The sequence below is a fragment of the Agromyces luteolus genome (assembly GCF_009729855.1).
GTDB lineage: Bacteria > Actinomycetota > Actinomycetes > Actinomycetales > Microbacteriaceae > Agromyces > Agromyces luteolus.
This window is the reverse complement of sequence record NZ_WODA01000007.1, coordinates 1-57,671: the sequence shown is the minus strand read 5'-3', so window position 1 is coordinate 57,671 and position 57,671 is coordinate 1. Positions and strand designations below refer to the sequence as shown.

The following is a 57,671-nucleotide window of genomic DNA, read 5'->3' as shown; positions in this document are numbered from 1 at the left end:
GACGGCTCGCCGAGGGCCTCCGCGATCGTCGCCGCACGGCTCCTCGTCGGCGCCGGCGCGCTCGAGGCATCCGCCGTCGACGCGCTCGAACCCGAGCTCGGCCTCGACGTGCTCGGCGGCGGACGCGTCGTCGGCCGCATCCGCGCCACCGTCTGACCGCGGGCTCCGCGCGGCGACCCGGCCACGTCCGCCCACGCGCGGAGGCCGCGACCCCGAGGGGTCGCGGCCTCCGCGGGCGCGCCGCCGGGTCAGCCCATCTGGGCCGCGAGTCGCTTGGCCCGAGCCGCCCGCGACACCTGCGCGATGACCACGATCGCGAGCGCGACGAGGAACACCGCCGACGCGATCACGTTCGCCTCGGCCGGGATGCCGCGCGAGGCCGAGATGTAGATGTACTTCGGGAACGTCGTCACCGAACCGGAGTTGAAGTTCGTGATGATGAAGTCGTCGAAGCTCAGGGCGAACGACAGCAGTGCCGCCGCCATGATGCCGGGCGTCAGCAGCGGGAACGTGATCCGCCAGAACACCTCGCGGGGCGAGCCGTACAGGTCGCGCCCGGCCTCCTCGAGCGCGGGATCGAGGCTCGCCACACGGGCCTTGACCGTGACCACGACGAAGCTGATGCAGAACATCGTGTGCGCCAGGATGATCGTGAGCATGTCCTTCGGCACGCCGACGGCGAGGAACTGCGCCGCGAGGCCCGCACCGAGGACGACCTCGGGCGTGGCCATCGGCAGGAACAGCAGGAGGCTGATCGCCGAGCGCGCCCGGAAGCGGTACCGGACGAGCGCGATCGCGATCATCGTGCCGAGCGTCGTCGCGACGACCGTCGACACGAGGCCGATGACGATGCTGTTGCCGAACGCCTCGCACACCGCTCCGCCCTCGACGTTGCAGACGTTCAGCCACTTGTCGAACGTGAACCCGCGCCACGCGATGTTCGACTTCAGGGAGTCGTTGAACGAGAACACGAAGGTGTACGCGATCGGGATCAGCAGGAAGATGAACGCGAGGACGACGTAGACCGGAAGGAGCCAGTCGCCGAGTCCGATCCGGCGCCGACGCGGCCGCTGGGGCCCCCGCCGGTCCTCGAGTTCCTCGCTCTCGGTCAGGCCGCCGAGGACGGCTGCCGCCTGGACTTCGCCGCTCACAGCAGGTCCTCCGTTCCGGATCGCTTCACGTACACGCCGACGAGCACGAGGATCGCCGCCATCAGGATGATCGAGAGCGCCGCGGCCGCCGGGTAGTTCAGCAGCACGAGGAAGTTCGCCTCGATCACGTTGCCCATCATCTGCGTGTCCGGACCTCCGAGGAAGTCGCGGCTCGCGTTGACGTAGTCACCGGCCGCAGGGATGAACGTGAGCAGCGTGCCCGCGACGATGCCGGGCATCGACAGCGGGATGGTGACCTTGCGGAACACCGTGAACGAGTTCGCGTAGAGGTCGCTGCCGGCCTCGAGGTAGCGCGTGTCGAGCCGCTCGAGGGTGGTGTAGAGCGGCAGGGTCATGAACGGGATGAAGTTGTACGTCAGGCCGAACACGACCGCGAACGGAGTCCCGGCGAAGTAGGCGTCGGGAGCGAGCAGCGACAGCGCCTTGAGCGACGTGATGATCAGCGACTCGTCCGAGAGGATCTGCTTCCACGCGAGGGTGCGCAGCAGGAAGCTGATGAAGAACGGGGCGATGACGAGCACGAGCAGCAGGCTCTGCAGCAGCGGCCTCCGCCGCGCCTTCACGCCGATGAAGTAGGCGATCGGGTAGCTGAACAGGAGCGCGAACACCGTCGCCAGCAGGGCGTAGCCGAACGACCGGAGGATGTGCGGCCAGTAGTCCTGGATGACGGTGACGTAGTTCTGCCAGTTGAAGGCGTAGTCGTACACGCCGATGTCGCCGAACTCGCTCGGTGCCTGCAGCGAGGTCAGGATCAGCGAGATCAGCGGGGTGAGGAAGAACAGGACGAGGTAGAGGATGCCGGGCAGGAGCAGGAAGAGCGCGATCGGGCTCTTCCTCCTCGTGGTCTGCGGCTGCGCCTCGGTCGTCGCGAACGCTGCGAAGGCCATGGCTCAGCTGCCCTCGAGCTCCGTGATGAGCGCCTCCCGGCGCTGCACCGCGATGGACTGCGTGTCGGCGTCGGCCGGGAAGCGCGACGACTCGTCCGGCTCGTCCGAGAGCCCGAAGCCGTGCTCGACGTCCCAGCTCAGCCAGACCTCGGAGCCCTCGTGCGCGACCGGTCCGAACGTCATGTTCTGGGCGAAGACCGACATCGTGCCGACGCCCGGCACCGCCACGATGTACTCCGTGCTGACCCCGGCGAAGGAGACGTCGATGACCCGGCCGGGGCCGAGCAGGTTGCGATCCGCGACCTCGTCGGGCTGCTCCGCGTGGAGCGTGACCTTCTCGGGACGCACGCCGACCGTCACGAGCCCGCGGTGGCGCTGCGAACGCGCCGTCGCGACCGTGATGCGGTGTCCGCCGGCGTCGACCGTCATCGCCGACTCCGTCGTGCCGACGACGTCGCCGGTGAACAGGTTCGACTTGCCGAGGAAGTTCGCGACGAACGCCGTGCGCGGCAGCTCGTAGAGCTCCTCCGGTGCGCCCATCTGCTCGATCGCACCCTTGTTCATGACCGCGACGGTGTCGGCCATGGTCATGGCCTCCTCCTGGTCGTGCGTGACGTGGAGGAAGGTCAGGCCGACCTCCTCCTGGATCGTCTTCAACTCGAGCTGCATCTGGCGGCGCAGCTTCAGGTCGAGCGCGCCGAGCGGCTCGTCGAGCAGGAGCAGCGCGGGCCGGTTGACGATCGCACGGGCGAGTGCGACGCGCTGCTGCTGGCCGCCCGAGAGCTGAGCGGGACGTCGCTGCGCGAGGTGGTCGAGCTCGACGAGCTTCAGCGCCTCGTGCGCCTTGGTCTGGGCGTCGCCGATCCGGCGGCGCTTCAACCCGAACGCGACGTTGTCGATGATCGACATGTGCGGGAAGAGCGCGTAGCTCTGGAACACGGTGTTGACGGGGCGCTGGTGGGCCTTCGTGTCCGTGACGTCCTTCCCGCCGATGAGGATGCGGCCCGCGGTGGGCTCCTCGAGGCCGGCGACGAGCCGCAGGGTGGTCGTCTTGCCGCAGCCCGACGGTCCGAGGAGCGCGAAGAACGACCCGGCCGGGATCGTCAGGTCGAGCTCCTCGATCGCGGTGAAACCCGGGAACCGCTTCTGGATGCCGACCAGCTCGAGGTCGGCGCCGCTCTCGGCGAACTCGCGGATCGACATCACGAACCCAGGAGGATCTGCTGGAACTGCGTCTGGTACTTCTGCTCCTCGGCGCCGTCCAGCGCACGGAAGATGAACGCGTTCGAGAGCGTCTCCTCGTTGGGGAAGATCAACTGGTTCTCGGCGAGCTCGGGGTCGATCGCGACGGCGGCCTCCTGCGCCCCGACGACGGGCGTGATGTAGTTCACCCAGGCGGCGACCTCTGCGGCGACCTCGGGCTCGTAGTAGTAGTTGATGAGCGTCTCGGCGTTCGTCTTGCGCGGCGAGCCGATCGGGATCAGGAAGTTGTCGTTCCACAGGGTGCCGCCGGCCGTGGGGATGGCGAACTGCCACTTGTCGCCGGCCTCGGCGTTCAGGACCGTGATGTCGCCCGACCAGCAGATGGCCGCGAGCGTGTCCTCGCTCTTGAGGTCCTCGAGGTAGGAGTTGCCCTTGATGTTGCGGATCTGGCCGTTGGCGACCTGCTCGTCGAGGACCTCGATCGCCGCGTCGAACTCGGCGTCGCCCCAGTCGGGGCTCGAGATGTCCACGCCGTTCTGGAGCATGATGAGCCCCATCGTGTCGCGCATCTCGGAGAGCACGCCGACCCGGCCCTTCAGCTCGGAGTTCCAGAGGTCCTCGACGGTCTCGAGGCCGCCGGGCACCTTCTCGGTGTTCCAGCAGATCCCGGCGAAGCCGCCCTGCCACGGGAGGGAGTGGGCGCGGCCCTCGTCGAAGCTGGGATTCGCGAGCGCAGGCGCCAGGTTGGCGATGTTCGGGATGTTGCCGTGGTCGAGCTCCTGGGTGTACCCGAGTCGGATCCAGCGGGAGACCATCCAGTCCGTGAGGCAGACCGTGTCGGCGCCGATGTCCTGTCCGAGCGCGAGCTGGTCCTTGACCTTGCCGTAGTACGTGTTGTTGTCGTCGACGGCGACGTCGTAGTTCACTTCGATGCCCGTCTCCTCGGTGAAGCGGACCAGCGTGGGGTAGTTGCCGTCGTCGTCCTCGTCGATGTACGCGGCCCAGTTGGCCCAGTTGAGGGTCTTGTCGGTGTCCGAGACGTCGGCCGCCGCCGACGGTCGGGCCTGGCCGCCGCCCGTCGAGCACGCCGCGAGCGCGAGCGCCGAGGCACCGGCTCCGGCTCCGGCGAGCAGGCCGCGTCGCGTCAACTGCGCCTGGCGGGCCTGCGCGACGAGGGCGCGGACGATGGGGTCCTGGGGAAGGGGACGGCTGCTCACGAGGGTCTCCAATCGACATGCATGCGCGTGCAGGGGTGCGAAGATACTGACACACTGCGTGGCGGAAATCAGCAGATGATGTCCGAATCGTTAATTTCTGCGAGCATCACGCACGGAATCAGTGCCGGGACCGGCCCGAGACGGACGGAATCCGTCGTCATGCGACCGGCCAGGCCGCTCGTTCCGTCGTGCGGTCGACACCGGTGAACCAGCACTGGTCGCGATCGACGTCGAGCAGCGGCAGGATGCCGGCGTCGCGCACCAGCGCACGCGACTCGGGACCGCTGCCATGGACGACGAGGTCGGCGCGCGAGCGGGCCGCGGCGGCGAGGCCCCAGTCGGCGGCCCAGGCATCGGCGTCGCCGACGATCACGACACCGCCGCCACCGGAGTCGATCGCGTGCCGTGCCCGCCGCGCGGCGTCCGGGCCGTCGGCGAGGCGGATCAGCTCGACCTCGGGCGCGATCCGGCCGATCGCGTCCGCGTCGACGCCCGGTCGCGCCGATGCGACGGCGACGGGGCGGGCCGTGTCGAATCGGAGCGGCGGCGCCTCGACCCGCGGCGCGGGAGCCGTCGGGCGGTCGGCGCGGAGGAACTGGGCAGGGTGCCCGCGCCACTGACCGGCACCCGGCGGCGCGGCCCCGCGATGCAGGCGGCCGTCGCCGCCGGCGTGCACGAGATCGCCGCGACTCGCGTGCCGCAGCAGCACGTGGACGGCCGCACCGTCGCGGACGGCCGAGCCGAGCGCGGCGGAACGTCCGGCCGCGAGGGCGACCGCCGGTCCGCCGGCGCGGCTCGCCCGGATCAGCTCGCCGAGCGCCTCCAGCGCGGCGAGCCGGTGCTCCTCCGGCCACCCCGCGAAGCGCAGCTCGACGTCGTCGACCAGCACGAGTCGCACGGCCGAGGCCTCCTCGTCGGGCCCAGCCTGTCCCGTGGTGCGTCGTCGGAGCGTCGCGAGCGCATCCCACACGGCGCTGCGCGCGCCCTCGACCCGCAGCACCGCTGCGGTGCCGTGGCGACGCGCGACCTGCATCGCGAGCGCCTCGATGAGGGCGGTCCGTCCGGAACCCTGTGCGCCGAGCACCACCAGCGCCCCGTCGACCGCCGGCGTCCAGGTCGCGACGATCCGACGCTGGGCCGCGGGCTCGTCCGCGACACCGAGGATCAGCGCGGCGGACCCCGTCGAGTCGACCGCACCTCCCCCTGCCCCGTCCGCTCCGAGTACGGCGTCGACGTCGTCGGGTCCGATGCTCGAGGGCAGCGGATCGAGCCACGGACGCCGCGGCGGCGCGGACCCGGCGTGTGCTGCCGCGATCCCCGCGATCTCCGCTCGGGCCGCGAGTGCGGACTGGAACTCGACCACGCGACCGTCGCCGGGGTCGACCAGCGCACGCCCCGGGCGGCTCGGGTCGAGCCGCTCGGCCCCGTCGACGCCGAGCACCGCGACGCCGTCCGCACGATCGAGGACGCGCAGGGACATCCGGATGCCGCAGTTCGCGCTCACCTGCTCGCGCACGACGCCGTTCGGGCGCTGCGCCGCGAGCACGAGGTGCACGCCCAGCGATCGGCCGCGCGCCGCGACGTCCGCCACCACGGCACCGAGCTCCGCGAATCGCTCCATCATCGCCTGGAACTCGTCGACGACGACCACCAGCCGGGGAAGCGTCACCGCTCCGGAGAGCTCGGTGATGCTCCGCGCCCCGGACTCGGCCAGGACGCGCTCGCGATGACGAAGTTCCGCGCGGATGCTCTCCACGGCGCGCGCCGCCTCGTCCTCGTCGAGATCGGTGACCAGGCCGACGGCATGCGGCAGCACGCGCACGGGTTCGAAGGCCGCGCCGCCCTTGAAGTCGACGAGCAGGAACGCCACCCGGTCGGGTGCGTATCGCGCCGCCATGGCGGCGATCCAGGCCACGAGCAGCTCGCTCTTCCCGCTGCCCGAGGTGCCGGCGACGATCGCATGCGGGCCGGCGACGAGGTCGATCGCGACCGGCCCGTCGGCGCCGACGCCGATCGTCGCGGAGAGGCTCGATCGGTCCGCCGTCGGATCGGGGGCCGGCAGCAGTCCGCCGAGCCCGATCGAGTCGGGGAGCACCGCCGGCCCCGATGCGATGCCCGCACGCGCGGCGATGCGCGCGAGCCGATCCGTTGCGCGCCCCGCCTCCGCCTGGGACAGCAGTTCCGGCTCGAGCGCGCGGGAGTCCGCACCGATCACGTGGAGGAGCGCGCTCCGCGGCGCCATCACCTCGACGACGGTGCGGACCCCGGGCGGGAGGGACGCCGCATCGGGCGCGACCGCGATCACGGCGCCGTCGCGGTCGCCGACCTCGGCCCGCGCCGACGCCGCCGCGTCGGAGACGCCCGCTCCGGCGACCGCCTCGACCACGCGGAGCACGGCGGCATCCGCCGTCGAGGACCGGTGCGGGAGGTCGACGAGCCAGTCCCACGCCGTCGACGGGCCGACGATGCGGCACCGCGACGGGTCGGTCGCCTCCGCGACCTGGACGATCGCCGCGCGAGCCGACGCCCGGGCGAGCGCAGGCTCCCCGACGAAGCCGATGCCCCCGGCGAGCGGCGCGCACACGGGCGCGTCGGCGAGCACCGCGGCATCCGCGGCCAGTCGGACCGCATCGGGATCCTCGACCCGCACGCCCTCGATCGACAGGCGACTCCGGACGATCCCCGAGCCGACCACGACCGCCTCCGGCAGCGGGAACGACCAGGCCGGAGCACCATGGCTCGCGAGCGCGCGGGCAGGGGGCGACCGGCGCCACGCCGCGACCCGCTCGAGGTCGTGGCGCCGGGCCACCTCCGAGCGGAGCCGGCCGAACTCGCCCTCGCGGTGGACGAGCTGCCGCCGTCGCGTGCGCCGAGCGGTGCGGCGCGCGTCGAGCACGGCGGCGATCGCCACGAGCGGGCCGAGCGCGGCGAAGGCGAGCGAGACCACCGAGCCCGTGATCGCCCAGATCGCCACGGCCCCGGCGACCGGCGCGGCCGTCGCGAGCCACGGGAAGGGGGAACGCGCGGGCTCGGTCGGGAGGGGCGGCACGTGGAGCGCCGGCAGGGCCTCGAGGCTCGTGGCGGCATCCGTCATGCCTCGAGCAGATCAGACGTCGACTCCGATCCCCCGGTCGCGCGGGCGTCGAGCGGTCCACGCGATCGGCCCGTCGGCCGTGCAGGACGAGTCGCCCGCGGTCAGGCGACGACGAACGCCTGCTCGCCGATCTCGACCCGGCTGCCCCGCGGAACGAGCACGCGACGGCCGGGCTCGCACCGGACCCCGCCCTCGCCGGGCCGCCGGACGACGGTGCCGTTCGCGGAGAACCGGTCGGCGACCCACAGGTCGCCGTCGTGCTCGCCGAACTCGAGGTGGGTCTTCGACACCGAGAGGCCCCGATCGACGATCTGCACGAGGTGGTCGAACGCCTCGCCGGGCTCCGCCAGCGGGCGGCGACCGACGAGACCGGTGCCGTGGACGGTCACCACCTCACCGGTGGTGAAGGTCAGGACGAAGCGGGCGGATGCCGCATCCGCGGGTTCGATGGTCGGCGCCGATTCCGGGACCGGCGCGGCCTCCACTGCCGGGTCCGCACTCCCGGCCTCGACCGCCTCGCCGATCGGCACGCTCAGCACGCCGGAATCGGACCGATGGATGACGTAGGTGTCTCCCGGCCGAGGATCGTGGGGCCGGCGCGACTCGGGCGTCGCGGACGTCGAGCTTCCGCACTCGCCGCAGAACATCGCCCCCTCGGGCAACGTCGCACCGCAGATCCGGCAGTTCACGTCCCGGCTCCCTTCCGCGAGCCAGCGTACCCGCCGAGCGAACCGAGCGAGACGCGCGCTCGGGCGCGTTCGAGCCACGTCCGCGGTTCGTCCATGCGCCGCTGCAACTCGCCCACCGCGGCCCAGACGCGTTCATCGTCGCCGTCACCCGGACCGTCCGGCCCGAACACGGCGCGGTCCACGACCGAGGCGAGCACCGCCGGACCGAGGCCGCCGACGACCGCGGCCTGCTCGGCGCGCGTCGCGGTCTGCGCCATCGGGTAGCCGTAGTCCGTCGCCTGGTCGGCGAACTCCTCCCATCCGCCCTCGATGCGCTCCTCGGGCGTCGGAGCCCGACGGCGCAGGCGTCGACGGCGGGCCTTCGCAGCGATGACCGCGAGGAAGGGACTGGCGAGGAGGGCGAGTGCGGCGAGCACGATGCCGGCGATGCGGAGGACGGCCAGGATGGCGTCCAGCCATCCCGCGCCCCGGTCCGGGTCCTCGGAGCCCGAGTCCGGCTCGGCGGCCAGGTCGTCGACCGGCGTCGGGTCCTCGGGGGGCGGCAGCGCGGACTGCGGCCGGGAGACCACGGTCGGCTCGTCGGGCTGCCGCTCCGGGATCGGCCGGACCTCCGGGTTCGGATCCACCGCGATCCACGCACCGTCCTCGGCCTGGACCTCGATCCACGCCTGCAGGTCGGCGCTGCGGAAGACCACGTCGCCGTCGCCGGCGGAGCGGGAGTCGCCGTCGCCGGAACCGGAACCGTCGCCGTCGCCGTCGCCGTCGCCGTCCGCCGGGAGGTAGCCGACCACGACCCGCGTCGGGAAGCCGATGGCGCGCGCGAGCATCGCCGCCGCGACGGCGTACTGCTCTCCGTCGCCGACCATCGGCTTGGCCGTCGCGAGCTCCGCGAGACGGTCGAGGGCGTGGCCCGATCGACTGGGCACCTCGTCCTCGCCGACGCCGTGGCTGACGTATCCCTCGCGGTGGAGGCCCTCGACGAGACCGGCGAGCCGCACGCCCGGCTCGTCCGAGGAGCGCGTCCAGCGGTCGAGCAGCCTGAGCAGCGCGTCGGGCGGATCCGGGGAATCCGGCAGGACCGCGCCGCCGGGCCGGAGCTCGGCGAGGTCGACCGGTTCGATCCAGGCGATCGAGTCGGCCGTGTACCGGTCCTCCGACCGGAGGCCGGATCGCACGCCGGCGGTGCCGGTCACGTCGTTGTACGCGAACCCGTCCTCGAGCTCGCCTGCCCGTGGGCCGGCGAAGGCGATGCGTTCGAGCCGGCCGACGCCGGGCACCCAGACGTCGTCGTAGCCGAGCACGGCGACGTCGAGCCGGACCTCCTCGCCCGGGGTCGCGGTCTGGTCGAGTCGGTAGGGCAGTCGCGAGAACTGTCCGGATGCGCCCGAGCGATCGCTGTCTCCCACCGAGTAGACGATGCCGTCGTACGTGTCGAGCGTGGCGATCCGCAACCCGGCCCCGGCGGGGAGCCCGGTGACGCGGAGCATCTCGTCCTCGGCCACCTCGGGCGCGAATGCGGCCCGGAACGCCGCCAGCGGACTGTCGTAGTCGCTCGGTTCGAACGGGGGTCGGAGCTCGGCCCGGACCACGTCCCTGGGCCCGGGCGGGAGCACGAACGTGGCAGCGGTCGCACCGACGAGGGCGACGGCCGCGACGGCGGTCGCGCCGACGATACGACGCACGTCCGCCAACGTCGACTCGCCGGAGTGCTCGACGACGGCCCGCCGACGTTCGGCGATGGCGACGCGCACGAGCCACGCGATCGCGGTGACGAGGAACGCGACGCCCGCCTCGAACGCCGCTTCGTCGTGCACGACCCCGAGCACCACGCCGACGACGAGCAGCACGGCGGGCGGCAGCAGCGCCGTCGACGGGCGGCGCGTGCGGAGCGCGATCGTGACGGCGGTCGCGGTCGCGATCACTCCGAGCACGAACGGCGGGACGAGCAGCGCCTGGTACGAGCCGACCGGGACGGAGATGGTGACGAGCTGCTTCCACGACAGCGCCACCGCGGCGACGAGCTCGACGAGCCCCTCGGCGGTCGGCAGGACCTCGGCGTAGGCGCTCGTCGGCACCGCTACGGGCACGCCCAGGACGAGGTACGCCGCCGCGATCGCCGACGCCACCGCCCAGGACGGCCAGGACCACACGGCGCCGGCGAAGCCGATGGCCGCCCCGGTGAGGATCGCCACCCCCGCGGCGTGCACGAACGCCGGGCTCTCGTAGATCGGCCACCACGGGAGCATCGCCGTTCCCGCGACGGCGATGATCATCGCCGTGCTCACGAGCGCGGAGCCGAGGCTCGCGCCCGCGATCCTGAGCGGCGCCCGACCCCGCGCGGAGTCCGGACGGCGTGCACCCGTGGCCGTGCTCATGCGACGGACGCCGTCCTCGCGAGCATGGCCGTGAGGTCCTCGAGGTAGCCGATCCCGTAGACCGACAGTCCGCCGACCGATCGCGCCGTCGCCTCGCCCTCCGCCGAGCAGCGCACCGCCACGGCCTCGATCCCGAGCGGCAGGCGCGAGGCCGCCTGCCGGAGGTCGGCGACGCCGCGCGCGCCGCCCGTGACGACGAAGGCGAGCGACACGCCCGACACCGACTCGGCGGCCGCACGCGCCGTGTCGGCGAGGCCCGACGCATGGTCGTCCGCCTCGACCAGGCACAGCGCATCGAGCAACCGGTCGCGCGAGGCGGTGGGCAGTTCGCCGATGGCCGGCTGACGCCGTCGTGGCGCGCCGACGCCGCCGAGCGCGGCCGGGTTCGCGAGCCCGCGACGCGACCCGGCCTCGCCTCGCGTGTCGGGCTCGCGGCCGAGGCGGTCCCGCCCCGAGACGACGAACGCGAGACTCCGGGCGTCGCGGATCGCGCGAGCGCCGATGGAGGCCGCGACGCTCACGGCGAGTTCGAAGTCCTCCTCGTCCTCGTAGGCGTCCGCCGCGAGGTCGAGCAGCACCATCAGTCGACTGCGTCGGGTCTCCTCGAACTGGCGGACCATGAACGTCCCGGTCTTGGCCGAACTCCTCCAGTGGATGTACCGGCGGTCGTCGCCCGGCTGGTACTCGCGCAGCGCGTGGAACGCGATGTCGCTCGCCGTGAGGTCCCGGGTCGGCGAACCCTCGAGGTCGCGGAGGAAGCCGGTGCTGAGGGCGGACACCGCGATCGTACGAGGGTGCACGTGCAGCATCCGGACGTCGGACCACACGATCTCGCGTCGCATCAGCCCGACCGGGTCGGCGCGCACGGTGCGCACTGGGCCGACCTCGACGACGCCGCGTCGTTCGGTCGGGATCGGCACCCGTTCGTCCAGCGTCCCGCCGCGAGGCAGTGCGGGGAAGAACCGCGAGACGACGCGCCGTCCCACGGGCACCTCGATCCGCGCGCCCGAGAACCGCCGCCGCCCGGGGTTGCGCGCGACGAGACGCGCCTCGGCGGCCTCCCCGACGGCCACGCGCGGCACGGGGAGCGTGAGCTCGATCGCGCCGGCCCCGCGTCCGACCAGCCATGCGGATGCGAGCGCGAGCACGGCCGCGGCCCCCCATCCGATGAGCGCGAGCTCGAGCCAGCCGAACCCGTACCCGAGGACGAGGGCGAAGACGGATGCCGCGAGCACGCCCCACCCGAGGGGCGTCACGACGCTCCGGCCCGCGCGCGTCCATCGCTCGACGACGGCCACCGCGCTCCGGACCGCGACGACCGCGCGCGCGATCGTCACGGCGAGGAAGCCCTGCTTCGCAGCCTCCTCGGGGATCGACGTGCGCGTCTGGAAGGTCACCCGGCCTGCCTCGCTGATGGCGGCGGCGTCTCGATCAGCACCTGCGCGATCATGTTCGATGCCGTCACGCCGTCGAACTCCGCCTCGGGATCGAGGATCAGCCGGTGCGCGAGGACCGGCTCGGCGAGCGCCTTGACGTCGTCGGGCACGACGTAGTGCCGTCCTCGTCCGGCGGCGTGGGTCTTCGCGGCGCGCACGAGGGACAGCGCACCGCGGACGCTCACCCCCAGGCGGACCTCGGTCGCGCTGCGGGTCGCGTCGACCAGCCGCGACACGTAGTCGTTGATGGTGGGGTCCACGTACACGGTGCGCGCCAGCGCCGCCATCTCGACGATCTGCTCGGCGTCGAGGCGCGGGTCGACCCGATGGTCGTGCGCCCGCTGGTCGGTCCCCTCGAGGATCCGGATCGTCGACGCGTGGTCGGGATACCCGATCGAGGTCCGCATGAGGAACCGGTCGAGTTGCGCCTCGGGCAGGCGGTACGTGCCCGCCTGCTCGACGGGGTTCTGCGTCGCGATGACCATGAACGGCCGGCCGACGACGTGCGTCTGCCCGTCGACCGTGACCTGGCCCTCCTCCATCACCTCGAGCAGCGCCGACTGGGTCTTCGGGCTCGCGCGGTTGATCTCGTCGGCCAGCACGATGTTCGCGAACACGGGGCCCGGGTGGAACTCGAAGGCGCCCGACCGCTGGTCGTAGACCGAGACGCCGGTGATGTCGCCGGGGAGGAGGTCGGGCGTGAACTGCACGCGGTTGCTCGAGCCCGCGACGGACTGCGCCATGGCACGCGCGAGCGAGGTCTTGCCCGTGCCGGGGACGTCCTCGAGCAGGAGGTGGCCCTCGCTGAGCAGGGCGGTGAAGGCGAGGCGGATGACGCGGTTCTTGCCGAGCAGGATCTCCTCGACCGCTCCCACGAGCTCGTCGAGGTTCGACGCGAATCGGGTGGCGTCCTCGGGGGTCATGGTCATGCGGTGCTCCTCGTGGGATTCATCGGGACTCGAACCTCGCGGTGACGCCCGCGACCTCAACATCCAACCAGACGAGGTCGCCGGGCTTGGCGCCGTTGACCTGGCAGGAGGTCGCACCCTGTGCCGTGCGGCCGACGCGGTCGCCGTCGACGCCGCAGCGGAAGGCGGCCGGAAGGCCGTTGTTCGCGGGTGCGGCGGTCCACGACCACGTCGAGGTGGCGTCGTCGTACGCGCGGCCCGGGAGGGCGAAGGTCAGCGTCGGCGACTCCTCGCCGGGGAACGTGCCGGACCACGGGCCGCAGGTGCCCCAGACCGTGCAACTGCGGACCTGGAAGCGCGCGGTCTCGCCGAACGGACGGTTCAGGAGCTGGCGCAGCCATCCGGAGCCCGAGAAGTCCTTCGGCGAGCCGACGCGCGCGCCTGCGGCGTCGACCGCGATGATCTGGAGTCGCTTCGTTCCGCCGTCGACGTCGTCGATGTAGCGGTCCCAGGTCTCCGGGTTCGACCAGTCCATGCCGCTGCGGACGCTCGAGATCGCGCCGGGCGCCGGGCGGACCACGGTCGTCGCCACCTCGGTGGACACGCAGCCGGCGCGGTTCCAACCCCAGACGACGAAGCCGTATCGAGCGGACTCCGTGCTCGTGCCGCCGAATTGCACGCTCGAGGCGCCCGCGCCGACGCGGACCATCTCGGCGACCGTGCCGCCGACGGTCGGGGCGACGACCGAGCCCGGTGCCGGGCTCGTCACCGAGCAGGCCTGCGCTCCCCCGGGGATCGAGGTCTCGCCCTCGACGAGGCGCTGCACGAAGTACCCGCCGATCGCATCGCCGTTCCCGCCGAATGGCGACCAGGACACGACGACCGTGCCGGCCGCGGGATCGGCGTCGACCGTGATCCCGCCCGCGATCGGCGTGCCGAACGGCGTGCCGGTCGTGCTCGCCTCGGTCCACGCGGCGAGCGCGGGCAGCGCCCCGTTGCGGGCGCTGACCGTGATGCCGACCGAACTGCCGTTCGCGAGCCCCTGCGATTCGACGGAGCAGACGGACGCCGTGCAGGCCCGGTCGGCGACGACCTCGATCGGGGACCCCGCGATCCAGACGACGTAGGTGCTGACGGGGCTCCCCGTCCCCGTGGACACGGGAACCCATTCGACCCGGAGTCGCCCGTCGAGCGGCACGGCCCGCAGGCCGGTCGCGGCCGGGGGGATGACGTCCGACCAGACCGGGGTCGGGAGCTGGACCGGGTCGCCGAGTCCGATCGCGTTGCGCGCCTGCATGCGCACGATCACCGCCGCGCCGGGGCCGTTTCCGAGCGTGGGCACGGTGCACGTGGTCGCCGCGCACTCCGTCGCGGCGAGCTCCGCACCGCCGTCGGGGTCGAGCAGGCTGATCCGATAGGCCTCGATCGGCGAGTTGTTCGATGCCCCCGCCCCGAACGCGACGTCGAGCTCGCCGTCGCGGAACGCCGTCAGCCGCGCGTCCGTGACGGGATCCGGCCGATCCTGGACGGAGATCGTCACGGTCCCCCACGCATAGCGACTCGAGTCGTTCGTGGCGTCGGCGACCTGGTACTCGAGCGTCGTGTTCACCGGCTCCGCACCGGGCGAGACCGTGACGGAGAGACGCGACCGGTCCTCGTCGGGCACGACGGTGAGGCCCGCGGGGAGGTTCTCGGCGCCGAGCCCGCGGACGCGGAGCACTCGGAGGGGCGTGCCGGGGAACGGGTTGCCCGCGGCGTCGTTCTCGAGCACGTCGACCGAGGTCGTGAGCCCGCGCGGCGCGACCGCGACGTCCGGAGCGGGCCGCGCGACGGGACGCGTGGACGGGACGACGCGCAGCTCGATGCGGCCGGGGGTGCCCTCGACTCCGTCGGCGGTCACGCCGACGGTGATGCCGGCGCGGGTGCCCTGCGGGGTCGACTCCGCCGCGCGGACCCGCAGTTCGCTGCCGTCCAGGGCAGCGCCGAATCCGTCGGGGAGCTCGCCGATGAGGCGGTACTCCAGGTCGGCGTCGTCGGAACCGGGGAGGCTGGTCAGGCGTTCGAGGTCGATGGCCTTCTCCTGCCCGGGCTCGAAGTCGATGACCCCGCCCTCGAACGCCGGCGGCTGCCCCTCCCTCGGGGTGACGTCGATGGGGATGACGATGGTGCCGGTGCGCCCCTCCGGGTCGTCCGCGGAATCGCCGTCGGTGACGGTGAACGAGATCGACGCCGGTCCGAAGTAGCCGGCCTCGCTGCGGAACCGCACCGTGTCGGCGTCGACCGCGAGGTCGCTCCCGTCGGAATGGGACGCCCGCACCGTCGCGGCGTCGGTCAGGCGGACGGGCCGTCCGGAGGCCGCGACGACGTAGTCCTCCAGGTCGAGGACGACCTCCTCGCCGGTCGTCACCTCGACCGGCGGTGCGTCCCGGCGCAGCTGCGGCAGCGCATCGTCGCGCCCGGGCACCCAGATGAACGCGTAGGCGCGCAGGGCCGGGTCGTCGGGGTGGGCGACGGAATAGGGCACGATGCGGCGCCGGTCCTGGACCTCGACGTGCACCGTGCCGCCCGAGACGCGCGCTCCGTCCGAGTAGCCCGGGATCAGCGCGACGTCCGCGTCGGCCGCGTCCGCATCGGCGATGAAGACCTCGTCCAGCACGTCGACGTCGACCTCGTCCTCGTCGAGGACGTCGGTGAGGCTCAGGACGACGTCGGCCGCCTCCGGCCTGCTGAGCGGCGCGTCGGGGTCGGCCGTGATGCGCACGAAGCTCGAGGCGCTCGCCTCGCGCTCGTTCGAGATCGTGTAGATGGCGCCGTAGAGTCCGGGGCCGCTCGGGACGTCGACGATCACCAGGTCGTCGACCTGTTCGACCACGGTGCCGGGAGTGTTGGCCTCGACGCCCGTGAGGCGCAGGGCCGAGCCGTCCGGGTCGGTGTCGTTCTCGAGCACGCGGACGGCGATCGTCCGGCCCGGACGGACGGTGATCTCGTCCTCGATGGCGACCGGATGCCGCGCGCCCTCCAGTCCGGGTGCGACTCCGACCCGCACGGTGCCCGTCGCACGAGCCCCCAGGGCGTCGACGACCGTGTAGGCGAACGTGTCCGTGCCCGCGGAGTACTCGCCGGCGTGGTACTCGAGCCAGTCCGCGCCCCGATCCACGACGGAGCCCCGCTCGGGATTCGACTCCTGGCCGATGAGCTGCACGGAATCGCCGTCGGGGTCGATTCCGCCGAGCGCGATCGGGATGCGCACGGTGCCCCCTGCGAGGACGCGCGCCGTGGCGGTCCGCGGGACGGGTGGCGAGTTGCTCTCGGCATCCGCGTCCCGGACCGTGATCCGGACCGACGCGGTGCCGAACTGGCCGTCGGGTCCCTCCACGCGGTACACCGCCTCGAACTCGCCCGGCCGGTCGGGTGCGTGATAGCGGAGGCGTGATCCGGAGGTGAACAGCGGGCCGGCGTCGGGCTCCTCGACGAGATCCGGCGAGAGCGTGAGCCGGTCGCCGTCGGGGTGCTCGTCGTTGTCGAGGACGGGGATGTCGATGACGTCGCCGGTCCGCGCCGAGGCCGTGTCGGCCACGGCGACCGGCGGCTGGAATCGATCGGGCCTCGGCACCTCGACCACCGTGACCGAGCCCACGGCGTCGGCGAGGCCGTTGCTCACCCGGTAGTCGAAGGTCGTGGAGCCGGTCGCGAGCGGCTGCATCAGCGTGACGCGGAGGATGCGATGCTCGACGACCTCGACCCGGAGCGCGGGATCGACCTCCTCGGCGAGGCCGGTGATGATGAGCAGTCCGCCGGTCGGGTCGATGTCCGACGCGAGGACGTCCACCTCCATCGGCTGCTCGAGCCGGAGGAACGCCGTGTGCGGCACGGTGACGGGGGTCGTGTCGCGCTCCGGCGGAGCCGACACCTCGACCCGGACGAGTCCGGTGGCGGTGCGTCCCTCGTCGGTCACGGTGTACTCGAGGTAGTGCGTGCGGACGTCGTCGGTCCGGAAGCGGAACGTCCCCGCGTCGAAGTCGGGCGTGATCACCGCTCCGGGCTTCGAGGGCACGGCGCTCAGGTGCGGCATCCCCGTGCCGCCGCGGACGTGACGGAGCGGTTCGAGCTCGATCTCCTCCCCGGCGGTGGCGAGCGCCACGAACGACTCGGCGATGAGCGGCGCCTCGCCCGGCGCGCGCACCGCCACCACCAGTGCACCGGTGCCATCGTCCCGCCCGTCCGAGACGGAGAGCGACACCGTCCGCGACGCACCCTCGCCGGCCTCGTCGAACACGACGACCCCGTCGGCCGTCGACGAGACGCGGTCGGGCGCGTCCACGGCCGCGCGACGCAGGAAGACCGGATCGCCGTCGGGGTCGACCCACTCGCCGAGCACGGCCGTCGTGACGCGCCCGCCCTGCTCGACCATCGCGCGGCTCTCGCGGACCTGTCGCGGCGCCTCGTTCTCCTCGGGCGGCCGGACGCCGACGCTCACGAGTGCGCGCGCGCTGCCGCCGCGTCCGTCGTCGATCGTGTAGCCGAACTCGAACGCGCCCTGTGCGGCCTCGCCGAGCGTGAGCTGCACCTGCTGCCGGTCGGCGACCAGGTCGAGCCGGGCGCCGTCGGGCAGGTCGCCGTCGACGCCCGAGACGACGAGGACGTCCCCGTTGGCGTCGTAGTCGTTGAGCAGCACGGGGAGCAGCGTGGCCCGTCCGGGCCGGGCGCCGAACTCGTCGTCGAGCGCGACCGGAGCCACCTGGGCCTTCTCGATCGTGGGGGTCGCGTCCGGATCGTTCTGCTCGACCGTCTCGTCGTCGCGCTCGATCGCGAGCAGGTCGTCCCAGTTGTCGATCAGGCCGTAGTCGCCGGATGCCGCCCATGTCGCGCCCGACCGCCGGTCGTTCAGGACGACCGTCTCGCCGTTGGCCCGGAAGTCCGGGGACAGCGCGCCCTCGGCGCCGATGAGGGGCACGACGGAGCCGGCGTCGCCGTCGCACTCGCGCCAGGCGATGCCGTCGCCCCACGCCGCATGGCGGCAGTCCGCGTGCACCACGGGTTCGGCCGGTTCCCCGCCGTGGTCGCCCGACAGCTCCGAGGGCTCCGAACCGTCGAACGGGAGTTCCAGCAGTCGTTGCCGGGTCGCCAGCAGCACGGCGTCGCCCGTCGTGGCGGGCCGCTGGAGCACCGGGTCGTCGTCGGCATCGGCGAGTCCCTCGAGGGACGTGCTCGCGCCGCCCTCGAACGTTACGGTCGCCGCCTCCTCGTCGAGGATCGCCCATCGGCCGGCGACCGACGTGATCTGCGTCACGACGTCGTCGTCGAGCGGATCGAGCTCCCAGGTGGCCTGCGTCCGGTCGGGATCCGCCGCCGACACGCGTGAGACGACGCCGGTGGTCGGCGTGAACGCGAGGATGCGTCCCGCCTCGTCCACAGACACCACCGAACCGGCCCCGAAGGACAGCTCGGGGTCGTCCTCCGCGACGAACGACGCGAACTCCTCGATCGGCCGGACCCAGAGGTCGCCGCCCGCCGTGACGACGACGCGGTCGCCGGCGAGCGCGATCCGGGCCTCGCCGGGAACCGCGACCGTGGCGGTGACGGTCGACGTGGTGGGATCGACGATCCCCACGCTCGCCCGGTCGCGGTCCAGGACGAGCACCGTCGCGCCGCTCTGGACGATCTCGGACCGAGTGCCGCCGGTGTCGACCACCGCGTTCAGCTCGTGCACCGCCGTGTTCGCGCGGCCCACGGTCTGCAGTCCGTCGTTGGGCACCCACACCGACGCGTCCCCGAGGTCGACCCGCTGGGCCGTGTACCCTCCGGATGCCACGGCGACCCCGGCCACGAGCGCGACCACCGCCGCGACCGAGGCACCGGTCACGATCGCGGACCGCCGCCGCGCCCAGAGGGTCCGGAGGTTCATCGCGGCACCTCGTCCACCTCGGTGCAGCGCTCCGCGCTCGGCTCGCCGGTCCTGCCGTCACGCCACACGGTGACGGTGGCGCAGACGGTGCCCGGCTCGTCGAGGCTCAGCGCGTACTCGGCGGCCCGCTGCGGCGCGAAGGACTCGCCCTGGACGGTGACGATGTAGGCGTCCCCCTGCCGGAGGCCGGGGTCGTCCCACGCGAACTCGACCGTGGCGCCGTCGGTGCTCGCCCGGACGTCGGCGACCACCGGGATGTCGCCGGCGTTCCCGGCGACCGTCAGGAGTCCCGCGACGACGAGCCCGACGAAGACGGCGGCGGCGATCGCGACCCCCAGGATGAGCCGTCCGGTCGAGGGCGGCGTGGTGCGGGCGCGGCTCGACAGCGAGCCCTGGGAGTGCGAGTCCAGGCTGCGCGGCATCGGGCGGGCGGATGCTCCGGCCCGGCGCCGTCGCGAGCGCCCCGAGGCGGCGGCCACGCTGGTGCCGGCGCCGATGCGCGTGCGTTCGTCGAGGTCGACCGCGGTGGCGAGCGCCCAGTCGTCCATGGCGACCTCGAGCGGGGTCTGCGGGAGAGCGAGCTCCTCCTCGACCGCCTGCAGGTCGCGGATGAACTCGAGGGCGCTGCCCTGGCGATCGGTCGGCCGCTTGGACATCGCACGGGAGAGCACGGCCTCGAGGCTCCGCGGGACGTCGGGGCGGCCGGTCGGCGGCACCTTCGCCTTCTCGATGCGACCGACCAGCGCGACCGTGCCGTTGTCGCCGCCGGGGACCTCGAACGGGCTGCGTCCCGCGAGGAGCGAGTAGACCGTCGCGCCGAGCGACCAGACCTCGCTCGCGACCGTGCCCGCGACCTCGTCGAGGAGCACCTCCGGGGCCGACCACGGCACGGAGAGCCCGACGGCGTCGCTCGCCTCGGCCTGCCCGAGGGTCGCGGCGATGCCGAAGTCGGAGAGCACGGGATGGCCGTACGCGGTCGTCAGGATGTTGGACGGCTTGATGTCCCGGTGCAGCACGCCCTGTCGATGCGCGGTCTCGACGGCGCTCGCGATCCGCACGCCGATCGAGAGCACCTCGGCCAGCGGGAGCTGCACGGCCCGGTAGCGCTGCCCGAGGGTCGCGGAGCAGTACTCCATGACGAGGTACGGCCGCCCGTCGGCGGCGACGCTGGCCTGGTAGACGGTGAGGATCGACGGATGGCTCGACAGCTGCGCCATCAGGTTCGCCTCGGCCTGGAACATCTGCCTGACCTCATCGTTGACGACTTCGGCGAGGAGGACCTTCACGGCGACCAGACGCCGCGGCATGTTCTGCTCGTAGAGGAAGACGTCGGCGAACCCGCCCGAACCGAGGACCCGGATGAACGAGAACCCGGGCAGGTTGGGCGGGGTTGACGGCAGTCGCCTCGACACGATCCTCCCGCTGGCCTCTGGTGCGTTGCGTCCCGGCGCGGCGACGCGTCGGGTCTCGCGCCCAATTCTAGGTCCGGTGCGTCGGGCGGGATCAGCCGTCGTCGACGGATGTGGACGGCCGCACCACCCGGAGCACGTCGACGACGACGACCGTGACGTTGTCCCGTCCGCCGTTGCCGACCGCCGCCTCCACGAGTTGCCGCACGGCCTGCTCGGGCGAGCGACCGGAGATGAGGAAGTGGCGGATGCCGTACGGCGTCAGCTCCTTCGTCAGCCCGTCGGAGCACACGAGGATGCGCATGCCCTCCTCGAGCGGGATGGCCCGGTAGTCCGGAATCGGCGCCTCGTGGAACCCGACCGCCCGCGTGATCACGTTGGAGTGCGGGTGGGTCTCCGCCTCCTCGCGCGTGATCTGGCCGGCATCGACGAGCTCCTGCACGATCGAGTGGTCGACCGTGAGCTGGTCGAGCGCGCCGCCGACGAGGCGGTACACCCGCGAGTCGCCGATGTTGAAGACGATCCACGCGGGCTCGTCGCCGATGACGCCGAGCGCCACCCCGGTGACGGTCGTGCCGCTCCCCTCGTCGGTGACCCCCGCGCCGCGTCCCATGTCGCGCACCGCCAGCTTCAGCGCCCCGTCGATGTCGGCCGTGCCGATCGAGGCCCTGCCGCCGTGCTCGGCGAGCCGGGTGACGACGGCGGCGCTCGCGAAGTCCCCGGCCGCGTGCCCGCCCATGCCGTCGGCGACGGCGAAGAGCGGCGCCTGCGCGACGAAGCTGTCCTCGTTGACGGCCCGCCGCAGGCCGGTGTCGGTCGCGGCCGCCCAGGCGAGCGTCACCTCGGTGCGGTCGGGCAGCACGACCGTGTGACGGCTGTTGCCGTTGCCGATCTGCGTCACCCGGTCCCCCACTGTCCGATCGAGTTCATGCGTCGACGCTCCCGAGCGCCGGGAGGATCTCGACGATCGTATCCCCTCCGAGTTGCAGGGTCGTGCCCGGCGTGACCACGAGCGACTCTCCCGATCGCAGCCGACGTCGCCCCGCGGCGGTCCGGACCACGGTCCCGTTCGTCGAGCGGAGGTCCGCCGCGATGAGCCGGCCGCCCTCCATCCGGAGCTCGAGGTGGGTCGCCGAGACGACGCCCGCCGGGGAGTGGACGCGGACGAGGGCGACCTCCCCGGTCGCCATCCGCGGGGCGCTGGGGCTCCTGCCGAAGAGCACGGGGACGGACACGTCGCCGACCTCGCCGCCCACCACGCGGTAGCGCGGCGTCGGCTGTCCGCGCTCGGCGGCGACCGGGGCGACGGATGCCGCGGCATCCGCCCGCACGTCGTCGGCGCGTCGCTCGGCGAGCTGCGCGCGAGCCGCGCTCGTGAGGACGGTGTCGGCGTCGGCGGCGTTCCCCCGCACGAACCGGACGGTGTCGTCGTCGACGACCTGCATGGGGGCCGTGGGGACGCCGGACGTGGGCCCGCGCCGATCGCGCATGGAGCGCGACGGCCGGGCGAGCCGCGTGTCGAGGTCGGGGTCGCCGGCCCGCGAGTCGGGCGCGACCGGGGCCTCCCGCCAGGACCACTCCACGGCCGACGCTCGGAACGCCGCGCGCTCGGACGGCACCGGCGTACCCCGGAGGCCGGCCTGTCGCACCTCGTCGAGCGCCGAGTCGGCGCCGGCGATGCGAAGCCGCGTCACGGCCGTGAACTCGGCGAGGTGCCACGGCGTGATGCCCCGCGAGTCGAGTCGGCGTGCGCCGCCAGGCGAGGCGAGGTCGATGACGGCGTCGCCGCGCACGATCGCGGTGATCGGATCGCCCGACGCCGGCCACCACACGAGCGCGAAGTGCTCGACCCCGCCGGCGCCCATGGGGATCCGGGCCACGAGCTCCTCGAGCTCGAGCGACTCCCGGCCGGCGGACTCGGCGAGCCGGGTCAGGACCCGGTCCGCGGCCGGCGCCGCGACGGCCGCGATGAAGCGGGATCCCACGACGACGTCCCACTCCGGGGAGCCGGGCTCCTCCCGGCGGCGCACCGCACCATCGACCATGGGGTCCAGTCTGGCACCGCGCGAGGCGATCAGCCGATGTAGCTCATCACGTGCTTGAGCCGCGTGTAGTCCTCGAACCCGTACTGCGAGAGGTCCTTGCCGTAGCCGGAGTGCTTGAACCCGCCGTGCGGCATGTCGGAGACGAACGGGATGTGCGTGTTGATCCACACGCATCCGAAGTCGAGGTGCTTGGCGAACCGCATGGCGCGACCGTGGTCGCGGGTCCACACCGAGGCCGCGAGCGCGTAGTCGACCCCGTTCGCCATGGCGAGCGCGTCCCATTCCTCGCGGAACGACTGCACGGTGAGCACCGGGCCGAAGATCTCGCGCTGCACGGCCTCGTCGTCCTGCCGCAGGCCGGTGACGACGGTGGCCTCCCAGAAGTAGCCCCGGTCGCCCTGGCGACGGCCGCCGACGGCGAGGTCGGCGTGGTCGGGCAGGCGGTCGATGAATCCGGAGACGTTCGCGAGCTGGGTCGGGTTGTTGAGCGGCCCGTAGAACACGCCGTCCTCGCGCGGACCGCCGGTGCGAGCACTCGTCCGGATGCGCTCGACGAGGGCCGCGACGAGCTCGTCGTGGACGGACTCGTGCACGAGCACGCGCGTCGCCGCGGTGCAGTCCTGCCCGGCGTTGAAGTACGCGGCCGAGACGATGCCCTCGGCCGCGGCCCCGAGGTCCACGTCGTCGAACACGATCGCGGGCGCCTTGCCGCCGAGTTCGAGGTGCACCCGCTTGAGGTCGGATGCCGCGGCCCGAGCGACCTCCATTCCGGCACGCACCGACCCGGTGATGGCGACCATCTCGGGCGTCGCGTGCTGGAGCAGGGCCGCGCCGGTGGCGCGGTCGCCCGTCACCACGTTGAGCACGCCGGCCGGGAGGAACTCGGCGGCGACCTCGGCGAGCTTCAGCGTCGCGAGCGGGGTCGTGTCGGAGGGCTTCAGGACGACGGTGTTCCCGGCCGCGATCGCGGGCGCGACCTTCCAGACGGCCATGTTCAACGGGTAGTTCCACGGCGCGACCTGGCCGATGACCCCGATCGGCTCGCGACGGACGTAGGACGTGTGGTCGGCGAGGTACTCGGCGGCCGCGCGACCCTCGAGGTTCCGCGCGGCGCCGCCGAAGAAGCGGAGCTGGTCGACCGACTGCAGGATCTCGTCGGCCACGAGGCTCGCACGGGGCTTGCCCGTGTCCTGCGACTCGAGGTCGGCGAACTCCTCGGCGCGTTCCTCCATCGCATCGGCGATGCGGAAGAGCGCGAGTTGACGCTCGGCGGGGGTCGTCTCGCCCCACTGCTCGAATGCCGATGCGGCGGCGGCGTAGGCGGCGTCGATGTCGGCGCCGGTCGAGATCGGCGCGCTCGCGTAGACCTCCTCGGTCGCCGGGTCGACGAGGTCGAGGGTCTCGTCGGCACGCGCCTCGACGTGGGCGCCGCCGATGAAGTTGCGCAGCAGCTCGGTCACGGGGTTCCTCCGTCTGGATGTCGTCTGGCGGCCGCTCGGCCGACGATCGAAGGCACGCCGGGCCGGGCCGCGCGGTGGCGTCCATGCTCGCACACGACCGGGTCGAACGGAAGTGCCCGAACGATGGAATCCGTGGTGAACGCCTCCAGAATCGACGGAATCGCTTGTGGTTCGATCGATGCACTGTCATGATCGAACGCATGACGAACGGGAATCGCCCGACGAGCCATCGCCCGGTGCAGCTCGACGACGTCTCGAAGGCGATCATCGAGCAGCTCCAGGCCGACGGCCGGCGTTCCTATGCGGACATCGGGAAGGCGGTCGGCCTCAGCGAGGCCGCCGTCCGCCAGCGTGTCCAGCGGCTCACCGAGGCCGGCGTGATGCAGATCGTGGCGGTGACCGACCCGATGCAGCTCGGCTTCACCCGCCAGGCCATGATCGGCATCCGTGTCACCGGCGACACGCGCGCGCTCGCGGAGGAGCTCGCGGCCATCCCCGAGATCGACTACGTCGTGCTCACCGCGGGCAGCTTCGACCTGCTGGCCGAGGTGGTCTGCGAGGACGACGACCAGCTCATCACGCTGCTCAACTCGCGCATCCGCAACCTCGACGGGGTCCAGACCACGGAGACGTTCGTCTACCTGAAGCTGCAGAAGCAGTTCTACAACTGGGGCACCCGCTGACGGCGGGCCTGCCCGGAAGGAGATCCCGATGACCACCCTCGACACGGCTGCGCGCCTCGGCACCGCCGGCTTCGACGACGCTGCACTGCAGCAGAAGGCGAAGGACCATCTCTGGATGCACTTCGCGCGCCAGTCGACGATGGAGGAGCACGGCGTGCCCATCATCACGCGAGGTGAGGGCCACCACGTCTTCGACGCCCAGGGCAGGAAGTACTTCGACGGCCTCTCGGGCCTCTTCGTCGTGAACGCCGGCCACGGGCGCCGTCGCCTCGCCGAGGTGGCGGCGAAGCAGGCGGAGGAGCTGGCCTTCTTCCCGATCTGGTCCTACGCGCACCCCGCGGCGATCGAACTCGCGGACCGGCTCGCCGACTACGCGCCCGGCGACCTCGATCGCGTCTTCTTCTCCACCGGCGGCGGCGAGGCCGTCGAGACCGCGTTCAAGCTCGCGAAGTACTACTGGAAGCTCCGCGGCATCCCCACCAAGCACAAGGTCATCTCGCGTTCCGTCGCGTACCACGGCACGCCGCAGGGCGCCCTCGCGATCACGGGCATCCCCGCGATGAAGCAGATGTTCGAGCCGATCACGCCCGGCGGGTTCCGCGTGCCGAACACGAACTTCTACCGGGCGGCCGAGATGGGCGGCCCGACGGACGACCTCGAGGCCTTCGGTCTCTGGGCGGCCGACCGCATCGAGGAGATGATCCAGTTCGAGGGCCCGGAGACGGTCGCCGCGGTGTTCCTCGAGCCGATCCAGAACTCCGGCGGATGCTTCCCGCCGCCCCCCGGGTACTTCCAGCGCGTGCGCGAGATCTGCGACAAGTACGACGTGCTCATGGTCTCCGACGAGGTCATCGCCGCGTTCGGACGCATCGGCCACATGTTCGCGTGCGATGCCTACGGGTACGTCCCCGACATGATCACCTGCGCGAAGGCGATGACCTCCGGCTACTCGCCCATCGGCGCGACGATCGTCTCCGAGAAGATCTACGAGCCGTTCAAGACGGGCACGACGAGCTTCTACCACGGCTACACCTTCGGCGGCCATCCGGTCTCGGCCGCCGTCGCGCTCGAGAACCTGGACATCTTCGAGGAGGAGCGTCTCAACGAACGGGTGCGCGAGAACTCGCCGCTGTTCCGTGCGGAGCTCGAGAAGCTCCTCGACATCCCGATCGTCGGCGACGTCCGCGGAGACGGGTACTTCTTCGGCATCGAGCTCGTCAAGGACAAGGCCACGCGCGAGACCTTCGACGACGACGAGTCGGAGCGCCTGCTCCGAGGGTTCCTCTCGAAGGCGCTCTTCGATGCGGGCCTCTACTGCCGTGCCGACGACCGAGGCGACCCCGTCATCCAGCTCGCGCCGCCGCTGACCATCGGCCCGGCCGAGTTCCGCGAGATCGAGCAGATCCTCCGCGGCGTGCTCACCGAGGCGGCGAACCGACTCTGACGCGTCCGGCCACGGCGGCCGTACGGATGCCGTGGGCGCGACGCTCGCTCCCGAAGCGCTCGGATCCTGGCGGATCCGGGCGCTTCGGTGTTCGCGGTCGGGTCCGCACCGGTCCACCGCCGGTCACGCGGCGCGACGGCCGGCCGGATCCGAACCCGCCGTCGGCTCGGAGAACGCCCACTCCGGCAGCTCCCCGAGGCCGAGGAACCGATGCAGGAGTCCGGCCATCGTGTGCTGCGGGGTCTCGCTGAGCGCACGATCGACGAGGGCACCGGCGGCGGATCCGCGTCCGAGCGTCCAGGCGAGCCATGCCGCGATGCAGATCGCACCGGTGCGGCGGCCGGCCGGAGCGTTGCCGATCGCCGTGCCGAGCACGTCCAGCATCGCCCGCACGCGTTCCACGTCGGGGCGCACGGTCGTGCGTCCGAGCATGAGCCTCGACAGGAAGCCGTCCACGGTCTCCTCCTCGTGCAATCCGGAAGGCGGCGCCGTGCTCGACTGGCGCGGGCCGCCGGAGGCGCGGCCCGCGTCCCGACGGGTGCGGTCGTCCTCGGCGGAGTCGAGCGCGAGCTCGCCGACGACCGGTCCGAAGGCGGCCTGCAGCATCATGGCGTCACGGATCGGCGGTCGCTCCGCGAGCGCGAGCAGCCACGCGAGTTCCTCCGGGCTGCCGTCCGAACGTCCGCCGGCGATGCGCTCGACGAGGACGAGCGGATCCACGGCGTCGCCGAGCGCGCGCTCGACGACGTCGGCGACCGCCTCATCGCCGTCGGGCCCGACGGTTCCCCCTGATGCGGGCAGTCCGTCGAGGATCACGAGGATCACGCCGGCGAGCACCTCGTCCGGTTCGGCGATGGGCACGAGGTCCACCGCGGAGTCGACGAGTCCGGCCGCGAGCTCCGCGACCTCGGTCGGTCCCGCCGACGCGGCGGCGCTCTCCTCGATGAGACGGAGCGGCCGCCCCTCGACCGGCAGGTCGTCGTCGAACAGCGACCCCCAGCCGTTCGGGGCGACCGTCAGCGCGTCGCGGACGACGAAGCCGGCATCGCCGGCACGGCGCACCAGGCATTCGAGGACGCGCCGACTCGGCATCGGGTCGTCGCTGCCGAACCGCCGGTCGCCGTAGGCGACGGGCACGATCCCGTCGACCCTCGGGATCCGGCACAGGGTTCCGAGGAGGGCCGTGACCGTCGCGTCGGCCCGTTCGTCGTCCGGCAGGTCGTGCCGGAGCACCGCGGTCGTCCGGTTGCCGTCGAACGCGACGCAGACGAGCGAGTGAGCGGGCCGATACCCCGCGAGGAGCGGGACCAGGGCGAGGAAGTCGTGCGCCGCAGCGGCGCGGATGATGGTCGTCATGCCGAGCAGCGTGCAGGTCGCGAGGCGGGGTCGGCGGGCGCGGGACGATCCCGAGGCGATGGGCGGGTCCACCCGCCGTGTGGAGGACGGGAGGTCCGGGCGCGACCGAGCCGTCCTCCACAGCGAACGCTCCACCCGCGCGCCGCGCGGTGTCCGATTCCCGCCAGTCGATGACGGATGCCGCGCCTATCCTCGAAGCATGACCTCCCCGTACCTCATCCGATTCTCCAGCCCCGTCGGGCGGATCGAGCTCCAGGCCGACGCCGACGCACTCACGTCGCTCACGATCGAGTCCGACGGAGCGCTGCCGCACGACGACCTCCCCGAGCACACCTCCCCCCTCCTCGAAGCCGCGCGGCTCCAGCTCGAGGAGTACTTCGACGGGGGACGCACGAGCTTCGACGTTCCCGTTCGCCTCGACGGCACGCCGTTCCAGCGCGCGGTGTGGGGCGAGCTCCAGCGCCTCGGATGGGGCGAGGCGACGTCGTACGGCGCCCTCGCCGCAGCGGTCGGCAAGCCCGGCTCGGCCCGGGCGATCGGCGGCGCCGTCGGCGCCAACCCGGTGCCGATCATCGTCGGCTGCCACCGGGTGCTCGCATCCGACGGCCGGATCACGGGCTACTCCGCGGGCGACGGCATCCCGACCAAGCTCTGGCTGCTCGGCCACGAGCAGATCGGCTTCGCCGCGTGACCGGTCCCGCACGGCCCGACCTCGTCGTCGGTGAAGACGGCCTGGCGCGCTGCGCGTGGGGGTCCGCCGATCCGGAGTACCGGCGCTACCACGACGAGGAATGGGGCACTCCGCAACACGATTCCCGCGTGCTGTTCGAGAAGCTCTGCCTCGAGGGATTCCAGGCCGGGCTCTCGTGGATCACGATCCTTCGGCGCCGCCCCGCCTTCCGCGAGGTGTTCCATGGTTTCGACCCCGAGCGAGTCGCCGCGATGACGTCCGACGACGTCGAACGGCTCCTGCACGATGCGCGCATCATCCGCCATCGAGGCAAGATCGAGGCGACGATCTCCAACGCGCAGGCGACGCTCGCGCTCGACGGCACGCTCGCCGAGCTGCTGTGGACCTTCGCGCCGGCGCCGCGGCCGGCACCGCCCGCGAGCTTCACCGAGGTTCCGTCGACGACCGACGAGTCGAGCGCGCTCAGTCGCCGCCTCCGCGCGCTCGGCTTCCGGTTCGTCGGGCCGACGACGATGTACGCGCTCATGCAGGCGATGGGAATGGTCGACGACCACATCGCGGGGTGCCACCGGTCCCGAACCGGTCCCGGACGCGGGAACGACCGGGCCGCAGCACCGATAGGAGCCGCGCACGGCTGATCGCACGGGTCGCGGTCAGGCGACGAGTTCCATCTCCCGAGGCCGCGAAGGCCGCTCGGCGCCGAGGTCGAGCCGGAAGCCCGCGTCGGCGGACCATGCCATCAGGTCGTCCGGAGTCTCCAGCGTCGGGCGCGCCTCGAGCAGGGCGCGCGTGAGGAGCCCCTTCGATCGCTTGTTGAAGTGGTTGAGGGCGCGCCGGCGACCGCCGTCGTCGATCGAGACGACGCGAAGGAAGACCGAATCCGACCGCGCTGGCGCAGGACCGAGTTCCACGTAGGCCTCCGAGCGGAGGTCGACGATGAGTCCGGAGCGCTCGGCGAGCACCGCGCTGATCGGGTCGCGCCAATGCGGCTTGAGGCGGAGCCCCGGGAGGCGCGAGTCGTGCGAGAGCCGGTACGCCGGAATGGGATCGCCGGCCCCGACGAGGCCGAACAGCGCCGAGTGGACCGCGACGTGCTCGGCCGCGTACTCGCGCGCGGCACCGTCGAGGCTCGGAGCGTCGAGGGCGTCGTAGAGGACGCCCGTGTATCGATCGATGGCCGGCATGGTGGGCGAGGTCGGGAGCCGGCGGTTGCGGTCGACCTCCGCTGCCTGGCGCGGGCCGAGCTTGAGCGCCTTCATCATGGCGTCGCCGTCCGCCGCGAGCCCGGAGGTCTCTCGGAGCACCTCGGCGCGAGGCCCTCGCAACGACGGGAACGAGAGCGCATCGAGCGACAACGCGACCGGATCGCCCCCGTCGCGCTTGGTCTCGGACGGCGGCAGCAGGACCAGCACTATGCGGCGATGAAGGCCAGGGCGGCCTCGACGTTCACGCCGAGCGGCTCGACGCTGTCGATGGTCACCCGGGGCAGGGCCGAGGACGGTCCGGTCCACGGGGCGTACCCGTCGAGACTCTGTTCGACCGCGCGCCATGTCGTCTCGTCGAGGTGCGGCAGGTTGCGCTCGCGCTTCTCGAGCCGCTCCTTGTGCACCGACGCGTCGGAGCACACGACCTCGATCACTCGAAGGCGCACGTCCGCGCGCTCGGCGAGGTCGCGCCACTGCAGGCGAGCCGACTCGGCCGCGTTCACCGCGTCCACGATCACGGTACGACCGGAATCGAGTTCCTTCTCGGCGATCTGCTCGGCCACGAGGTAGGCGGCGAGCCCGGTCGGCTGGTCGGCGTCGATCCCGGCCCGCAGGATCGCGGACTCGATCGGATCGACCGACACGACCGTGGCGCCGAGGCGGGCGCCGACGATCTCCCCGATCGTCGATTTGCCCGCGCCCGGCAACCCGGCCATGACGATGAGCTGGGTGACGCTCAGGTCACCGAACTGGCGGTCGAACGGCTGCTCCCCCTGCATCCGCGATCCCTCAGGCGAGGGCGGCGCGGGACGCGACGACCTGCACCGCGTCGGACTGCACCGAGAGGAACCCGTCCTCCGCGTTCGCGGTGATCTTCTCTCCGCCGGGCAGGGTGACGCGCACCTCGCCGCCGGCGAGGATCGCGAGCATCGGCTCGTGACCCGGCAGGATGCCGATCTCGCCTTCGACGGTGCGCGCCACCACCATGGCCGCCTCGCCCGACCAGACTTCCTGGTCGGCCGAGACGACGCTCACGTTGAGGGCGGCCATGCTCAGCCGTTCTCCTTCTGGATCTTCGCCCACTTCTCCTCGACGTCGGAGATCGGGCCCACGTTGAAGAACGCCTGCTCGGCGACGTGGTCGAAGTCGCCGCGGGCGATCGCGTCGAACGACTCGATGGTGTCCTTCAGCGGAACCGTCGAACCCTCGACGCCCGTGAACTTCTTCGCCATGTAGGTGTTCTGCGAGAGGAACTGCTGGATGCGGCGTGCGCGCGACACCGTGATCTTGTCTTCCTCGGAGAGCTCGTCGACACCGAGGATCGCGATGATCTCCTGCAGCTCCTTGTTCTTCTGGAGGATCTGCTTGACGGTCGTCGCGACGCGGTAGTGGTCCTCGCCCAGGTAGCGCGGGTCGAGGATGCGCGAGGTCGAGGTCAGGGGGTCGACCGCCGGGTACAGGCCCTTCGACGCGATCTCACGCGAGAGCTCGGTGGTCGCGTCGAGGTGCGCGAACGTGGTCGCCGGCGCCGGGTCGGTGTAGTCGTCGGCGGGCACGTAGATCGCCTGCAGCGAGGTGATCGAGTGACCACGGGTCGAGGTGATGCGCTCCTGGAGGATGCCCATCTCGTCGGCGAGGTTCGGCTGGTAGCCCACGGCGGAGGGCATGCGGCCGAGCAGCGTCGACACCTCGGAACCCGCCTGCGTGAAGCGGAAGATGTTGTCGATGAAGAGCAGCACGTCCTGCTTCTGCACGTCGCGGAAGTACTCCGCCATCGTGAGCGCCGAGAGCGCGACCCGCAGACGCGTCCCCGGGGGCTCGTCCATCTGGCCGAAGACGAGGGCGGTCTTGTCGAAGACGCCCGCCTCCTCCATCTCGTGGATGAGGTCGTTGCCCTCACGCGTGCGCTCGCCGACACCGGCGAACACGGACACGCCGCCGTGGTCCTGCGCCACGCGCTGGATCATCTCCTGGATGAGGACGGTCTTGCCGACGCCCGCGCCGCCGAAGAGGCCGATCTTGCCACCCTGCACGTACGGCGTGAGGAGGTCGATGACCTTGATGCCGGTCTCGAAGAGCTGCGTCTTCGACTCGAGCTGGTCGAAGCTCGGCGGCTTGCGGTGGATCGGCCAGCGCTCGGTGATCTCGACGGTCTCGCCGGGCTCGCCGTTCAGCACATCGCCGATGACGTTGAAGACCTTGCCCTTGGTGACGTCGCCGACGGGCACCGAGATCGGAGCGCCGGTGTCGTGCACCTCCTGGCCGCGGACGAGGCCGTCGGTCGGCTTCAGCGCGATCGCGCGGACGAGGTCGTCGCCGAGGTGCTGGGCGACCTCGAGCGTCAGCTCCGACGTCTGCTCGCCGATGGTGATCGTGGTCTTCAGCGCGTTGTAGATGTCGGGGATCGAGTCGTGCGGGAACTCGATGTCGACGACGGGGCCGGTGACGCGCGCGATGCGGCCGACGGTGCCCGTCGTGTCCTGGACTGGCGCGATGGCGGTGTCAGTCATGTTGTCTTCCTTCTGGATGAATCTTGGCTACTTGGAGGAGGAGAGCGCGTCCGCTCCACCCACGATTTCTGCGATCTGCTGCGTGATCTCGGACTGCCGGGCCTCGTTGGCCAGTCGCGTGTAGTCGGTGATCAGCTTGTCGGCGTTGTCGGTGGCCGACTTCATCGCCTTCTGCGTGGCCGCGTGCTTCGCGGCGGCCGACTGCAGCATGGCGTTGAAGATGCGGCTCTCGATGTACACCGGGAGCAGTCCGTCGAGGACCGTCTCGGCGTCGGGCTCGAACTCGTAGAGCGGGAAGACCTCGGCCTTGCCCGACGGCGCGACCTCCTCCTCGGCCTCGACGACCTCGAGCGGCAGCAGTCGCGTCACGACCGGCACTTGCGTGATGCGGCTGACGAACCGGTTGTAGACGATGTGGATCTCGTCGACGCCGCCGTCCGCGCTGTCGCGGAGGAATGCCTCGAGCACGGCGTCCGCGACCTCCTTGGCGGTCTCGAACTCGGGGTTGTCGGTGCCGCCGATCCAGCTGCGCTCGTAGTCGCGGCGCCGGAACGAGAAGTACCCGACCGACTTGCGGCCGATCAGGAAGTACACGACCTCCTTGCCCTGGCTGCGCAGCAGCTCGGCGAGCTCCTCCGACTCACGCAGGACCTGCGAGTTGAACGCGCCCGCGAGGCCGCGGTCCGAGGTGAAGATCACGATGGCCGCGCGGTCGACCCGCTCCGGCTCGGTCGTGAGCACGTGCGAGACGTTCGAGTAGCTCGCCACCGCGGACACCGCACGCGTGATCGCGTCGGAGTACGGCGTCGACGCGGCGACGCGCGCCTGCGCCTTCTGGATCCGCGAGGCGGAGATGAGCTCCATCGCTCGCGTGATCTTCTTGGTCGTCTGCGCCGACTTGATCTTCTGGCGGTAGACCCGAAGCTGCGCTCCCATGTTTCTCCTGTGTCCTGGCTTCCTGTTCCCGAGGCTCCCGGTCGGGCCGGTGCGGCCCGACCCCGAGAGCCCCGGGGACGGCGGAATCGACTAGCGGCGACCCTTGACGATCTTCTCCTGGCCGACCTCTTCCTCGTCGATCGCCTCGAACTTCTCGCTGCCGACCGAGGCGAGCGGCTTGCCCTCGCCGGTCTGGAACTCGAGCTTGAACTTGTCGACCTCGGACTCGAGGGTCTCGGCCGTCTCGTCGGAGAGGACGTTGGTCTCGCGGAGGTCCGAGAGCACCGACGTGTTGCGGCCGAGGTAGTCGAGGAACTCGCGCTCGAAGCGCAGGATGTCCTCGACGGGGACCTCGTCGAGCTTGCCGTTGGTGCCGGCCCAGATCGAGACGACCTGCTCCTCGACGGGGTACGGCGAGTACTGCGGCTGCTTGAGCAGCTCGGTCAGGCGCGCGCCGCGCTCGAGCTGACGGCGGCTGGCCGCGTCGAGGTCGGACGCGAACATCGCGAACGCCTCGAGCGAGCGGTACTGGGCGAGCTCGAGCTTGAGCGTTCCCGAGACCTTCTTGATCGACTTGACCTGGGCGTCGCCGCCGACTCGGGAGACCGAGATGCCGACGTCGACCGCCGGACGCTGGTTCGAGTTGAACAGGTCGGACTGCAGGAAGATCTGGCCGTCGGTGATCGAGATCACGTTGGTCGGGATGTACGCCGAGACGTCGTTCGCCTTGGTCTCGATGATCGGCAGGCCGGTCATCGAGCCGGCGCCCAGCTCGTCGGAGAGCTTCGCGCAACGCTCGAGGAGGCGCGAGTGCAGGTAGAAGACGTCGCCGGGGTACGCCTCGCGGCCCGGCGGGCGGCGGAGGAGGAGGGACACGGCGCGGTAGGCCTCGGCCTGCTTCGACAGGTCGTCGAAGATGATCAGGACGTGCTTGCCGTCGTACATCCAGTGCTGGCCGATCGCCGAGCCGGTGTACGGGGCGAGGTACTTGAAGCCCGCGGGGTCGGAGGCCGGCGCGGCGACGATGGTGGTGTAGTCCATCGCGCCCGCGTCCTCGAGCGCGCCTTTGACCGACGCGATCGTCGAGCCCTTCTGGCCGATCGCGACGTAGATGCAGCGGACCTGCTTGGTCGGGTCGCCCGACTCCCAGTTCGCCCTCTGGTTGATGATCGTGTCGATGGCGATGGCGGTCTTGCCGGTCTGGCGGTCGCCGATGATGAGCTGGCGCTGGCCACGGCCGACCGGGATCATCGCGTCGATCGCCTTGATGCCGGTCTGGAGCGGCTCGTGCACCGACTTGCGCTGCATGACGCCCGGAGCCTGGAGCTCGAGCGCACGGCGACCCTCCGTGGCGATCTCGCCGAGACCGTCGATCGGGTTGCCCAGCGGGTCGACGACGCGGCCGAGGTAGCCCTCGCCGACGGGGACCGAGAGGACCTCGCCGGTGCGGGTCACCTCCATGCCCTCCTCGATGCCGGTGAACTCGCCGAGCACGACGACACCGATCTCGTCCTCGTCGAGGTTGAGTGCGAGGCCGAGCGTGCCGTCAGCGAACCTGACGAGCTCGTTCGCCATGACCGAGGGCAGGCCCTCGACGTGGGCGATGCCGTCGGCCGCGTCGGTCACGTACCCGACCTCGGTCTTCTGCGCCGCGCCCGGCTCGTAGTCGCGGGCGAACTCCGAGAGAGCCGAACGGATCTCGTCGGGGCTGATGGAGAGTTCTGCCATTGCCATTTCCTTCTCTGACGGGCCAGGCCCGGGTCTGTACCGCTGGTACAGCTACTGGTGTGTCGCGGCGCAGGACGCCGGTCGTTGTCGTCCGGCGTCAGCCGGCAAGCTTCTGCCTCAGGTCGGTGAGGCGGCTGGCGACGCTGCCGTCGATGACGTCGTCGCCGATCTGCACCCGGACTCCGCCGAGGACCGCGGGGTCCACGATGGCGTCGAAGCGGATGCGGCGGCCGGCCTGGGCCCCGAGCGTGCGCTCGAGGCGGGCGATCTGGTCGTCGGCCAGGGGTGCGGCCGACGTCACCGTGGCGACGTCGAACCCCCGCTGGTCGGCGACGACGGATGCCGCGGAGCGCAGCATCTCGCCGATGCGGCGACCACGGGGCGACTGCACGAGGTGGCGGACGATCAGCGTCGTCGCCGGTGCGGCCTTCGAGCTCAGCAGCCGCTCGACGAGCGCGACCTTCGCCTCGGTGGATCCGAGCTTGGACCCGATGGCCAGCTCGAGCTCGGCGTCGGACGCGACCGTGCGCTGGAACGCGTACAGCTCACCGTCGACCTCCGCGTCGCCCGCGGCATCCGCAGCGACCCGGAAGCCGAGCTCCTCGAGCCCGTCGAGGAAGTCGGCCGAGGAGGACCACCGCTGCGACGACGCGCTCACGAGGAGCGACGCCGCGCCGGGTGCCACCCTGCCGCCGAAGACCCGCCGCACGAGCTCGGACTTCTGGGCGGTGTCGGCCTCGTTGTCGGTGAGGGCGGTCCGCAGTTGCGGGGTGACCGCGATCACCCGGGTCGCGGCGAGGAGGTCGCCGGCCACCGGGAGCTCGGCCCGGCCGATCGCCGCGAGCTCGGCTCGCGTGCCGGCCAGGGCCTCTCTCGTAGCGCTGCCCATGGGTTACTTCTTCCCCCCTGCAGCGGCCTGCTCGGACGCCTCGAGGTCGGCGAGGAAGCGGTCGACCACGGCCTTGGCCTTGGCGTCGTCGGAGAGCGACTCGCCGACGACACCCGACGCGAGGTCGATGGCGATGGTGCCCACCTCGGAGCGGAGCGACACGAGCGCCGACTGGCGCTCGGCCTCGATCTGCGCCTGGGCGCTCGCGTTGATGCGGGCGGCCTCGGTCGACGCCTGCTCCTTGGCCTCGGAGACGATCTTCTTGCCGTCCTCGCGGGCGGTCTCGCGGATCTTGCCCGCCTCGGCGCGCGCGTCGGCGAGCTGGGCGGTGTACTCCTCGAGGGCGGCCTCGGCCTTGCGCTGGGCCTCGTCGGCCTTCGCGATGTTGCCCTCGATCGCCTCGGCGCGCTCGTCGAGCAGCTTCTGCATGCGCGGAAGCGCGTACAGCCAGAAGAAGACGAGGATGATGGCGAAGCAGACCGCCGACCAGACGATGTCGTAGGTCGCCGGCAGCACCGGGTTCTGATTCTCGCCCTCGGTTGCAGCTCTCAGCACTGCGTGAAGCACGTTGGCCTCCTCAGTTGGGACGGGACGATCAGACGAAGATGAAGTAGGTGGCGATACCGATGAAGGCCAGCGCCTCGGTGAAGGCGATGCCGATCCACATCAGGACCTGGAGGCGGCCGGCGAGCTCGGGCTGGCGAGCCACGCCCTCGATGGTCTTGCCGACGACGATGCCCACGCCGATGGCCGGGCCGATGGCGGCGAGGCCGTAGCCGACCGTTGCGATGTTGCCGTTGATCTCAGCGAGAACGGTGGTTGCGTCCACGTTGGGGTTTCCTTTCTTGGGGTTTCTTCGGGCGGGCGCCCTGGCTCAGTGCTCCTCCGCCACCGCGAGCTGGATGTAGACCGCGGTGAGGAGCGTGAAGACGTAGGCCTGCAGGACGGCGACGAGGATCTCGAACAGCGTGAACACGAAGCCGAAGGCCAGCGTTCCGACGCCGAGCAGCGTGTACCAGCCGCCGAGGTTGAAGATGAAGAACTGCGTCGCCGCGAAGAACAGCACGAGCAGCAGGTGGCCGACGATCATGTTCATCATGAGTCGCAGCGTCAGCGTGACGGGGCGGATGACGAACGTCGAGATGAGCTCGATCGGCGTGACGATGATGTACACCGGCCACGGCACGCCCGAGGGGAAGAGCGAGTTCTTGAAGAAGTTCTTGGGGCTCTGCTTGATGCCGGCGTAGATGAACGTGACGTACGACACGATCGCGAGCACGAGCGGGACGCCGATGACCGACGTACCGGCGATGTTCAGTCCCGGGATGATGCCCGTGATGTTCATGAACAGCACCATGAAGAAGATCGTCGTCAGGATCGGCAGGAACCGCTTGCCGTCCTTCTTGCCGAGCAGGTCGTCGGCGACGCCGACGCGGATGAAGTCCAGGCCCATCTCGACGATGCTCTGGAATCGGCCCGGGACGATGCGCATGTTGCGCGTGCCCAACCAGAACACCAGGAGCAGCGCGGCGACGGCCACGAAGCGCACCAGCATGATGCGGTTGATCTCGAAGGCCGTGTCCTCGAACAGGAGCGGGCCGGGGAAGAACTCCTCGATCGACGGCCCGTGGAACTCACCATCATCGGTTGCAGTCGGAACCAGCAGGTTCACAGCGTTAGCTAGCAGCGCTATCTCCTGTTTCGGGGCGTGGAGCGGGGCTCTCGCGTCGACGAACATGGAAACGGTCCGGCACCCATGCCGGAGCAGGGCGGAACCGTGGGGGATCGCCCCTACTGTAGCAAGACTTCGGCGCTCCGCCGAATCGCCACACGCTGTAGAAGTCGGCGCCGACCGGGCAGCATGCCGCTCGGCGCATGCCACGACCGGGACGCCCGCGGACGACGCTCCGCGGCGGTGCCGCGACGGGCGGGCGATCGAAGCGGAGACGGAGCCCCGCCGCATGCGCGGGACGACCGGGAATCCCCGCCGAAGCGGCCCGGAACACGACGACGCCGCCCGTTCGGGCGGCGTCTCCGGTCAGTCGTCGGACGGGGGCGGCGGCAGCTGCGCGTCGCTCGCGTAGGGCAGTCGCGACCGCGCCACCACGAGGACGTCGACCACGAGCGATCCGATCACGCCGGCCACGATCGCCAGGAAGAGGACGACCGGATCGAGCCAGTCCACGCCGCGCAGGAGCACCACCAGCACGATGAACACGATGAACTTCAGCAGCCATCCGCCCAGCACGATGCCGAAGAATGCGCCCACGAAGACGTCGGAGCCGGCGAAGCGGTTCGCGAGCAGGATGCTCGCCCCCGTGATCCCCATGAACACCACGGCGAGGAGCGTGCCGAGGAGCGCGCTCACGAGGCCCTCGGTGCCGGCGAAGACGAGGCCGAAGATGCCGCCCACGACGGCGATGCCGCCGGCGATCGCCGCCCCCCAGTTCAGGGCGCGGCGGAGCACCGGGTTCGAGGTCGGCGTGCGGTCGGCGGGGTCGCGGGGCGAGGTGGTCATCGGGCTCCTGTCGGATGTTCGCCCGGGGTCGGGCGATCGGGGACGGGTCGGGGGTCGGAGTCGTCGTCGCGGAGGGGGTCGACGGCCGCGAGCTCGTCCATGCCGGACGCGGAGGTGCTGCCGGCGGCATCCGCCTCGGCCGCCACGGTCTGGCGCTTGCGCCGGCCGAGGGGGGCCAGCGTGAGTGCGGCGAGGATGACGAACCCGACGCCGATGAAGAGGAACGCCCAACCGGAGTCGATGCCGAAGTAGACGGGCAGGACGAACGCGAGCAGGCAGCCGAACGAGGCGACCGCGGTCCAGCCGTAGAAGATCAGCACCGCGTGCAGGTGCGAGTGCCCCATGTCGAGCAGGCGGTGGTGCAGGTGCTTGCGGTCGGCCGCGAAGGGCGACTTGCCGGCCCGGAGGCGGCGCACGACCGCGAGTCCGAAGTCGAGCAGCGGGATCAGCAGCACCGCGAACGGGATGATGATCGGGATGAACGCCGGGAACAGCTCGTCGGTGCCGAGCTGCGACGGGTCGACCTGGCCGGTCACGGCGATCGCGGACGTCGCCATCAGGAGGCCGACGAGCAGCGCTCCGGCATCGCCCATGAAGAGCTTCGCCCGGTGCCAGTTGAGCGGCAGGAAGCCCGCGCACGCGCCGACGACGACGACGGCGAGCAGCGACGCGAGGTTGAAGTAGTTCGTCGGCGAGGTCTGCTGCACGAGCAGGTACGAGTAGAGGAAGAACACGCCGCTCGAGATGAGGGCGACCCCGGCGACGAGCCCGTCGAGCCCGTCGATGAAGTTGATCGCGTTCATCACGAGCACGATCGTGAAGACGGTCACGGTCGCGCTCATCCACGACGAGCCCACCGTGATGCCGCCGTCGGGCGCGCCGATCGGCAGCGAGACGATCGAGACGCCCTGCCACGCGATCACGCCGGCCGCGATGAACTGCCCGGCGAGCTTGGTCAGCCAGTCGAGGTCCCAGATGTCGTCCGCGACGCCGATCGCCACGATGAGTCCCGCCGCGAGGAGGATCGCGAGCACCTGGAACGGATCCTGGAACACGATCCGCAGGTTCGCGAAGCGGGCGATGCCGAGCGAGGAGATCCAGGCCGCGGCCGCGAAGCCGACGAGGATCCCGAGGAACATCGCGATGCCGCCGAGCCGCGGCGTCGGCCGCGTGTGCACGTCGCGCTCGCGGATCTTCGGATAGAGCCGGTACTTGAGGCTCAGCTTCCAGACCACCAGCGAGCCGGCGAACGTCACCACCGCGGTGACGAGCGCGAGCAGGACGAACAGGGTCATGAGGCGGCGGGGTCCGTCCGCTCGGTCGGTGCGGGGGCATCGTCGTCGGATGCCTCGGGCTCGGCGCCCTCCGCCGGGGCGGGCGCCGCGCCGTCGACCGGGGCGAGCAGCTCCTCCCCCACGACCTCGGCGATCCGCTCGCGCGAGATCACGCCCGCACGGACGATTCGGAGCACACCGGTGCCATCGGCGGCGAGGCCGGTCGCGTCGACGATCGTCGACGACGTGTCGCCCGGCCGCTCGCCGATCGCCTCGTAGCCGGTGCCCGCGGCGCCGCCGTCGAGGTAGACGGAGACCCGATCGCCGAGCATGTCGGCGGCCTCGTCCGCAGTGCTGGCCGACGGCATGCCCGACAGGTTCGCCGACGACACGGCCAGCGGCCCGGTCTCGGAGAGCAGCTCGAGCGCGATCCGGTGGTCGGGCATGCGCAGCGCGACCGTGCCGCGGGTCTCACCGAGGTCCCAGTGCAGCGACGGCTGCGCGCGCAGGATCACGGTCAGGCCACCCGGCCAGAACTCCGCGACGAGCGCGCGCACGGCGTCGGGCACCTCGGCCGCGAGCGCGTCGAGCGTGGGGATGCCCGGCACGAGCACGGGCGGCGGCGAGGTGCGCTCGCGCCCCTTCGCATCGAGCAGTCGCTGGACGGCCGCCGCGCTGAAGGCGTCGGCGGCGACGCCGTAGACGGTGTCGGTGGGGATGACGACGAGCTCGCCGCTGCCGATGGCGCGACGGGCCAGGCGCATGCCGGCGAGGAGCTCGGACTCGACCGAGCAGTCGTGGATGAGTGTCATGACCGCTCGATTCTAGACGTGACGGGGCGGTCGGGGCTGGGCGTGTCGGATGCCGCGGGGCGGGCCGGCCCCGCGACATCCGCTCGCCTGCGCCCGCCGCTCAGCGGCGACGCGCCCTGCGCCGGAACAGCCGGCCGCCCCACACGGCCGCGATGGCGACGAACAGGACGCACCAGCCGACCGCCCACCAGGCCGCGTCGCCCATGAGCGTGCCCGTGAGGAGGCTCCGGATGGCCTCGATGACGGGCGTGATGGGCTGGTGCTCGGCGAACCACGCGAGCCAGTCGGGCAGCGTGTCGACCGGCACGAACGCGCTCGAGAGGTACGGCAGGAACAGCAGGATGAAGCCGTAGGCGTTCGCCGCGTCCGGACTCGATGCCGCGAGGCCGATCGCCGCGAACAGCGACGTGATCGCGAGGATGTAGAGCGCGATGAGGGCGACCGCGGCGAGCCACTCCGCCGGCGTCGCGGTCGGCCGGAAGCCGACGAGGAGCGCGACGCCGATCACGACGCCCGTCGCGAAGAGGTTCCGCAGCACGCTCGCGACGACGTGACCGGTCAGCACCGCGCTCGCTCGCATCGGCATCGTGCGGAAGCGGTCGATGATGCCGGTGGTCATGTCACGGGCGACGTAGAGCGCCGTCGAGCTCGCCCCGAATCCCGCGCAGAGCAGGATGATGCCGGGAACGACGTAGTCGACGTACCCGCCGGACGGGTCGAGCGCACCGCCGAAGACGAACGTGAACAGGAGCATGAGCAGGGTCGGCAGCAGCACGGCCATGAGGAGCGCCTCCGTGTCGCGGAGGGAGTGCGTGATGCTGCGGCGGATGAGGACCGCCTCGGCGGTCAGCCCGCGCGGCCGCATTCGAAGCGCAGGAGGCGCGGGTGCGGGCGCGGACGGCCCGGTGACGGCGTCGATCAGCGTTGACATGGTCATCCCTTCGATCCGATGAGGTCGGCCCGTCGCGCCGGCTCGGCCGGGCCCGACGTGATAGCGAGGAAGACGTCGTCGAGACTGGGCCGGCGGATGGCGACCCGGGCGCCGTCGGCGGTGGACGCCGCGGTCCGGTCGAACTCGTCGACCGCGGCGCGGAGTCCGTGGACCGTCCCGTCGGTCGACCGTTCGGCGAGCACCTCGTCGTCCGGCCCGAGGAGCTGGACGACCTCGCCGCCGACGCGCGCCTTGAGCTCCGACGCGGTGCCCTCGGCGGCGATCCGGCCGCGGTCGAGCACGGCGATGCGGTCGGCGAGCCGGTCGGCCTCCTCGAGGTACTGCGTGGTGAGGAACACGGTCGCGCCCGCGTCGGCGACCTCGCGGACGACGCGCCAGAGCTCGCCGCGGCTGCGGGTGTCGAGCCCGGTGGTCGGCTCGTCGAGGAAGATGACGCGGGTCGGGACGACGAGGCTCAGGGCGAGGTCGAGCCGCCGCCGCATGCCCCCGGAGTAGCCGGAAACCGGGCGCGCCGCGGCGTCCGCCAGGTCGAACCGCTCGAGCAGTTCGTCGGCTCGCGCCCGACCCGCGCGGCGCCCGAGCCCCGAGAGCCGCGCGAGCATGACGAGGTTCTCGCGGCCGGTGAGCACCTGGTCGACGGCGGCGGACTGGCCGGTGAGGCTGATGCGGGCTCGGACCCCGTCGGGGTCGCGCCGCACGTCGGCGCCCGCGACCACGGCCGTTCCGGCGTCGGGTCGCACGAGGGTCGTGAAGATGTCGATGGTCGTGGTCTTGCCGGCGCCGTTCGGCCCGAGGAGGCCGAACACGCTCCCGGCGGCGACGGCGAGGTCGAGGTCCCGCAGGACCTCCACGCGGCGGAACCGCTTGGCGATCCCGTGCGCCTCGATCGCGATGGTCATGGCTGCGCCCTTCCGGTGTACGAGGTAAACTGTGTATGTCATCCACAGTGGTTTAAGTAATACACAGTTCTATGCTGGTCGCAAGCATCTCGCGTGGATTGGAGGCGGATGGCTCCCGAGAACCCCGTCGAGCCCGAACTGCCGCGCGGCGTCGCCCTCGCGTGGGGCGTGGCCGCGAACCCGCAGCGCGGGCCCAAGCGCGAGCTGAGCATCGAGCGGATCGTCGACGCCGCCGTCGAGCTCGCCGACGCCGAGGGGCTCGCGGCGGTCTCGATGAGCCGGGTCGCGCAGTCCCTCGGGTACACGACGATGTCGCTCTACCGGTACGTCACGGCGAAGGACGACCTGCTCGTGCTCATGCAGGAGCAGGGCATCGGACTCCCGCCCGAGCCCGAGGCCGGGCTCGACGACGCCGACTGGCGCGAGCGGCTCCGTGCGCTCGGCCGCGCCCAGGTCGACGTGCACCGCGCGCACCCGTGGCTCCTCGACATCCCCATCCAGGGCACGCCGATCACCCCGAACAACCTCGCCTGGATGGACGCGATGCTCGACGCGCTCGCGGCCGCACCGCTCGACGAGGACGAGCGCGTGGCGATCATCCTGCTCGTCACCGGTCAGCTCCGCTGGCAGTCGACGATCGAGCGCTCCTACGAGGTCGCGGCGGGCGCGGCGGGCATCGACCCGCAGGCGATCGACGACGGCCGGTCGGCCGTGCTCGACGCCTTCGTCACCGCCGAGGAGTTCCCGGCGCTCCGGCGCGCGGTCGATGCGGGTGTCTTCCGCGAGGGCGAGGACCCGTTCGCGTTCGGTCTCGAGCGCGTGCTCGACGGCGTCGCGGAGTACATCGCGCGGCGCGCGGACGGCGAACGACCCGCTCCCCCGCCCGTGGCGCGCGAGACGCCCGAGGTCGCCGCCGACAAGAAGGTCCGAGAGGCGAGGAAGTCGGTGCGCGAGGCCGAGAAGCGGGTCCGCGACGCGCGCAGGCTCGAACGGCAGGCCGTCCGCGAGGCGCGCGCCCGGCACTCCGCCGACTGACGGGGCGGATGCCGCGGGCTCAGCGCCGGGCGGTCGTCACCCGGTCGCGCCCGGTGAGGTCCCGGTGGTGCGCGACGGCGTGCCATCCGTCGGCCTTCAGGATCGCCGCGATCTCGGCGGACTGGGTCTCGCCGTGCTCGATCATGAGCGCACCGCCCGGGTGCAGGAGGACGAGCGCCCGACGCGACAGGACGCGCACGACGTCGAGCCCGTCGGGTCCGCCGTAGAGGGCGTGCTCCGGGTCGTGCAGGCGCACCTCGGGGTCGCGCGGGATGGCGTCGTCGGGGATGTAGGGCGGGTTCGACGCGACGACGGCGACGTGGCCTGCGAGCTCGGGCAGCGCCTCCGCGAGGTCGCCGAAGACGAGCTCGAGGTTGGGCGCGGCGACCTCGTCGACGTTGCGCCGTGTCCACGGGAACGCCTCGGGCGAGTTCTCGACCGCACGGACGCGTGCGTGCGGGACCTCGGTGGCCATCGACAGGGCGATCGCGCCGCTGCCGGAGCCGAGGTCGACGCCGATCGGCTCGGGTTCGGCCGCCGCGCGCAGGGCGTCGATCGCGAGCTGTGCGAGCAGCTCGGTCTCCGGACGCGGGACGAAGACGCCCGGCCCGACGGCCAGCTCGAGCGATCGGAACGCGGCCCGCCCGGTCAGGTGCTGCAGCGGCTCGCGACGAGCGCGGCGGGCGACGAGGAGGTCGAGCGCGGCGGCATCCGTCGTCGACAGCATGTCGCCGATCACCAGTCGCGCGTGCACCTCGCCGCGCGAGAGACCGAGCACGTGGCCCATCAGGAGATCGGCGTCGACCTCGGCGTCGGCGATGCCCGCGGCGCGCAACGTGCCGACCGTCGCGTCGCGCACGTCGCGGAGTCGTCGGGACGCCGGCTCGTCGGGTGTCGCATTCACGCAATGGAATGTAACCCACTCCCGGCGGGTTCCCACCGTCCGTATGCTGGTGCGCGGCACGACGCCGCCGTCACGAGAGGGAACGAGATCATGGCCCAGGTCTACGAGAACATCACCGACGTCTTCGGGCGCACCCCGCTCGTGAAGCTGAACCGCGTGACGGATGGCGCCGGCGCGACCGTGCTCGCCAAGCTCGAGTTCTACAATCCCTCGGCGAGCGTGAAGGACCGGCTGGGCATCGGCATCGTCGACGCCGCCGAGGCCGACGGCTCGCTGAAGCCCGGCGGCACGATCGTCGAGGGCACGAGCGGCAACACCGGCATCGCGCTCGCCATGATCGGCGCCGCACGCGGCTACCGGGTCGTCATCGCGATGCCCGAGACCATGTCGAAGGAGCGCCGCGCGCTGCTGCGCGCCTACGGCGCGGAACTCGTGCTCACCCCGGGCGCGGAGGGCATGAAGGGCGCGGTCGCGCGGGCCGAGCAGATCGCCGCCGAGACCCCCGGCGCGGTGCTCGCGCGCCAGTTCGAGAACCAGGCGAACGTCGAGATCCACCGCCGCACCACTGCGGAGGAGGTCTGGGACGACACCGACGGCGGCGTCGACATCTTCGTCTCGGGCATCGGCACGGGCGGCACGCTCTCCGGCGTCGGCCAGGTCCTGAAGGAGCGCAAGCCCGAGGTGCAGATCGTCGGCGTCGAGCCGCTCGAGTCGCCGATCCTCAACGGCGGCCAGCCCGGCCCGCACAAGATCCAGGGCATCGGGGCGAACTTCGTGCCCGCGATCCTCGACCGCGAGGTCTACGACGAGATCATCGACGTGAACATCGACCAGGCCGTCGCGACCGCGCGCCGCCTCGGCGTCGAGGAGGGCATCCTGGGGGGCATCTCCTCCGGCGCCACGGTGCACGCGGCCACCCAGCTCGCGCAGCGGCCCGAGAACGCCGGCAAGACCATCGTCGTGATCGCCGCGAGCTACGGCGAGCGGTACCTCTCGACGGTGCTCTACGAGGGCCTGCTCGACTAGTCGCCGCCGGCGATCTGGTTGACTTGACGAGTGGGAATCCTCGGCCGCCTCAGGGAAGACATCGCGACGGCACGTTCCCACGACCCCGCCGCACGCAGTCGCATCGAGATCGTCCTCGCCTACTCGGGCCTGCACGCGATCTGGGCGCACCGGCTCGCGCACCGCATGTGGCGGGCGCCGCTCCTCCGGCTGCCGGCGCGCGTCGTGTCGCAGCTGGTGCGCTTCCTCACGGGCATCGAGATCCACCCGGGCGCGACGATCGGCCGTCGGTTCTTCATCGACCACGGCATGGGCGTCGTGATCGGCGAGACCGCGGTCGTCGGCGACGACGTCATGCTGTACCACGGCGTCACGCTCGGCGGGAAGGCGCCCCGCGGCGCCCCGCGCGGCGCGAAGCGCCACCCCACGCTCGGCGACGGCGTCACGGTCGGCGCGGGAGCGAAGGTGCTCGGCGACATCGAGATCGGCGCCGGCAGCGCGATCGGCGCGAACGCGGTGGTGACGAGGGGTGCTCCCCCGCACTCGCTGCTCGTCGGGATCCCGGCGGTCGCCAAGCCGCTCTCGCCGGCGACGGCGGATGCCGCCCGCGGCATGCACGACTGGCACGTCGACTTCCACATCTGAGGTCGACGAGACGGATGCCGCGGCATCCGCCCGTCGGTCGCCGTCAGAGCGGCAGGAACATCACGTGCAGCCCGACGCGACCGTGGCGCGGCGAACGGAACGCCCCTGGGACCGTGCCGACGATCTCGAACCCGACGGAGCGCCACAGCCGGACCGCGGGCTCGTTCGAGGCGACGACGGCGTTGAACTGGATGCCCTCGTAGCCCTCGCGACGGTGCCAGTCGACGACCCAGTCGGCGAGCCGACGCCCCACGCCCGCGCCGCGCGCGTCGCCCGCGACCATGAACGACGCCGTGCCGACGTGGTCGCCCGGCCCCGGTCGGTTCGGTCCCATCTTCGCGGTGCCGACGATGCGCCCGTCGAGTTCGGCGACGACGGTGAGGCCGGGAGGCGTCTCGACCCAGAGCGCACGCGCCTCCTCGGGCGCGAGCGGCGTCGGATACGCGTAGGTCTCGCCCTCTCGCACGACCTCGTCGATCATCGCGAGCACCGCCGGCCAGTCGTCGGCGGCGAAGGGCCGGATGACGAGCTCGGTCACTGGTCGCCGAGGTCGGCGAGCCGGGCCTCCTCGTCGGCGTGGATCGCCGACTCGATGATCGGCTCGAGTGCGCCGTTCATGACCTGGTCGAGGTTGTACGACTTGTAGCCCGTGCGGTGGTCGGCGATCCGATTCTCGGGGAAGTTGTACGTGCGGATGCGTTCGGAGCGGTCCATCGACCGGATCTGCGACTTGCGCGCGTCGGACGCGGCGGCCGCGAGCTCCTCCTGCTGCCGCGCGAGGAGCCGGGCGCGCAGCACGCGCATCGCTGCCTCGCGGTTCTGCAGCTGCGACTTCTCGTTCTGCATCGCGACGACGATGCCGGTCGGGACGTGCGTGACCCGCACGGCCGAGTCGGTGGTGTTGACCGACTGGCCGCCGGGGCCGGACGACCGGTAGACGTCGATCTTGAGGTCGTTCTGGTTGATCTCGACCTCTTCGGGCTCGTCGACCTCCGGGAAGACGAGCACGCCGGTCGTCGACGTGTGGATGCGGCCCTGCGTCTCGGTGACGGGGACGCGCTGCACGCGGTGCACGCCGCCCTCGTACTTCAGGTGCGCCCACACGCCCTGCGACGGATCGGAGGCGTTGGACTTGATCGCGACCTGGACGTTCTTGTACCCGCCGAGGTCGGACTCGTCGCGCTCGAGGAGCTCGGTCTTCCAGCCCTTCGACTGCGCGTACTGGATGTACATGCGCAACAGGTCGGCCGCGAAGAGGGCGCTCTCGGCGCCGCCCTCGCCGCCCTTGATCTCCATGATCACGTCCCGGCCGTCGTCGGGGTCGCGCGGGATCAGGAGCCGGCGCAGCTTCTCCTGCGACTCGGCGAGGTGCTCCTCGAGTCCGGGGACCTCCTCCGCGAACGCCTCGTCCTCCCTGGCGAGCTCACGCGCCGCCTCGAGGTCCTCCTGTGCCTGCCGCCACGCGTCGTGCGCGGCGACGATCCGGCTGAGCTCGGCGTAGCGCCGGTTCACCCGCTTCGCACGCGCGGCGTCGGCATGCAGCGCCGGATCGGCCAGCTCGTCCTGGAGCGAGGCGTGCTCGGCGATCAGAGCCTGGACGGACTCGAACATCGATCAGCGGTGGTCGGACTCGTGGCCGTGCCCGTGTCCGTTCCCGTTGCCGCCCACCGGAGCCGACTTCTGCATGAGCAGGAGGAACTCGGTGTTCGACTGCGTCTCGCGGAGGCGTCCCAGCACGGCCTCGAGGGCCTGCTGGGGCTCGAGGCCGGCGAGCGCACGGCGGAGCTTCCAGGTGATCTTCACCTCGTCGGGCGAGAGCAGCATCTCCTCGCGGCGCGTCGACGACGCGTTCACGTCGACCGCAGGGAAGATCCGCTTGTCGGCGAGGTGACGCGAGAGACGCAGTTCGGAGTTGCCGGTGCCCTTGAACTCCTCGAAGATCACCTCGTCCATCTTCGAGCCGGTCTCGACGAGCGCGGTGGCGAGGATGGTGAGCGAGCCGCCGTTCTCGATGTTGCGCGCCGCGCCGAAGAACCGCTTGGGCGGGTAGAGCGCCGACGCGTCCACGCCGCCCGAGAGCACGCGGCCCGAGGCCGGCGCGGCCAGGTTGTAGGCGCGGCCGAGGCGGGTGATCGAGTCGAGCAGCACGACCACGTCGTGGCCGAGCTCGACCAGGCGCTTCGCGCGTTCGATCGCGAGCTCGGCGACCGTGGTGTGGTCCTCGGCAGGACGATCGAAGGTCGAGGCGATGACCTCGCCCTTCACCGTGCGCTGCATGTCGGTGACCTCTTCGGGGCGCTCGTCGACGAGCACGACCATGAGGTGGACCTCGGGGTTGTTGATCGCGATCGCGTTCGCGATCTGCTGCAGCACGATCGTCTTGCCGGCCTTGGGCGGCGCGACGATGAGGCCGCGCTGGCCCTTGCCGATCGGAGCCACGAGGTCGATGATGCGCTGGGTCAGCTTCGTCGGCTCGGTCTCGAGGCGCAGGCGGTCCTGCGGGTAGAGCGGCGTGAGCTTCTGGAAGTCGACGCGCGCGGCGGCCTCGTCGGCGGTCTGGCCGTTGACCGAGTCGATCTTGACGAGCGCGTTGTACTTCTGGCGGCTGCTGCCCTCGCCCTCGCGCGGCTGCTTGATCGAGCCGACGACCGCGTCGCCCTTGCGCAGGTGGTACTTCTTCACCTGGCCGAGGGAGACGTAGACGTCGCTCGGGCCGGGCAGGTAGCCCGTGGTGCGCACGAACGCGTAGTTGTCGAGCACGTCGAGGATGCCGGCGATCGGGATGAGCACGTCGTCGTCGAGGATCTCGGGCTCGACCTCGTCGCCCTGGCCCTGGCCCCGACGCTTGCGGTCGCGGTAGCGGTTGCGGCGGCCGCCGCCCTCGCCGTCGGCCTGCTGCTGGTCGCCGCGGCCCTGCTGGCCCCGGCCCCCCTGCTGCTGGTCCTGCTTGCCCTTCTCGGCGTCGCCGCCCTGGCGACCCTTGTCGGACTCGGCCTGACGGCCCTTGTCGCCCTCGGCCTGCTCGTCGGCACGGCGTCCGCCCTGCGGCTGCTCGGCCTTCTGGCCCTCGCCGCGGTCGGCGCCGCCGCGACGACCGCGGTTGCGGCTGCGGCCCTGGCGCTGCTCCTGCGCGGGCTGGTCGGCCTTGCCCTCGCCCTCGGCGGTGCCGTCGGCCTGACCCTCGGCCTGGCCCTCGCCCGCGTCGCCCTTCCGGCTCCCGGCGGTCGCCGCGGCGAGCTGCTCGCGGACGGCGGCGCGGGCCGCCTCGCGGGCCTCATCGTCGGACGAGTCCGCAGCGGGCGCCTCGCCCGCCGACGCGTCGGTGGGCACGAGGTCGACGCCGGTCGCTCCGGCGTTCGCGTGGGCAGCGGCGGCCGTGGCGCTCGTCGCGCGACGCGGCTGCCGGCCACGGCGGGCCGGCTCGGCAGCGGGCGCCTCGGCAGCGGGCGCCTCGGCGGCCGGCGTCTCGACGACAGGGGCGGCCTCGCCGGCGTCCGGTGCGTCGACGGCAGGGGCGGATGCCTCGGCCGCGGCCTCGGCTTCCGGGGTCTCCGCGGCGGCGGGCTCGACGACGTCGTCGGCCACTACGGCCGCGGCGCCGTCGGTGTGGGCGGAGATCAACTCCACGAGTTCTCCTTTTCGGCGCTTCGAAGCACCCGAGATGCCGAGCGATGACGCGAGCTCCTGGAGCTCGGCGACCTTCATGGTCGACAGGCGGGCGGCGTCCACGCGCTCGGCGTGGTCGGTTCCGTTGGTCACTGGGATTGTCCTTTCCCCTGGCCAGGCATTGGGGGTTGGCCGAGGAGAGCTGGTCGCGGCACGTCGCAGACGTGCGCACGAGGCGCAGATCTGCGCGATGGCGAAAGCATGAGATGCCGGGAATCGCACCGAACGGCGACGACGCAGGTGGTGCAGCGCCTACCGGGTGCGGGTCTCAGTCTAGCACCCGGCGATCCGCGGTCCGACCACGCGCCACGCCGTGCGGCGTGCATCGCGAGCCCGCATCACGCTCCCGCCGCTAGGGTCCGTCGGCCGGGGTCACCGTCGCGCCGAGGAAGTCGACCGCGAGCGGAAGCGCCTGCCAGGCCGTGTCCGCGGTCTCCTCGACGAGGCGCGCGGCATCCGCCCGCTCGCTCGGGTCGCTCGCGAGCACCAGGATCGAGGGCCCGGCCCCGGAGATGACGGCGGGATGCCCCGCCTCGCGCAGGCGACGGATGAGCCGGTCGGTCTCGGGCATCGCCTCGGCGCGGTAGCTCTGGTGCAGCTTGTCCTCGGTGGCGGCGAGCAGCAGCTCCGGGCTCTGGATGAGCGCTGCGACGAGGAGCGCGGAACGCGAGACGTTGAAGACCGCGTCCTCGTGCGGCACGGACTGCGGCTGCAGGCTGCGCGCGAGCGCGGTCGACATCTCGTGCTCGGGCACGAGCACGAGCGGCGAGACCCCGCGGTGCACCATGAGCTTCTTGTGGCGCGGGCCGTCGGGCGTGACCCACGCGATCGTGAGCCCGCCGAAGAGGGCCGGGGCGACGTTGTCGGGGTGGCCCTCGAGTTCGGTCGCGAGCTCGAGCAGCCCGTCGGGCGAGATCTCGACCTCGGGCTCGAGCAGCCCCTTGGCCGCCATGACGCCCGCCACGATCGCCGCACCCGAGGAGCCGAGACCCCGCCCGTGCGGGATGGAGTTGTGCGCGACGAGGCGGATCGGCGGGAGCGCGCGGCCGTGCCGCGCGAACGTGTGCGCCATCGCGCGGACGACGAGGTGCGAGTCGTCGAGCGGGACCTCGCCCTCGCCGACGCCGTGGACCTCGATCTCGAGTCCGGAGCCGACGACCTCGACCTCGAGTTCGTCGTAGCGGGCGAGCGCGAGCCCGAGCGTGTCGAAGCCCGGGCCGAGGTTCGCGGACGTCGCCGGGACCTTCACGTGCACCTTCCGCCCGAGGAGTGCGTCACGCGACGGCGTCGCCTCCGTCGAGGGCGTCGCCTCCGCCGAGGCGGCGGCGGCCGCGCTCATGCGCCGAGCCCCAGCACCTCGGCGACGTGCGCGACGTCCGCGGGGACGACCGTCGGCGCGACCTCGGACCCGTCCGGACGGCGGAGCGCCCACTGCGGGTCCTTCAGCCCGTGCCCGGTGACCGTGAGGACGACCTTCGCGCCCGCCGGCACCTGCCCGGCCTCGGCCCGCTCGAGCAGGCCGGCGACGCTGATCGCGGAGGCCGGCTCGACGAAGACCCCGACCTCCGCGGAGAGGATCCGCTGCGCCTCGAGGATCTTGTCGTCCTCGATCGCGCCGAAGTACCCGTCGGTGAGGTCGCGCGCCTCGAGCGCGAGGTGCCACGACGCCGGGTTGCCGATGCGGATCGCGCTCGCGATGGTCTCGGGGTTGCGCACCGGCTCGCCGCGCACGAGCGGTGCCGACCCGGCGGCCTGGAAGCCGAACATGCGCGGCAGCCTCGTGGCGTTGCCGGCCGCGATGTCCTCGCGATAGCCCCGCGTGTAGGCGGTGTAGTTGCCCGCGTTGCCGACCGGGATGAAGTGCAGGTCGGGCGCGTCGCCGAGGACCTCGACGACCTCGAACGCCGCGGTCTTCTGGCCCTCGATGCGGTCGTTGTTCACCGAGTTGACGAGGTGCACCGGGTAGTTCTCGGCGAGGTCGCGGGCGATGTCGAGGCAGTCGTCGAAGTTGCCCTGGATCTGGATGAGCTGCGCATCGTGCGCGATCGCCTGGCTGAGCTTGCCCATCGCGATCTTGCCCTCGGGGACGAGCACGGCGGCCTTGATGCCGGCGTGCGTGGCGTACGCCGCGGCGGAGGCCGACGTGTTGCCGGTCGAGGCGCAGATCACGACCTCGGCGCCGCGCTCGACGGCCTTCGTGACGGCCATCGTCATGCCGCGGTCCTTGAAGGAGCCGGTCGGGTTCATGCCCTCGAACTTGACCCATACGTCGGCGCCGGTCCGGCGCGAAAGCGCAGGCGCCGGCAGGAGCGGAGTGCCGCCCTCCCCGAGGGTGACGATCGGCGTGGCGTCGGTCACGTCGAGGCGGTCGGCGTACTCCCGGATGACGCCGCGCCACTGGCGCGACGGCGCCTTCGTTGCCTGGTGGTTCACTCTGCTCCTTCGACTCGGATGACGGAAACGACGGAGGTCACGACCGGAGAGTCGGCGAGCGCACGCACCGTCTCGGCGAGCGCGGACTCACGCGCCTCATGGGTGCCGATCACCAGCGTAGCCCGGCCGTTCTCGTCGTTGATGGTCTGCTCGAGCTCGCCGACCGAGACCCCGTGGTCGGCGAACACGTGCGCGATGGTCGCGAGCACGCCCGGCTGGTCGGCGGCCTCGATCGTGATGGCGTAGCGGGTCGTGATGCGGCCGATGTCGAGCACGGCCAGCTCGGCGTGCGTCGACTCCGCGGTGCCCGGCCCGCCGAGCACGTGGCGTCGCGCGATCGCGACGAGGTCGCCGAGCACGGCCGAGGCGGTCTGCACGCCGCCGGCGCCCGCGCCGTAGAACATGAGCGGACCGGCCGCGGCGGCCTCGACGAAGACCGCGTTGTTGGCGCCGTGCACCGCTGCGAGCGGATGGCTCCGGTGCACCATGGCGGGGTAGACGCGCGCCGACACGCCCTCCTCCCCCGTCTCGGGGTCGGCCAGGCGCTCGCAGATCGCGAGGAGCTTGACGACGTAGCCGGCGCGCTTGGCCGACTCGACCTGCGCGGCCGTCACGCCGGTGATGCCCTCGCGATGCACCTGGTCGACGGGCACGCTCGTGTGGAACGCGAGGCTCGCGAGGATCGCGGCCTTCTGGGCGGCGTCGTAGCCGCCGATGTCGGCCGTGGGGTCGGCCTCGGCGTAGCCGAGCTCGGTGGCGGTCGCCAGGGCGTCCTCGAGCGAGGCGCCGGTGGTGTCCATCCGGTCGAGGATGAAGTTCGTCGTGCCGTTCACGATGCCGAGGATCCGGTCGATGCGGTCGCCCGCGAGGCTGTCGCGCAGCGGCCGGATGATCGGGATGGCACCGCCGACGGCGGCCTCGTACGACAGCTGCGCGCCGACCTGCTCGGCCGCGGCGAAGAGCTCGGGCCCGTGCGTGGCGAGCAGCGCCTTGTTGCCCGAGACCACGTCGGCACCCGAGGAGATGGCCTTCAGGATGAGCGTGCGCGCGGGCTCGAGCCCGCCCATGAGCTCGATCACGATGTCGGCGCCGAGGATCAGCGACTCCGCGTCGGTCGTCAGCAGCTCGCGCGGCAGCGCGGCGTCGCGCGGGGCGTCGACGTCGCGGACGGCGATGCCGACGAGCTCGATCCTCGCGCCGATGCGATTGGCGAGCTCGTCGCCCTGCTCGAGCAGCAGCCGGGCGACCTGGGAGCCGACCGAGCCGGCGCCGAGCAGCGCCACGCGGATGGAACGGTATTCGATCATGCGGTGACTCCGTGTGCGTCATCGTCGTGGTCGGGCAGTCCGGCGTCGCGCGCGAGGAGGTCCTCCTCGCTCTCGCCGCGCACGATCACGCGCGCGGCCCCGCCGGAGACGGCCACGACCGGCGGTCGTGGCACGTGGTTGTAGTTGGACGAGAGCGACCAGCAGTAGGCGCCGGTCGCCGCGACCGCGACGAGGTCGCCGGGGGCGACGTCGTGCGGTAGCCAGTCGTGGTCGACCACGACGTCGCCGGACTCGCAGTGCTTGCCGACGACGCGCACGAGCGCGGCCGGTTCGTCGGAGACCCGCGATGCGAGGCGGACCGTGTAGGCGGCGCCGTACATCGCCGTGCGGATGTTGTCGCTCATGCCCCCGTCGACCGACACGTAGTGGCGCCAGCCGTCGTCGGTCGGCACGGGCTTGACGGTGCCGACCTCGTAGAGCGTGATGCCGGCCGGGCCGATGATGGAGCGACCGGGCTCGAACGCCAGCCGCGGGACGGGCACGCCGTACCGGGCCGATGCCGCGGCGACCGCGCGCGCGATCCCGTCTGCGATCTCCTCGATCGGCGCGGGCTCGTCGGCCTCGGTGTACGCGATGCCGAACCCGCCGCCGAGGTTGAGCTCGGGCACCGGGGCGATCGCCGACAGCTCGGCGTGCACGGCGAGCAGCCGCTCGGCCGACTCGGCGAACCCGGCCGCGTCGAAGATCTGCGACCCGATGTGGCAGTGCAGGCCGACGAAGTCGAGCGAGTCGTGCGAGCGGATGTCGGCGACCACGCGCCCGGCGTCGGGCAGCGCGACCCCGAACTTCTGGTCCTCGTGCGCCGTCGCGAGGAACTCGTGCGTCGACGCGTGCACGCCCGAGTTGACCCTGAGGCGCACGCGCTGCACGCGACCGGCACGCGCCGCGGCATCCGCCACCCGGAGCACCTCGACCTCGCTGTCGATGATGATCGTGCCGACGCCCGCGCCGACCGCGCGCTCGATCTCGCGCACCGACTTGTTGTTGCCGTGGAACCCGATGCGGGCCGGGTCGGCGCCCGCGGCGACGGCGACGGCGAGCTCGCCGCCGGTCGCGACGTCGATCGCGAGCCCCTCGTCGGTCATCCAGCGCGCGACCGCGCCCGAGAGGAACGCCTTGCCGGCGTAGTAGACCGTGACCGAGGTGCCGACGGATGCCGCGGCCCGTTCGAAGGCGGCGCGGGTGCGTGCGGCGCGCGAGCGCGCGACCTGCTCGTCGACGACGTAGAGCGGCGTGCCGAAGCGTGCGGCCAGGGCCCGGGCGTCGACGCCGCCGACCACGAGTCGCCCGGCGTCGTCGCGGTGCGCGCCCTCGGGCCACACCTTCGGCTCGAGCGCGTTCGGGTCCGCGGGCGCGCCGCGCAGCGCGGGGACGGATGCGCTGGAAGACACGGGGAACCCTCACGGACGATGGAACGACGGATCGCTCGGACGGCGAGCGAACCCGGATCGGTTCCTGAAGCCTCGGTGCGGACCGCCCTCGTGAGGCGGCGTACCGGCGAGTCTACCGACGCCCGGCGCGGTGGCCGAATCGGCGACGACACCCGACGACGCGCGCCTCGCCCGGCGTCGCCGGCCCCGGGCCCGCCGAGGTCAGCCGCACGTTCCCGTGGTCGCGAGGGTCTCCTCGGCGAGCGGCAACCCGCTCGCCTCGAGCCGGACGGTCGCGAGGTCGGGCTCGACGTCGATGCCGGAGACCTCGACGCCCTCGGGCAGGCGGTCGGCGACGCAGATCGGGACCGGGTCGCCGCCCAGGATGCGGTCGACGAGGCCGGACGCGTCGAAGCTCCCGCCGCCGGCGCTGATGTCGGCCGCGACGGGCCGGAGCAGGACGCGATCGCCCGCCGCCTCGGGCTCCGCCGTGATCGAGAAGCCGATGGGGATGCCGAGGAACGTGGTCTCGTCCTCGTACGCGACGGTCCCCTCGCCGAGCGTCAGCCCGCCCGTGATGCCCTGCGACGCCGCGATCTCGTCGACGGCGTCGCCGTCGATCGACGCCACGACCTCACCGCGTTCGAGGGTGCCGCCCTCGGCGAGCGGGACGCCGTACGCGGTGACCGTCACGTCGACCGGGACGCCGTTCACGACGAGCTCGGGCGCCGTGGCGACCATCTCGTCCATGCTCCCGGTCATCGCCTGCCAGAGCGCGGAGAACCCCCGGATCTGCACGCGGACCTCGCCCTCGACGCCTTCGGGCAGCGACCGCTCGATCGAGTCGGCGACGTTCCGCTCGGCGATGCCGCGGCCGACGGTCTCGACGAGCACCAGCAGGGCCGCGATCACGGCCAGGACGACGAGCACGGCGACCACGACGCGCCCGCCTCGGCGCGGACGGCGCGACGCGGCATCCGCCCCGCCCACGGGCTCGACGGGAACGGTCTCGGCGTCGCGCGAGGTCATGCGGGCGAGGCTACATGCGCTCGGGCGCCGACACGCCGAGCAGGTCGAGGCCGTTGCGGATGACCTGGCCGGTCGCGTCGTTCAGCCAGAGGCGCGTGCGGTGCAGGTCGCCGATCGGCTCGTCGCCGAGCGGCAGCACGCGGCAGTTGTCGTACCAGCGGTGGTAGAGGCCCGCGAGCTCCTCGATGTACCGCGCGATGCGATGCGGCTCGCGGAGCTCGGCGGCCTGCGCGACGATGCGGGGGAACTCCTGCAGCGCGCCCAGCAGCGCCGACTCGGTCTCGTGCGCGAGCAGCTCGGGCGCGAACGCCGAGCGGTCGACGCCCGAGGCGTGGGCGTTGCGGGCGACGGCCGACGTGCGCGCGTGCGCGTACTGCACGTAGAAGACGGGGTTGTCGTTCGTGCGTCGACGCAGCTGCTCGGGGTCGATCGCGAGCGGCGAGTCGGCCGGGTAGCGCGCGAGCGTGTAGCGCAGCGCGTCGGTGCCGAGCCAGGCCTGCAGGTCGTCGAGCTCGATGATGTTGCCCGCGCGCTTGGACAGCTTCGCGCCGTTGATCGACACGAGCTGGCCGATCAGCACCTCGACGTCTCTCTCGGGGTCGTCGCCGGCCGCGCCCGCGAGCGCCTTCAGTCGGTGCACGTAGCCGTGGTGGTCGGCACCGAGCAGGTAGATCTTGTGCTCGAACCCGCGGTCGCCCTTGTCGAGGTAGTACGCGGCATCCGCGGCGAAGTAGGTGTAGACGCCGTTGGCGCGACGGATGACGCGGTCCTTGTCGTCGCCGAAGTCCGTCGTGCGGACCCACACCGCGCCGTCTTCGTCGAACACGTGGCCCTGCGCCCGCAGGCGCTCGACCGCGGCGTCGATCGCGGACACGCCGTCGTCGTCCTTCGCGTGGAGCGCCCGCTCGCTCGTCCACACGTCGAAGTGCACGTTGAAGCGCTCGAGCGACGCGCGGATCTCGGCGAGCTGCAGCTCGTAGGCGATCTCGCGCGCGGTGTGCAGCGCCACCTCGTCGTCGAGGTCGAGCAGGTGCGGCTCGCGCTCGACCACGCGCGCGGCGAGGTCGGCGATGTACTGGCCCGGATATCCGTTCTCGGGCGTCGGCTCGCCCTTGGCGGCCGCGATCACCGAGGCGCCGAAGTTGTCCATCTGGTTGCCGGCGTCGTTGATGTAGTACTCGTTCGCGACCCGTGCACCCGCCGCGCGGAGCACGCGGCCGATCGAGTCGCCGAGCGCCGCCCACCGGGTGTGGCCGATGTGCAGCGGGCCCGTCGGGTTCGCCGAGACGAACTCGAGGTTGACGACCCGGCCGGAGAGCGAGTCGCCGTGCCCGTACGAGGTGCCGGCGTCGACGATCGCCTTCGCGAGCGCACCCGCGGCCGCGGCATCCAGCCGGATGTTGATGAAGCCGGGACCGGCGACCTCGGCGCTCGCGACGCCGTCGACCTCTGCGAGGCCGGCGGCCAGTTCGGTCGCGAGCTCGCGCGGGTTGCCGCCGAGCGGCTTGGCGATGCGCAGCGCGATGCTCGAGGCCCAGTCGCCGTGCTCGCGGAGCTTCGGGCGCTCGAGCGTCACGGCGTCGGGCGCGAGGCTCAACTCGACCTCGGCACCGGCCTCGCGTCGTCGTGCGACCAGGGCGATGACGAGGTCGTACAGGGCACGCGAGAGGTCGGCGGGAGTCACTCGAAGATCCTACCGGGCGCCCGTTGCTATCGTTTCCCGCATGCCGCGCCCGAACGCCCCCCTCCTCCGGCTCCGACCGGTCGCGCTCGCCGCGGCCGGCGCGACCGCGCTCGCCCTCGTGCTGTCCGCCTGCACGGACCCCGCCGCGTCGCCGGCGGAGACCTCGGCGCCCGCCGCGAGCGGGTCCGCGGCGGCGACGGCGCCGGCCGAACCGACGATCGAGCCGGAGCCGACGGAGGAGCCGATCCCGTTCGAGGTCGCGTGCGAGGAGATCCTCACGCCCGACCAGGTCTACGCGTTCAACCCGAACTACGGGACCGCGCCCGACTACACGCCGTCCGCAGCGACGATCGCCGACGTGGTCGACGCCTCGGGGACGGCGTGCGGATGGAGCAACCAGACGAGCGGCGAGGTGATCGAGGTGGGCGTGGCCACGCTCCCGGAGCACGCGTACGAGCTCCAGGTCGGCGACGCGGCGCTGCGCTCGAATCCCGTTCCCACGTACGGCACCCCGCCCGAGGTCGAGGGCTTCTTCCGCCAGTCCGGCGGCGTCGGGCAGGCGCAGGTGTTCGCCGACGGGTACTGGATCGTCGTCGAGTCGCCGGTGCTCTTCGAGCCCGGGGACGCCCAGGGTCTCGTCGCCGACGTCATCGCGAACGTCGTCGGCTGAGCCGATCGACGAGGGGTCCCGGCGTGCGCCGGACGGCCTCGCAAGTGGTAGTGTTTCCTGCTGTGCGCCTCCGTAGCTCAGGGGATAGAGCGCCGGTTTCCGGTACCGTAGGTCGGGGGTTCGAATCCCTCCGGGGGCACGTTGTGATGTCTCGCGACATATGTCTCATATGTCGCGAGACATCTGTCATTTCTGGGGCCATCTG

General features: G+C 72.0%; 49 protein-coding genes and 1 tRNA gene (1 of these 50 running past the window's edge). 10 read left to right on the top strand and 40 right to left on the bottom strand.

What is annotated here, in order from left to right; all coding sequences use genetic code 11:
* Positions 1-156 carry the final stretch of an asparaginase gene (locus GLX25_RS05095; RefSeq protein ID WP_166548463.1) on the top strand. The gene continues 834 nt to the left of window position 1, outside the view, so the window shows 156 of its 990 coding nt (coding positions 835-990); the start codon falls outside the window, past its left edge; the stop codon is at positions 154-156.
* A 92-nt stretch (positions 157-248) separates the two neighbouring features.
* On the opposite strand, the gene GLX25_RS05090 is transcribed toward GLX25_RS05095, so the two are convergent.
* From GLX25_RS05090 to GLX25_RS05025, 14 genes are all read right to left on the bottom strand, one after another.
* Complete coding sequence (locus GLX25_RS05090) at positions 249-1,052, bottom strand: ABC transporter permease (RefSeq protein ID WP_271192564.1); 804 nt, start codon at positions 1,050-1,052, stop codon at positions 249-251.
* 95 nt (positions 1,053-1,147) lie between these two features.
* Positions 1,148-2,059: an ABC transporter permease gene (locus tag GLX25_RS05085; protein ID WP_155841239.1), complete on the bottom strand. Its 912-nt coding sequence runs from the start codon at positions 2,057-2,059 to the stop codon at positions 1,148-1,150.
* 3 nt (positions 2,060-2,062) lie between these two features.
* The gene (locus tag GLX25_RS05080; protein WP_155841238.1) at positions 2,063-3,262 is read right to left on the bottom strand and encodes an ABC transporter ATP-binding protein; all 1,200 of its coding nucleotides are present in this window, start codon (positions 3,260-3,262) and stop codon (positions 2,063-2,065) included.
* Positions 3,262-4,479, bottom strand: coding sequence for an ABC transporter substrate-binding protein (locus GLX25_RS05075; protein WP_166548462.1), 1,218 nt, complete (start codon positions 4,477-4,479; stop codon positions 3,262-3,264). The genes GLX25_RS05080 and GLX25_RS05075 overlap by 1 nt, the downstream gene beginning before the upstream one ends.
* A gap of 157 nt (positions 4,480-4,636) precedes the next feature.
* The gene (locus GLX25_RS05070; protein WP_155841236.1) at positions 4,637-7,573 is read right to left on the bottom strand and encodes an FtsK/SpoIIIE domain-containing protein; all 2,937 of its coding nucleotides are present in this window, start codon (positions 7,571-7,573) and stop codon (positions 4,637-4,639) included.
* Positions 7,574-7,674: 101 nt separating this feature from the next.
* On the bottom strand, positions 7,675-8,112 hold the full coding sequence (locus GLX25_RS05065; RefSeq protein ID WP_155841235.1) for an FHA domain-containing protein: 438 nt from the start codon (positions 8,110-8,112) through the stop codon (positions 7,675-7,677).
* A 146-nt stretch (positions 8,113-8,258) separates the two neighbouring features.
* Positions 8,259-10,637: a transglutaminase domain-containing protein gene (locus GLX25_RS05060; RefSeq protein ID WP_155841234.1), complete on the bottom strand. Its 2,379-nt coding sequence runs from the start codon at positions 10,635-10,637 to the stop codon at positions 8,259-8,261.
* Complete coding sequence (locus GLX25_RS19320) at positions 10,634-12,034, bottom strand: DUF58 domain-containing protein (protein WP_271192561.1); 1,401 nt, start codon at positions 12,032-12,034, stop codon at positions 10,634-10,636. Before GLX25_RS19320 ends, GLX25_RS05060 begins: the two co-directional genes overlap by 4 nt.
* Positions 12,031-13,002, bottom strand: coding sequence for an AAA family ATPase (locus tag GLX25_RS05050; RefSeq protein ID WP_155841233.1), 972 nt, complete (start codon positions 13,000-13,002; stop codon positions 12,031-12,033). The genes GLX25_RS19320 and GLX25_RS05050 overlap by 4 nt, the downstream gene beginning before the upstream one ends.
* A 19-nt stretch (positions 13,003-13,021) precedes the next feature.
* The gene (locus tag GLX25_RS05045) at positions 13,022-18,886 is read right to left on the bottom strand and encodes an Ig-like domain-containing protein (protein ID WP_155841232.1); all 5,865 of its coding nucleotides are present in this window, start codon (positions 18,884-18,886) and stop codon (positions 13,022-13,024) included.
* Positions 18,883-20,298, bottom strand: a complete 1,416-nt coding sequence (locus GLX25_RS05040; protein ID WP_166548461.1) for a serine/threonine-protein kinase — start codon at positions 20,296-20,298, stop codon at positions 18,883-18,885. The genes GLX25_RS05045 and GLX25_RS05040 overlap by 4 nt, the downstream gene beginning before the upstream one ends.
* A gap of 91 nt (positions 20,299-20,389) precedes the next feature.
* Positions 20,390-21,196 (bottom strand): PP2C family protein-serine/threonine phosphatase, encoded by an 807-nt coding sequence (locus GLX25_RS05035; protein ID WP_166548460.1) that lies wholly within the window; start codon positions 21,194-21,196, stop codon positions 20,390-20,392.
* 25 nt (positions 21,197-21,221) lie between these two features.
* The gene (locus GLX25_RS05030) at positions 21,222-22,340 is read right to left on the bottom strand and encodes an FHA domain-containing protein (RefSeq protein ID WP_155841231.1); all 1,119 of its coding nucleotides are present in this window, start codon (positions 22,338-22,340) and stop codon (positions 21,222-21,224) included.
* 29 nt (positions 22,341-22,369) lie between these two features.
* Positions 22,370-23,800, bottom strand: a complete 1,431-nt coding sequence (locus GLX25_RS05025) for an aminobutyraldehyde dehydrogenase (protein ID WP_166548459.1) — start codon at positions 23,798-23,800, stop codon at positions 22,370-22,372.
* Between the two features lie 200 nt (positions 23,801-24,000).
* On the opposite strand from GLX25_RS05025, the gene GLX25_RS05020 reads away from it, so the two are divergent.
* The gene (locus GLX25_RS05020; RefSeq protein WP_155841230.1) at positions 24,001-24,483 is read left to right on the top strand and encodes an Lrp/AsnC family transcriptional regulator; all 483 of its coding nucleotides are present in this window, start codon (positions 24,001-24,003) and stop codon (positions 24,481-24,483) included.
* Positions 24,484-24,511: 28 nt separating this feature from the next.
* Positions 24,512-25,927 (top strand): aspartate aminotransferase family protein, encoded by a 1,416-nt coding sequence (locus GLX25_RS05015; RefSeq protein WP_155841229.1) that lies wholly within the window; start codon positions 24,512-24,514, stop codon positions 25,925-25,927.
* A gap of 123 nt (positions 25,928-26,050) precedes the next feature.
* Here GLX25_RS05015 and GLX25_RS05010 read toward each other — a convergent pair whose 3' ends face one another.
* Positions 26,051-27,283, bottom strand: a complete 1,233-nt coding sequence (locus GLX25_RS05010) for a DUF4192 family protein (protein ID WP_155841228.1) — start codon at positions 27,281-27,283, stop codon at positions 26,051-26,053.
* Between the two features lie 199 nt (positions 27,284-27,482).
* Here GLX25_RS05010 and GLX25_RS05005 point away from each other — a divergent pair, with 199 nt between their 5' ends.
* Both GLX25_RS05005 and GLX25_RS05000 read left to right on the top strand, forming a co-directional pair.
* Positions 27,483-27,974 carry a methylated-DNA--[protein]-cysteine S-methyltransferase gene (locus tag GLX25_RS05005; RefSeq protein WP_155841227.1) on the top strand — a complete coding sequence of 164 codons (492 nt, stop codon included), beginning with the start codon at positions 27,483-27,485 and terminating at the stop codon, positions 27,972-27,974.
* Positions 27,971-28,612: a DNA-3-methyladenine glycosylase I gene (locus GLX25_RS05000; RefSeq protein ID WP_166548458.1), complete on the top strand. Its 642-nt coding sequence runs from the start codon at positions 27,971-27,973 to the stop codon at positions 28,610-28,612. Before GLX25_RS05005 ends, GLX25_RS05000 begins: the two co-directional genes overlap by 4 nt.
* Before the next feature lie 15 nt (positions 28,613-28,627).
* Here GLX25_RS05000 and GLX25_RS04995 read toward each other — a convergent pair whose 3' ends face one another.
* The 15 genes from GLX25_RS04995 to GLX25_RS04925 form a co-directional block, all read right to left on the bottom strand.
* The gene (locus tag GLX25_RS04995) at positions 28,628-29,386 is read right to left on the bottom strand and encodes a YaaA family protein (RefSeq protein WP_166548457.1); all 759 of its coding nucleotides are present in this window, start codon (positions 29,384-29,386) and stop codon (positions 28,628-28,630) included.
* On the bottom strand, positions 29,386-29,958 hold the full coding sequence (locus GLX25_RS04990) for a P-loop nucleotide/nucleoside kinase family protein (RefSeq protein ID WP_155841226.1): 573 nt from the start codon (positions 29,956-29,958) through the stop codon (positions 29,386-29,388). Before GLX25_RS04990 ends, GLX25_RS04995 begins: the two co-directional genes overlap by 1 nt.
* A gap of 10 nt (positions 29,959-29,968) precedes the next feature.
* Positions 29,969-30,229, bottom strand: coding sequence for a F0F1 ATP synthase subunit epsilon (locus GLX25_RS04985; protein WP_067947101.1), 261 nt, complete (start codon positions 30,227-30,229; stop codon positions 29,969-29,971).
* Between the two features lie 2 nt (positions 30,230-30,231).
* Positions 30,232-31,689, bottom strand: coding sequence for a F0F1 ATP synthase subunit beta (gene atpD, locus GLX25_RS04980; protein WP_155841225.1), 1,458 nt, complete (start codon positions 31,687-31,689; stop codon positions 30,232-30,234).
* Positions 31,690-31,716: 27 nt separating this feature from the next.
* Entirely contained in the window at positions 31,717-32,625 is a 909-nt protein-coding gene (locus tag GLX25_RS04975) for a F0F1 ATP synthase subunit gamma (protein WP_155841222.1), read from the bottom strand.
* Between the two features lie 90 nt (positions 32,626-32,715).
* Positions 32,716-34,353 carry a F0F1 ATP synthase subunit alpha gene (gene atpA / locus GLX25_RS04970; protein WP_155841220.1) on the bottom strand — a complete coding sequence of 546 codons (1,638 nt, stop codon included), beginning with the start codon at positions 34,351-34,353 and terminating at the stop codon, positions 32,716-32,718.
* Between the two features lie 97 nt (positions 34,354-34,450).
* Entirely contained in the window at positions 34,451-35,242 is a 792-nt protein-coding gene (locus GLX25_RS04965) for a F0F1 ATP synthase subunit delta (protein WP_155841218.1), read from the bottom strand.
* Positions 35,243-35,245: 3 nt separating this feature from the next.
* Positions 35,246-35,809 carry a F0F1 ATP synthase subunit B gene (locus tag GLX25_RS04960; protein WP_166548456.1) on the bottom strand — a complete coding sequence of 188 codons (564 nt, stop codon included), beginning with the start codon at positions 35,807-35,809 and terminating at the stop codon, positions 35,246-35,248.
* A 28-nt stretch (positions 35,810-35,837) separates the two neighbouring features.
* Positions 35,838-36,071 (bottom strand): ATP synthase F0 subunit C, encoded by a 234-nt coding sequence (atpE, locus tag GLX25_RS04955; RefSeq protein ID WP_022888426.1) that lies wholly within the window; start codon positions 36,069-36,071, stop codon positions 35,838-35,840.
* A gap of 45 nt (positions 36,072-36,116) precedes the next feature.
* Positions 36,117-36,914 carry a F0F1 ATP synthase subunit A gene (gene atpB / locus GLX25_RS04950; RefSeq protein WP_166548455.1) on the bottom strand — a complete coding sequence of 266 codons (798 nt, stop codon included), beginning with the start codon at positions 36,912-36,914 and terminating at the stop codon, positions 36,117-36,119.
* Between the two features lie 366 nt (positions 36,915-37,280).
* The gene (locus GLX25_RS04945; protein WP_155841214.1) at positions 37,281-37,760 is read right to left on the bottom strand and encodes a Cg1360 family ATP-synthase-associated protein; all 480 of its coding nucleotides are present in this window, start codon (positions 37,758-37,760) and stop codon (positions 37,281-37,283) included.
* Complete coding sequence (locus GLX25_RS04940; RefSeq protein ID WP_155841212.1) at positions 37,757-39,055, bottom strand: MraY family glycosyltransferase; 1,299 nt, start codon at positions 39,053-39,055, stop codon at positions 37,757-37,759. The genes GLX25_RS04945 and GLX25_RS04940 overlap by 4 nt, the downstream gene beginning before the upstream one ends.
* On the bottom strand, positions 39,052-39,846 hold the full coding sequence (locus tag GLX25_RS04935; RefSeq protein ID WP_155841210.1) for an L-threonylcarbamoyladenylate synthase: 795 nt from the start codon (positions 39,844-39,846) through the stop codon (positions 39,052-39,054). The genes GLX25_RS04940 and GLX25_RS04935 overlap by 4 nt, the downstream gene beginning before the upstream one ends.
* 100 nt (positions 39,847-39,946) lie before the next feature.
* Positions 39,947-40,783 (bottom strand): ABC transporter permease, encoded by an 837-nt coding sequence (locus GLX25_RS04930; protein WP_155841208.1) that lies wholly within the window; start codon positions 40,781-40,783, stop codon positions 39,947-39,949.
* A complete protein-coding gene (locus GLX25_RS04925; RefSeq protein ID WP_155841206.1) occupies positions 40,780-41,697 on the bottom strand; it encodes an ATP-binding cassette domain-containing protein in 918 nt (305 codons plus the stop codon). Before GLX25_RS04925 ends, GLX25_RS04930 begins: the two co-directional genes overlap by 4 nt.
* 108 nt (positions 41,698-41,805) lie before the next feature.
* Between GLX25_RS04925 and GLX25_RS04920 the strand changes: the two genes are divergently transcribed.
* Positions 41,806-42,732 (top strand): TetR/AcrR family transcriptional regulator, encoded by a 927-nt coding sequence (locus tag GLX25_RS04920; RefSeq protein WP_155841204.1) that lies wholly within the window; start codon positions 41,806-41,808, stop codon positions 42,730-42,732.
* Positions 42,733-42,751: 19 nt separating this feature from the next.
* Here GLX25_RS04920 and prmC read toward each other — a convergent pair whose 3' ends face one another.
* Positions 42,752-43,591 carry a peptide chain release factor N(5)-glutamine methyltransferase gene (prmC, locus tag GLX25_RS04915; RefSeq protein ID WP_271192565.1) on the bottom strand — a complete coding sequence of 280 codons (840 nt, stop codon included), beginning with the start codon at positions 43,589-43,591 and terminating at the stop codon, positions 42,752-42,754.
* Between the two features lie 135 nt (positions 43,592-43,726).
* On the opposite strand from prmC, the gene cysK reads away from it, so the two are divergent.
* Both cysK and epsC read left to right on the top strand, forming a co-directional pair.
* The gene (gene cysK / locus GLX25_RS04910; protein WP_155841201.1) at positions 43,727-44,662 is read left to right on the top strand and encodes a cysteine synthase A; all 936 of its coding nucleotides are present in this window, start codon (positions 43,727-43,729) and stop codon (positions 44,660-44,662) included.
* 30 nt (positions 44,663-44,692) lie between these two features.
* A complete protein-coding gene (gene epsC / locus GLX25_RS04905; protein WP_166548453.1) occupies positions 44,693-45,286 on the top strand; it encodes a serine O-acetyltransferase EpsC in 594 nt (197 codons plus the stop codon).
* 43 nt (positions 45,287-45,329) lie between these two features.
* On the opposite strand, the gene GLX25_RS04900 is transcribed toward epsC, so the two are convergent.
* From GLX25_RS04900 to argS, 9 genes are all read right to left on the bottom strand, one after another.
* Positions 45,330-45,824, bottom strand: coding sequence for a GNAT family N-acetyltransferase (locus GLX25_RS04900; RefSeq protein WP_271192562.1), 495 nt, complete (start codon positions 45,822-45,824; stop codon positions 45,330-45,332).
* Positions 45,821-46,897: a peptide chain release factor 1 gene (gene prfA, locus GLX25_RS04895; RefSeq protein ID WP_155841199.1), complete on the bottom strand. Its 1,077-nt coding sequence runs from the start codon at positions 46,895-46,897 to the stop codon at positions 45,821-45,823. Before prfA ends, GLX25_RS04900 begins: the two co-directional genes overlap by 4 nt.
* 3 nt (positions 46,898-46,900) lie before the next feature.
* The gene (gene rho, locus GLX25_RS04890; protein ID WP_240898172.1) at positions 46,901-48,991 is read right to left on the bottom strand and encodes a transcription termination factor Rho; all 2,091 of its coding nucleotides are present in this window, start codon (positions 48,989-48,991) and stop codon (positions 46,901-46,903) included.
* Between the two features lie 313 nt (positions 48,992-49,304).
* Positions 49,305-50,291, bottom strand: a complete 987-nt coding sequence (gene thrB / locus GLX25_RS04885; RefSeq protein ID WP_155841197.1) for a homoserine kinase — start codon at positions 50,289-50,291, stop codon at positions 49,305-49,307.
* Entirely contained in the window at positions 50,288-51,385 is a 1,098-nt protein-coding gene (gene thrC / locus GLX25_RS04880; protein WP_166548451.1) for a threonine synthase, read from the bottom strand. The genes thrB and thrC overlap by 4 nt, the downstream gene beginning before the upstream one ends.
* Entirely contained in the window at positions 51,382-52,692 is a 1,311-nt protein-coding gene (locus GLX25_RS04875) for a homoserine dehydrogenase (protein WP_155841195.1), read from the bottom strand. The genes thrC and GLX25_RS04875 overlap by 4 nt, the downstream gene beginning before the upstream one ends.
* On the bottom strand, positions 52,689-54,104 hold the full coding sequence (gene lysA / locus GLX25_RS04870; protein WP_166548450.1) for a diaminopimelate decarboxylase: 1,416 nt from the start codon (positions 54,102-54,104) through the stop codon (positions 52,689-52,691). The genes GLX25_RS04875 and lysA overlap by 4 nt, the downstream gene beginning before the upstream one ends.
* Before the next feature lie 201 nt (positions 54,105-54,305).
* On the bottom strand, positions 54,306-55,112 hold the full coding sequence (locus GLX25_RS04865) for an LmeA family phospholipid-binding protein (protein WP_155841193.1): 807 nt from the start codon (positions 55,110-55,112) through the stop codon (positions 54,306-54,308).
* Between the two features lie 10 nt (positions 55,113-55,122).
* Entirely contained in the window at positions 55,123-56,796 is a 1,674-nt protein-coding gene (gene argS, locus GLX25_RS04860) for an arginine--tRNA ligase (RefSeq protein ID WP_166548449.1), read from the bottom strand.
* A 40-nt stretch (positions 56,797-56,836) separates the two neighbouring features.
* On the opposite strand from argS, the gene GLX25_RS04855 reads away from it, so the two are divergent.
* Both GLX25_RS04855 and GLX25_RS04850 read left to right on the top strand, forming a co-directional pair.
* Positions 56,837-57,466: an iron ABC transporter ATP-binding protein gene (locus GLX25_RS04855; RefSeq protein WP_155841191.1), complete on the top strand. Its 630-nt coding sequence runs from the start codon at positions 56,837-56,839 to the stop codon at positions 57,464-57,466.
* Between the two features lie 66 nt (positions 57,467-57,532).
* Positions 57,533-57,605, top strand: a tRNA-Arg gene (locus tag GLX25_RS04850).
* Positions 57,606-57,671 lie beyond the last annotated feature (66 nt).

Bases quoted from the DNA above. Each gene is read 5' to 3' on its own strand.
- GLX25_RS05085 (WP_155841239.1), bottom strand. From the start codon at position 2,059: ATGGCCTTCGCAGCGTTCGCGACGACCGAGGCGCAGCCGCAGACCACG.
- GLX25_RS05080 (WP_155841238.1), bottom strand. From the start codon at position 3,262: ATGTCGATCCGCGAGTTCGCCGAGAGCGGCGCCGACCTCGAGCTGGTC.
- GLX25_RS05070 (WP_155841236.1), bottom strand. From the start codon at position 7,573: ATGACGGATGCCGCCACGAGCCTCGAGGCCCTGCCGGCGCTCCACGTG.
- GLX25_RS05060 (WP_155841234.1), bottom strand. From the start codon at position 10,637: ATGAGCACGGCCACGGGTGCACGCCGTCCGGACTCCGCGCGGGGTCGG.
- GLX25_RS05050 (WP_155841233.1), bottom strand. From the start codon at position 13,002: ATGACCATGACCCCCGAGGACGCCACCCGATTCGCGTCGAACCTCGAC.
- GLX25_RS05045 (WP_155841232.1), bottom strand. From the start codon at position 18,886: ATGAACCTCCGGACCCTCTGGGCGCGGCGGCGGTCCGCGATCGTGACC.
- GLX25_RS05030 (WP_155841231.1), bottom strand. From the start codon at position 22,340: ATGGTCGATGGTGCGGTGCGCCGCCGGGAGGAGCCCGGCTCCCCGGAG.
- GLX25_RS05020 (WP_155841230.1), top strand. From the start codon at position 24,001: ATGACGAACGGGAATCGCCCGACGAGCCATCGCCCGGTGCAGCTCGAC.
- GLX25_RS05015 (WP_155841229.1), top strand. From the start codon at position 24,512: ATGACCACCCTCGACACGGCTGCGCGCCTCGGCACCGCCGGCTTCGAC.
- GLX25_RS05010 (WP_155841228.1), bottom strand. From the start codon at position 27,283: ATGACGACCATCATCCGCGCCGCTGCGGCGCACGACTTCCTCGCCCTG.
- GLX25_RS05005 (WP_155841227.1), top strand. From the start codon at position 27,483: ATGACCTCCCCGTACCTCATCCGATTCTCCAGCCCCGTCGGGCGGATC.
- GLX25_RS04990 (WP_155841226.1), bottom strand. From the start codon at position 29,958: ATGCAGGGGGAGCAGCCGTTCGACCGCCAGTTCGGTGACCTGAGCGTC.
- GLX25_RS04985 (WP_067947101.1), bottom strand. From the start codon at position 30,229: ATGGCCGCCCTCAACGTGAGCGTCGTCTCGGCCGACCAGGAAGTCTGG.
- atpD (WP_155841225.1), bottom strand. From the start codon at position 31,689: ATGACTGACACCGCCATCGCGCCAGTCCAGGACACGACGGGCACCGTC.
- GLX25_RS04975 (WP_155841222.1), bottom strand. From the start codon at position 32,625: ATGGGAGCGCAGCTTCGGGTCTACCGCCAGAAGATCAAGTCGGCGCAG.
- atpA (WP_155841220.1), bottom strand. From the start codon at position 34,353: ATGGCAGAACTCTCCATCAGCCCCGACGAGATCCGTTCGGCTCTCTCG.
- GLX25_RS04965 (WP_155841218.1), bottom strand. From the start codon at position 35,242: ATGGGCAGCGCTACGAGAGAGGCCCTGGCCGGCACGCGAGCCGAGCTC.
- GLX25_RS04945 (WP_155841214.1), bottom strand. From the start codon at position 37,760: ATGACCACCTCGCCCCGCGACCCCGCCGACCGCACGCCGACCTCGAAC.
- GLX25_RS04940 (WP_155841212.1), bottom strand. From the start codon at position 39,055: ATGACCCTGTTCGTCCTGCTCGCGCTCGTCACCGCGGTGGTGACGTTC.
- GLX25_RS04935 (WP_155841210.1), bottom strand. From the start codon at position 39,846: ATGACACTCATCCACGACTGCTCGGTCGAGTCCGAGCTCCTCGCCGGC.
- GLX25_RS04930 (WP_155841208.1), bottom strand. From the start codon at position 40,783: ATGACCATGTCAACGCTGATCGACGCCGTCACCGGGCCGTCCGCGCCC.
- GLX25_RS04925 (WP_155841206.1), bottom strand. From the start codon at position 41,697: ATGACCATCGCGATCGAGGCGCACGGGATCGCCAAGCGGTTCCGCCGC.
- GLX25_RS04920 (WP_155841204.1), top strand. From the start codon at position 41,806: ATGGCTCCCGAGAACCCCGTCGAGCCCGAACTGCCGCGCGGCGTCGCC.
- cysK (WP_155841201.1), top strand. From the start codon at position 43,727: ATGGCCCAGGTCTACGAGAACATCACCGACGTCTTCGGGCGCACCCCG.
- prfA (WP_155841199.1), bottom strand. From the start codon at position 46,897: ATGTTCGAGTCCGTCCAGGCTCTGATCGCCGAGCACGCCTCGCTCCAG.
- rho (WP_240898172.1), bottom strand. From the start codon at position 48,991: ATGAAGGTCGCCGAGCTCCAGGAGCTCGCGTCATCGCTCGGCATCTCG.
- thrB (WP_155841197.1), bottom strand. From the start codon at position 50,291: ATGAGCGCGGCCGCCGCCGCCTCGGCGGAGGCGACGCCCTCGACGGAG.
- GLX25_RS04875 (WP_155841195.1), bottom strand. From the start codon at position 52,692: ATGATCGAATACCGTTCCATCCGCGTGGCGCTGCTCGGCGCCGGCTCG.
- GLX25_RS04865 (WP_155841193.1), bottom strand. From the start codon at position 55,112: ATGACCTCGCGCGACGCCGAGACCGTTCCCGTCGAGCCCGTGGGCGGG.
- GLX25_RS04855 (WP_155841191.1), top strand. From the start codon at position 56,837: ATGCCGCGCCCGAACGCCCCCCTCCTCCGGCTCCGACCGGTCGCGCTC.